Genomic DNA, 41,347 nt, shown 5'->3' on the forward strand with positions numbered 1-41,347 from the left:
AATTTAAATTTATAAATATCTACATCTGATAATTTCTTAGCATAGTATAATTCTTTTTCTCTTTTTGTGATTTTGGCATCAGCACGTTCTGGATTAGTCATAATCCAAAAATCACGTTTTTCCCTATCTGTTAGCTTTTCTGTTTTTTTAGAAATCAACTTTGCTAATTTTTCTGCTGTTTCGAGCATTCCTGTTTGGCTAAAATCTTCATTAGTGTAGGAAATTGCACTTTTAGGAACATTATCAACGATAATTCTGTAATCTCGGTCAAGGATTCTTCCGCGAGGAACGGGACTGCTAATCGTTATATCTTCTTTTCTTGCTAAATCTCTTTTAAAATTTTCACCATAGACAATTTGCACAAAACCAAGCCGGAGGATTAGCACAGAAAATAATAAAAAAACACTGAAAAATAGTATATTTAGACGAAAGGGGAAGTGGGACTTTTTCTTTTTCTGTTTTTCATTCATTTCCGGCACATCCTTTCTACAAAATTTACATACCTATCCTGCCCATTTGTAAATCTGAGTATGATAATTATTCCATTTTTTGCGAATATATATTTATGATTCGACACATTTCTGTGATGATGAATTTTTTGTCTATAAATAAACTTCTAATTTTTCCCCATATTTGAAAAATATTAATTTATAATCAGAAAGGGATGTGGTTGTTTCTTGACCAAACATCTTTAGAAAAGAGAGAAAGAGATTGATTAGGAGGTAAATTTATGGAACAGAAAGTAGTCGATCCAGTTGTACTAAAAGTCTTAGGAAAGTTTAAGGCATTAGATGAAAAAATAACTCATTTTTCAAGCATCATTGGTTTAGCCGACTGGGATCAAAAAGTTATGGCGCCGAAAAAAGGACGGAACACGTTTGCGAAGGCAACGGGTACCCTTCGGACGGAAATTTTTAAACTCTCTGTTTCACATGAAATGGGCGACCTGCTAGCAGAACTAACCCTTCCAGAAAACATGGAATTATTAGATGAAGTGACAAGAGCAAAAGTGAGAGAATATAATCAGTACTACCAAAAATCAAAGAGCATTCCAGCTGATTTATTTCAGGAATACAGCATCTTAACTTCCCAGGCAAATGATGCTTGGGAAGAGGCGAGGGAAAACAATGATTTTGCCCGCTTCCTTCCGTACTTAGAGAAAATCGTGGATTACAAGCGGAAATTTGCCGACATCTATGGGTATGAGGACCATCCTTATGATGCACTTCTGGATGAGTTTGAACCAGGATTAACAGTGAAAAAATTGGATCCACTTTTTGCGAAATTAAGAGACTCAAGTGTTAAGCTGTTAGAACGTATTCAAAAAAATGGAAAACGAACCAATGCTGAAATATTTGAACAGTCATTTTCAATTGAGAAACAAAAAGAATTTAATCGTTACATTCTGCCAATTATCGGCTTTGACCTCGAAGCTGGCAGATTAGATGAAACAGTACATCCTTTCGCTCAAACAGTGAATACAGGTGATGTTCGATTAACCACACGTTATTTAGAAAGAAATGTCCGGTCTGCATTATTCGGAACCATCCATGAGGCGGGACATGGAATCTATGAGCAGCATGTCAGTCCTCGGTTTGAGGAATCCGTTCTTCAAAGCGGTGCGTCCTTCGGAATCCATGAATCTCAATCGAGATTTTTAGAAAATATGGTCGGCCGCAGTAAAGAATTCTGGAATTACTTCTTTCCAACACTTCAAACGTATTTTCCAAAGCAGCTCGAAAATATTTCAGTCGAAGACTTTTACCGGGCTGTTAATACGGTTGAACCATCATTTATACGCGTAGAGGCAGATGAGTTAACTTACAATTTGCATATCATGCTTCGTTATGAAATTGAAAAAGCCTTAATCAGTGGGGAGATTGAAGCGAAAGACCTGCCAGTAATTTGGAACCAGAAAATGCAAGATTATCTCGGTGTAACACCAAGTACTGACACAGAAGGAGTCTTACAGGATGTACATTGGTCCTTTGGAGGCATAGGTTATTTCCCATCCTATTCATTAGGAAATCTTTATGCAGCGCAAATTCTGCGTACGATTCAAAAAGATTTGCCAGATTTCTATAACCATATTGAAAATGGACGATTTGATCTAATCCAAGCATGGTTAAAAGAAAATATCCATCAGTACGGAAAGCTTTATACACCAAATGAATTAATTGTTAAAGCAACTGGTGAAGAATTAAATGCAGAATATCTGGTTGAATATCTAGAGAAAAAATACTCAGAGGTTTACGGATTGTAAAATGGAAAGAGTCATATGGGATAAAAGTTATGAATCACTTAAACTCGTATTGACATTTTAATTGGTTTATTATAAGGTATTAGTAATTAAATATTTCCTTTTTAAAGGGGAGTAGCTGCTACAATAAAGTCGTCATTCCGAGTATTGATTACTCCGGCTTTATTGGCAACATGAACGTTGTTAGCAAGACCTTTACTTTACTGTAAAGGTCTTTTTGTGTTCTTTTAGGCCTTTGCTGTAATCAGTAAAGGCCTATTTTTATGGCGTAAGGGAGTATTTTAAAAAATAAACCAACTTTTAAGGAGGAAATATTCATGGACTTAACTCTTTTACTGGAATATGGCTGGGTGTTACTGATCTTGGTAGCACTAGAAGGTCTATTAGCGGCTGACAATGCATTAGTACTCGCAATTATGGTGAAACAACTGCCAGAAGAAAAACGTAAGAAGGCATTATTTTATGGGCTAGCAGGAGCTTTTGTGTTCCGTTTTCTTTCCTTGTTTGTTATATCGTTTCTTGTGGATGTGTGGCAGGTTCAAGCGATTGGTGCTCTTTATTTGCTGTTTATGGCCGGTAATCATATCTTCCGGAAGGTGGTCATTCATGGAAAGACAGATGCGAAGGAGGAGAAGGAAGGATCAAAACCTAGCAACTTTTGGGTAACCGTATTGAAAGTTGAACTCGCGGACATTGCTTTTGCTGTTGATTCAATCCTTGCTGCTGTTGCGATGGCTGTAGCTTTGCCAAACACACCGCTTCCTAATATCGGTGGTCTTGATGGCGGTAAATTTTTAGTGATCTTTGCTGGCGGGATTATTGGGCTAATTATTATGCGCTTTGCTGCAAATCAGTTTGTAAAGTTGTTAGAAAAACGGCCTGGTTTAGAAATTGCTGCTTTTACAATTGTAGGCTGGGTTGGTGTGAAACTTGCTGTTTACACGTTATCACATCCAATGTTATCTATTTTAAGCGAGGATTTTGCCCATTCAACCGGATGGAAAATAACGTTCTATGTTATATTAGTAGGTATCGCTGCAGCCGGCTGGTTTTTCTCAAAAGATAAAAATCCAGAACCAGTGTGCGAAGAGGCAAAGACCTTATAGATTTCAATTTCTTAAGAAAGGCAGAAATAAAAAATCTGCCTTTCTTATCATAACTAATTAGGAAAGTGATTTTTTTACATACTATTCAATGCTACAGTGATACTAATGGTTGTAGAATAAGAACTTAGAGTATCAGATTAATTATTATCTTAAATTTATATTCCCAGAGAGGTTTGAATGAATGAAATTAAAATCATATCTAGTTGTCGCCTTTAGCATAAGTGTTGTTTCCATAATTGGCTTTTGTTTGATATCCTTATTAATAAGTGACCAAAAAATCATTTCCTTTGATCGGACAATCATCGACCGTGTTCAAGGTCTGGAAACGCCGTTTCTCACAAATGTGATGAAATTTTTTACGTTTATTGGTTCTGCCCCATTTGTCATTGTCCTTAGTCTTTTTCTTTTATTTTTCCTCTATAAGGTNNTTGGTTGCAGCCATAGCAGGATCGGCTATTTTAAATGGTATCTTAAAGAATTTTTTTCAACGAGTACGCCCTGATTTTCATCGTTTAATTGAGATAGGGGGCTATAGTTTTCCAAGCGGACATGCGATGAATGCCTTTACGGTCTATAGCATTGTATCGTTCTTATTATGGCGGCATATTCCAAGCAGATTGGGTAGATGGACATTAATCATTATTAGTTCGGTAATGATAGTAGCAATCGGAATCAGCCGGATCTATTTAGGTGTCCATTACCCGAGTGATATCATAGGCGGCTATTTCGCAAGCGGCTTTTGGATTGCAACAGCTATTTTATTTTTCCAATATTATCAAGAAAAACGTTATAATAAGAACATCAAGCAAGAAAAAGAAATCTCATAATTAACCTATTGTATGGAGTGATACATATTATCAGAAACAGTATTCCTAATTTATTTACCATTTCCAATTTATTTTTCGGGTATTTATCCATAATGTATTCCGCCCAAGGAGATTACAAAAATGCAGCCATATTAATTTTAATAGGGATGATGCTTGACAGCATGGATGGCAGGATTGCCAGGATGTTACGGGTAGATAGTGAATTGGGGAAAGAACTAGACTCTTTAGCTGATGTGGTTACCTTTGGTGTTGCACCTGCTATGATGGCGTATTATTCCTATTTCTCTGAGTATGGTGTGATTGGGATGGCCATTTCAGGGCTATTCCCTTTATTTGGTGCCTATCGATTAGCACGGTTTAATATTAATGCTGTTAAATCATCAAATAAGTATTTTACCGGAGTGCCAATCACTGCAGGTGGGGGCTTGTTAACACTACTTACTCTTTTTCAGGGGAAAATGCCGGAAATCATTCTGCCAATTGCCTTTTTCATCATTTGTTACTTAATGGTAAGCACAATAAAAATTCCGAGCCTGAAAGATGTCCCACTACCGAAATATGGAATTCTCGTCACGCTCTTCCTAGGGTACGCGATTTACCTTGTCTTCAAAAAAGAGCAGCACCGCTTCCCGTATTTCATCTATGTCGCAATACCATTATACATAGCCTTTATTATTTTCCAACTAGTCAGAAGAAAAAGGAAAAGTAATGGCGGGGGAAAAAAATAAAAAAAAGGGTGTCAGGCACCATGTGAATTCTTCACATGGTGCCTGACACCTATTTACATTCCAAATGACATAACCCAGATAGATCCAGCAACGGTTACGATGGCTATGAAGAAGCCGTAGATGACGTTGATGACTTGGGATTTGCCGTCTTCTCCTTCGTTCATGTGCATGAACATATATAATTGAAGGGCAGCTTGGATGACAGCTAAAGAGCCAATAATCCAGAGGATGGTTTTAAATGGAAGATTGGTTTTCAAGGCCACACCAAGTGCCGCAAAGGTTAGTACTAATGACATAATAAAACCTAATACATGTGTTAGAGGAAACCCTTTTGTATTATTTTTAGCCATTTATGCCACCATCCTTGCCAAATACACAAATGTGAAAATAAAAATCCAAACAACATCTAAAAAGTGCCAATAAAGACCGATAATAAATGTTTTACGAGCTGTCACAGGTGTTAAACCCCGTTTTAATATTTGAATAATCACCATAGTGGCCCAGCCAATCCCCATGCTTACGTGCAGACCATGTGTCCCTAGTAAAACAAAGAAGCTTGATAAGAATGCACTTGTTTGCATTGTTGCACCTTCGTGGACATAATGGACAAATTCCGTAATCTCCATGAACACGAATCCAGCACCAAGCAGAAGAGTAATAATGAACCATAATAATAACCCATTACGGTTGTGGCGGCGCATCTCATAGATGGCAAGACCACAAGTAAAACTACTAGTTAATAAAAGTATCGTTTCAATCATGACATCTTTTATTTCAAAAAGGTCCTTTGGTGTAGGCCCACCAGCATACCTCGCATTTAGTACTGAGAAGACCGCAAAGAGAGTACCGAAGAGGATAATCTCCGCTCCTAAGAAAATCCAAAATCCTAGAATATTCATTCGGTTCTGTTCCGTTTGATATTCGAGTGGTAAGGCTGTGTTCACATTAGCTGACATGGCTGTTCCCCCCTTTACCGACGTTACGCCATGCTTTTTCCGTTTCCTTTATTTCGTCAACATGTACATGGAAGCCATCGTTATAATCGAACGAACGAATGATTAACCCAATAATGATACCTACAGTGGCTACAAGAGCCGCAATTTTCCATTCAAAGACAAGGAAGAAGCCTGCGATACCAAAGATAGCACCCATATAGATTGGTAAGCCAGAATTACTTGGCATATGGATTTCTTCAATTTCGTCGTCCTTTAAAGTTAAACCTTCATTATGCTTTTTCATATACCAGAAGGAATCAACAGATTTCACTTCAGGTAGTTTTGCAAAGTTATAGAATGGAGGCGGTGAAGCAGTAGCCCATTCTAACGTTCTTGCATCCCATGGGTCGTTGGAAATATTGCGGTCTGCATAACGTGCACTCCAATAAATGTTATAGCAAAGTGCCCCAAAGCCGATTGCTAAAATGACTGCGCCAATGGTAGATAGCATGAATAGTGGTGCATACCCTGATTCAGCTGAATACGTGTATGAACGTCGTACTGCTCCGTCAAGACCTAGGAAGAACATTGGCATAAAGGTTAAGTTAAATCCAATCGTAAAGAACCAGAAATGAATTTTTCCGATTTTTTCATTTAGCATATGGCCGAACATTTTTGGCCACCAGTAATAAAGGCCAGCAAAAACCGCAAACACAACACCAGGTATTAACACATAGTGGAAGTGAGCGACAAGGAATAGGGTGTTGTGGTATTGATAATCTGCCGCACCCATTGCGAGCATTACCCCAGTTACCCCACCGATAATAAAGCAAGGAATGAACGCTAGCGCCCAGAGCATTGCAGTGGAAAACTCGATACGTCCTTTTCTCATCGTGAATAACCAGTTAAACATTTTAACACCCGTTGGAATGGCGATCATCATCGTCGTAATCGAGAAAACAGAGTTGACTCCTGGTCCTGCCCCCATAGTAAAGAAGTGGTGGACCCATACTAGCATACTTAAAAACGCGATACCCACAATGGAGAAGACCATTGATTTATATCCGAACAACATTTTTCTAGAAAAGGTTGAAATAACCTCAGAGAACATCCCAAATGCGGGAAGGACAACGATATATACTTCAGGGTGACCCCATAACCAGAATAAGTTTGCCCACATCATATCCATTCCGCCACCCGCTAAGGTGAAGAAGTGGGTTCCAAAGATCCGGTCAAATGTCATCAATGCAAGGGCTACAGTGAAAATTGGGAATGAAGCCACAATAATAACCGACGCAATGAAGGAAGTCCACGTAAACATCGGCATTCTCATTAGTGTCATGCCCTTGGTTCTCATTTTTAAAATAGTGACAATAAAATTAATTCCCGTCATCAGGGTACCAATCCCAGCAATTTGCAGGGCAACCGCGTAATAGTTATTCCCAATTCCAGGAGTAAACTCTTTACCTGCAAGAGGGAAGTAAGCAGTCCAACCAGCATCTGGAGAACCACCGACAACAAACGATATATTAAACAACATAGCCCCGCTAAAGAACAACCAGAAGCTTAATGCGTTAAGTTGTGGGAATGCCACGTCACGAGCACCTATTTGCAGCGGGATTACCACGTTCATTAAACCAATTAATAATGGCATTGCCGCAAACAAAATCATGATAACACCGTGTGTTGTAAAAATTTCATTGTAATGCTGCGCATCTAAAAATTTCATTTCGGGACGCGAGGTTTGAGCCTTCATTAAAAGACCGTCTACTCCGCCTCGGAAAAACATGAGCACACCAGAAAGGATATACATAATACCAATCCGTTTATGATCAACGGTTGTCAACCATTCTCTCCAAAGCCATTTCCATTTTTTTAAATAGGTAACTCCAGCTACAATCCCAATCATTGTTAGGAGAATAGCAATCTGAGAACCTAGTATTAATGGGTTGCCAACGATAAAAAAGTCATGCCAATTAATGCCCATTATGCTCACCTCCATCTGATTTTTCGCCCATGTTCATGCCGTCCATGTCCATAGAATGACCATTTGTTTCTTTCTCTTTAAAAATCTTTCCTTTTACTCCGTGTACTTCGTACAATTCAGGATTTGTATAGGTTTTAGAATTCATATCCGCATGGTTTACCCAAACTAGATGAGTTCCAACGAATGTTTCACGACCTAAGTGTGTAGGCTTAAGAAGTTCAAAATATTTCTTTTCTGTTAACTTAGGAGCCGTATCTTTAACATCTTTTACCCATTTTTCAAAGGCTTGCGGAGATTTTGCTTCTACGGTAAATTCCATTTCAGCATATCCTTTGCCGTTAAAGTTTGTATTTCTTCCTAAAAATTCGCCAGGTTTGTCTGCAGTTAAATACAACTCAGTCTCCATCTTGTTCATGGTATACTTTTGACCACCTAATGCAGGAACCCAGAAGGATTGCATCGTACTTGCAGAAGTTAACTTAAACTGGACTGGTGTACCAGCTGGAATATTTACATAGTTGACTGTTTCAATCCCTTGTTCAGGATAGCTAAAAATCCATTTCCAATCAGCAGAAGTAACATTAATCGTGATTGGTTTCTTATTTTCGTATCCGGCTGGAACTTTTTCCAGCTTATATATGGTTTTAACAGTAGGAATGGTTAAAGCAATAACAATAAGAATTGGAATGACAGTCCAGATAATCTCTAATTTTGTACTGCCGTGTTCCTCAGGTGGTTCGTAACCTGCATTTTCAGGTTTCGCACGATATTTCCATATGATATATCCAAATAAACCAAAGACAACAACAACCACAAGCAGCATAAATATAAGTGACCAGTTAATCAAATCAAGAATATCCCGTGCGGCAGGGCCTTTTGGATCAAAGACGACCATATTCGAACATCCGCTTAGCAATAGAATTGGTAATAAAGCTAACAGTGGAAGTAAGTAGCTTTTTTTAAACATGTAATGTTCTCCTCTCCATCATGTGCACTTTTATGATTATAATCGTGAAAACTTTCACAAACAAGACAAATCTATTTCTTTTTTTTGTCAAATGAACAAATACATTAATTTATATTTGTTATTATTTAATATTAATTAGTCCGTTTGCTTTTCTCAAAACCTATAATATCAACATTGCTGTGATGTTTATATAGGTTTTTGGCTTAAAATGTGACAAATTTGTTAAGGTTTTAAATTCCCTAACAAGGGAAAATTAGGCAGGCTGATTTTATCCTGTTTCAAAGCGTATAATTGTCTATTTAAGTCAAAAAGTGGGATAATACAGAGGAATACATAGATAGAGGAGAGCAAAGAAATGAAGGTAAAAGTTAATCGTAATGCAGCAAAGGCTTTGAAAAAAATGTTGGAACAAGAGGAAGCACAAGGCAAATTGTTCCGTGTTTATGTGACAAGTATTCATGGTGACCACGCCCATTATGATTTAATGCTTGATACGCCAACAGAAAATGATGTCGTAGTTACAAGCGATAAAGAGATTGAATTTATTCTTGATAAAAATGATCCGAACTTAAATAGTATTTGGATTCAATATTTCCAATTACCAAAAGAAGAGTGGCTGATTACCAACCCTACAATGGGCGTTCACCATCACCATTAATATGCCGTTAAAAAGCGCTTGTTCCGACAGGCGTTTTTTTGTGTCATTTTTTTCTTAAAACTTGAAATAATTAGAAAACTTTTCATATAATCCTATTATTGTGATATAAACAATCACGAGTTTTAACACATGAATAAAAGGAGATTACATATGGTTCGGCGTTTCTTTTCTTATTATCGACCGCATAAGAGACTATTTATTTTAGATTTTGTGAGCGCAATCGTAGTGGCAATTCTTGAATTAGCTTTTCCACTCGCAATGAAATGGTTTATTGACAAATTACTGCCAAGTGAAGATTGGCAAGCGATCGTTTCTGTCAGCATAGGTTTATTTATGGTTTATTTACTGAGTAGTTTTTTGCAATATATTGTAAATTATTGGGGACATAAGCTCGGGATTAATATTGAAACGGATATGAGACAGGAATTATTTGAACATGTCCAGAAGCAATCCTTTCGTTTCTTCGATAATACGAAAACAGGGCATATTATGAGCAGGATTACCAATGACTTATTCGATCTAGGCGAACTTGCCCACCACGGTCCAGAGGATGTTTTTATTACGATCATGACTTTTGTTGGCGCGTTCTGGATTATGCTTACAATTAATGTGAAATTAGCGTTTGTTTCCATTTTAGTGATTCCATTTTTGATAATAGTAGTTATTATTTGCAATTTAAAAATGAACAAGGCTTGGGGTCACATGTACTCGAGTATTGCTGATGTCAATGCACGGGTCGAGGATAGTGTATCAGGAAACCGCGTTGTTCAATCCTTTACAAATGAAGAATTTGAGATTTCTAGATTCAAAAAAAATAATCGGACATACCGAAATGCAAAGCTTGGCGGATATCGTGTGATGTCCTTTAGTATTTCAGGTATTTATATGATGACTAGGCTCATTACCATTATTGTTCTTGTATATGGAGCATGGTTGAGTTTTACCGGTCAACTCACCTATGGCGAACTTGTCGGTTTTGTCCTCTATGTAAATGTCTTGTTGAAACCTGTCGATAAAATTAGTGCGATAATGGAGTTATATCCAAAAGGGATGGCTGGATTTAAACGATTTATCGAGGTCATTGATGCGGAGCCAGATGTAAAGGATACAGAGGATGCTGTTGATGTTACCTCACTTAATGGCAATATTATCTTCGAAAACGTGTCATTTCGCTATGATAATCATAAATCCGTGCTTGATCAAATTAATTTAAACATTCATGCCGGAGAGACAGTGGCATTTGTCGGCCCATCTGGAGCGGGTAAAACAACCATTTGCTCACTAATTCCTCGTTTCTATGATGTGAATGAAGGGGGCATTTATATTGATGGACATGATATCCGAAACATGACTAAAAAGTCCTTGCGCGCCCAAATTGGAATTGTTCAGCAAGATGTGTTTCTGTTTACGGGAACACTTAGGGAAAATATTGCTTATGGAAAACTGGATGCAACCGATGAGGAAATTGCTGAGGCAGCAAGCCGGGCTCATCTGGAAGAATTTATTTCTTCCTTGCCGGAGGGCTACAATACACAAATAGGAGAGCGAGGATTAAAGCTTTCCGGTGGTCAAAAGCAGCGACTGGCAATTGCGCGTATGTTCTTAAAAAACCCGCCTATTTTAATACTGGATGAAGCAACATCGGCACTTGATACCGAAACAGAATTGATTATACAAGAAGCATTAGCTGAACTTGCCGAAAATCGGACTACACTCATTATTGCCCATAGGCTCGCAACCATACGGAATGCTGACCGTATCATTGTTGTGACGGAAGAGGGAATCGCGGAAGAAGGCCGCCATGACGAGTTAATCGAACAAGGAGGTATTTTTGCCAACCTTCATCGTGTGCAGTATCAACAATAATTCAAAAAGAACCCTACGGGAACTAGATAGGGTTCTCTATTGTTTATTTACTATAATATGATTATGTAAACATAACGGTTTGCTTAGTTTTTAGTGATGGTGTTAATCTAATAATGGGAATTGTATGAAGGGAGCATGTTATTACATATGGATAATGTTAAAAATGATGTTGAAATTAAACTTGTTGCGCTTGATATGGATGGTACACTGTTAAATAATAAAGGCCAGGTATCAGAAGCAAATCGCAAAGCAATCAATGCCGCTAAGGACAAAGGTATATTTGTAGTTTTAAGCACAGGACGTTCGCTGTTGACAAGCCGAGAGCATGCAGATTCTTTAGAGCTAAATTCATATTTGGTAACGGTAAATGGAAGTGAAATTTGGGATGACCAACGTGAATTAGTGGAGCGAAATTTGGTAAAGTCCGAGCATATTGAGTGGATGTGGAAATTAACGCAGGAGCATAACACCAAGTTTTGGGCGATTAGTACGGAGCGTAATTGGCATAATGAAATGCCAGAGGACTTACATCAAGTGGATTGGATGAAATTTGGCTTTAATATCGATGATGACGAAACCAGAGCGATCATCATGAAAGAATTACAGGACAAAGGTGAATTTGAAATTAGTAATTCGACCTTAAAGAATATTGAAGTGAATTCAGCAGGAGTTAATAAAGCGAAGGGGCTTGAGCTTGTTTGCCAAAGGCTCGGTTTGGAAATGAAAAATGTAATGGCAGTTGGAGATAGTCTTAATGATTTGGCAATGATCAAGGCAGCTGGAATCGGTGTCGCGATGGGAAATGCCCAAGACATAGTGAAAGAGTCTGCAGATTGGGTAACAGCCACAAACGAAGAGGACGGAGTCGCCAAAGCAATCTACAAATGGGTCAAATTAAAGTAGATCATTTCTAAGAAAAATTTTTTGAAAATTGTATGGTATAGGTAAAAAAGAAATGGGTAAAAATAATTAGGCAAGTCAATTTGCACATTTACATGTAATTGTTACATGCTAGGAGGCTACAAAGAAATGGAACATGGAAAAGTAAAATGGTTTAACGGTGAAAAAGGTTTTGGCTTCATTGAGCGCGAAGGTGGAGAAGATGTATTTGTTCACTTTTCAGCTATTCAAGGTGAAGGATACAAAACTTTAGACGAAGGTCAAGAGGTAACGTTTGAAATTGAAAGTGGCCAACGTGGACCACAAGCAGTTAACGTCCGTAAAGCATAATGACCCGCCGATAAACAGACCCTGCCAATGGGTCTGTTTTTTACGTTCTGCTTGAAATACCTAAAGGGTGTTTCATTTACCTTAAAGAGGAAAAACCTATCCAAGCGGTAAATGAAAGTGTGTTTCATTTACCTTGAAGAGGAAAAACCCGTCTACACGGTCAATGAGAGAGTTTTCCACGGTAAAAAGCCCCTCTGCATTATAGCGCAGAGGGGCTTACCTAATTAATTATTTATTTCCTTTACACGGCCAACTTGGCCGTCTGTGAGCCTGACCTTAATACCATGGGGATGAAAACTGGACTTAGTTAATATATCCTTGACGGTACCCTCTGTTAGTTTCCCGCTTCGTTGATCCGCTTTAAGGACAATTTTGACGAGCGCACCTGGGGAAATATTAGCTCGATTTTGACCACTAGACACCCATTTTTCTCCGTGAATTGCTTACTTTTTTCGTTTGCTGACTTTGCAGCTTTTTAGTGGCCATCGAGTTATTTCCACTTGCATTCCCTGCCGCAGATTTGTTTTTCTTATTTTGAAGCTGTTGTTTCATCGCCTCTTGCAGACTTATTTTCTTCTTTGTTTCTTCATTTGTATTTGTTTGATTTGAATCAGTCATAAAAAATCCTCCTATTTAGGTGTTACGTCCATTATATGCTATTTTCAACAAAATTAACATTTAAGAATAGACTTAAGAGATGAATTCCATAAGAGGTTCTATTAAGTCATAAAATTTTCGTATTTTTAGAAATTTTCATACAATTAATGTGATAGAATAAACGGTGGGACGTCAGTAAATACAACAATGGACTACAGACGGTTAAAAAAATTTTTTTGGACGTTATTTCGTATTTTTGGAATAACGTCCTTTATTTTTAATACCTATGTAATAGTGGGTACAGGTTATTATGTTGATAATCAATACTAATTTATATTAATTATAAATTAGTATTGATTATAATAAAATTTATATTATAATTTGCTTAAGTTTTAAAAAATAGTTTACGAGGTGATTAGATGAGTAACGGTAACAAATACTTAACTACAGGAAATGGAGCACCTGTCGGAGATAATCAAAATTCGATGACTGCTGGAACACGTGGACCTACTTTGATTCAAGATGTACATTTGCTAGAGAAGCTGGCGCACTTTAATCGGGAGAGAGTTCCAGAGCGTGTTGTCCATGCCAAGGGCGCCGGAGCACATGGTTATTTTGAAGTGACCAACGATATGTCAAAATATACAAAAGCAAAACTATTTAATGGGGTTGGAAAACGTACCCCAATGTTTATTCGTTTCTCGACTGTTGCCGGGGAGCTGGGCTCAGCCGATACAGTACGTGATCCACGCGGCTTTGCGGTTAAGTTTTATACTGAAGAAGGAAACTATGATTTAGTTGGAAACAACACACCTGTTTTCTTCATTCGTGATGCGATTAAATTTCCTGATTTCATTCATACTCAAAAAAGAGATCCAAAAACTCATTTGAAAAACCCGACAGCAGTCTGGGATTTCTGGTCATTATCACCGGAATCCTTACACCAAGTAACCTATTTAATGGGTGACCGCGGTCTTCCAGCAACACTTAGACATATGAACGGCTATGGCAGCCATACTTTTAAATGGGTAAATGCCGATGGAGCGGCTGTCTGGGTGAAATATCACTTTAAATCAGAGCAAGGCGTTAAGAACATGTCAGCTGAACTAGCAGGGAAATTAGCAGGCGAAAATCCTGATTACCATACCGAAGATTTATTCAATGCGATTGAGAAGGGGGACTTCCCAGCGTGGAGGCTGCATGTTCAAATCATGCCATTTGAAGATGCGGAAACATACCGCTTCGATCCATTTGATGTCACAAAGGTATGGTCTCATAAGGACTACCCATTAATCGAGGTAGGCCGTATGGTTCTCAATCGTAACCCTGAGAACTACTTTGCTGAGGTTGAGCAAGCCACATTCTCACCTGGTACAATGGTCCCTGGTGTTGAGGCTTCGCCAGATAAAATGCTTCAAGGACGACTATTCGCTTATTCGGATGCCCATCGCTATCGGGTAGGTCCAAATCATAACTTGCTGCCAATTAACCGTCCGAAGGTAGAAGTGAATAACTATCAACGTGATGGTGCAATGCGTTCCGATAATAACGGCGGTGGATCTGTATATTATGAACCAAATAGTTTCGAGGGACCGAAAGAAGGACCTGAATATAAACAAACAGCCTTCCAGGTTACTGGAGTAGCTGAACAGGTTGCTTATGATCATAATGACCACTATACACAAGCCGGTGACCTATATCGATTAATGTCAGAAGATGAGCGAGCCCGCTTAATTGAAACAGTTGTAGGTGCGATAAAGCCGGTTGAGAGAGAAGATATTAAGCTTCGTCAAATCCAACATTTCTACAAAGCAGACCCAGAATATGGTGAGAAAGTAGCCAAAGGCTTGGATATAGCAATCCCTCAAGAGGTTAAATAACTATTAAACTAGTCAAAGGCCGTTCATATCTTGAGCGGCCTTTTTGAGAACAAATGGGATCTTTAGTTTTTTGAATGATTTAATCGAAATATTTAAGCAGGATTTTAACAGTGATCATTAGAATTATATTAATATGATAATTCAAAAGGGGGATTAGAATGAGTATCCAAGTAATAGAAAAAGAAGAAATGAAAGTGGTTGGAATTTCATGGAATGGAACTTACTCGCAAATCCATACACTCCCGAGTCTATTTAAGGAGATGCTTAATCGACTTGAAGAGGTATCTTATCAAACGAACGAACCAGTTTTAATTGCACCTTTTCATAGCAGAGAAACAGAATTTACTTATTATGTAACAACTCCGGTTGAAAAAATTGAGGAAGTTCCAGAAGGTATGGTTGGATTTACGATTCCAAGTAAAAATTATGTTTTTGCTACCCATCATGGGAGTCTTGAAGAAGTTGACAATACATATAAAAAAATTTATTTTTGGATGGAAGAATATGGATACGAACAGGATCATAATGCATTAAGTATAGAAGTATATAAAGAAGAACATAAACAACTAAATGCGAATGGCGAGCTTCATTTTGATATTTATTTACCTATAAAGACATATAAACAATAAGATAGAAGGTAAAAATAAGAAGGGTAATTTATCTTATTTTTTAATAATGTTAGTCATAATATTAAGACAATAGTATTAATTTCTTTTTTAGGACATACTATTTAGAGCAAATTCCTTTACTGTTAGAAATAAGTATCATAACATATAAATATATATTCGAATAATTTCCTTCGGGGTCAGGTGAAATTCCTAACCGGCGGTGATGAAGCAATGCTTCTTAGTCCGTGACCCGGTTAACATTTTTTGTTAAGCGGTGGATCTGGTGAAACTCCAGGGCCGACAGTTAAAGTCTGGATGGGAGAAGGAAAAGACAGGATTAACTATAGGTGAAGTATGCCTATTTTTAAGCCTTTATTTTCTATTGCCTTTTAAAGAACCCTGATGACTTTTGTCTTCAGGGTCTTTTTTATTTTTTTAGAGCTTGAATTAAAGGGAAACATAGTTAGGAGAAGGAACGATATGTTTACTGGAATTATTGAGGAAATTGGCATAGTCGCGAACATCCAGCGGACTGGTGAGTCGTTTGTGTTAACCATTGAAGCGAAAAAAATACTGAATGATGTCCATCTTGGCGACAGTATTGCAGTCAATGGGGTCTGTCTAACCGTTACATCTTTTACAGGTAAACTGTTTACGGTAGATGTGATGCCGGAAACGGTCAAAGCCAGCAGTTTAAACATGGTTAAACGAGGTACAAAAGTAAATCTAGAGCGGGCGATGGCAGCCGGTGGAAGGTTTGGCGGTCATTTCGTTTCAGGACATATTGACGGTACTGGAATCATAAAAAGTAAACAGTCACTCGAGAATGCTATTTACTATGAGATTGAAGCAGAGCCGGAATTATTAAGATATGTAATCTTAAGAGGTTCCATTGCGGTCGATGGGACAAGCTTAACTGTTTTTGCCGTTTCGGAAAAAAGCTTTACTTTATCGATTATTCCACATACATTGTCAGAATCAATTTTAGGGAATAAGGGTTCAGGAGATATTGTTAATTTAGAATGCGATATGATTGGAAAATATGTCGGTCATTTTATCCATAACCTATCAAATGATGCCCCGCAAAAAAGTAACAAAGGGATAACCGCTAATTTTTTAGAAGAGAATGGATTTTATTAAATAAAGGAATCAAATCAGGCTTTCGTTTTGTTGTACTATTGAAAGGAGAGATAAAACGTGTTTAATACGATTGATGAAGCCCTTTCTGACTTAAAAAAGGGGAAGGTTGTCATTGTCTGTGATGATGAGAACAGGGAAAATGAAGGGGATTTTATTGCCCTTGCAGAAAAGGCAACGCCGGAAGTGATTAATTTAATGGCAACACACGGCAGAGGTCTCATCTGTATTCCGATAGAGGAAGAATTAGCTCAAAAGCTTGATTTATCCCCAATGGTTTCCAATAATACGGATCCGCATGGAACTGCGTTTACCGTTAGCATTGATCACAAGTTTTCTACGACAGGCATTTCAGCGTTTGAACGCTCGGCAACAGTGATGAGTTTGGTTGATCCCGATTCAAAAGCGGATGATTTTAAACGACCAGGTCATATGTTTCCACTTATTGCAAAAGAAGAGGGTGTCTTGCGAAGAACTGGGCATACAGAAGCTGCTGTAGATCTTGCTAAATTATGCGGTGCTAAGCCCGCTGGAGTCATTTGTGAAATTATGAATGAGGACGGAACGATGGCCCGCGTCCCAGAGCTTCATAAAATTGCTAAGGACATGAACCTTAAAATGATTACGATTAAGGATCTAGTTGAATACCGAATGAAAAAGGAAAACTTGGTTAAGCGAGAAGTTTAAATACCTGTAGAAAAGAAGAAATGCAAATCACAAAAACTACTTATGGAGGCATACTAATGGGAAATATTTTTGAAGGAAATTTAGTTGGATCTGGTCTGAAAATTGGAATTGTTGTTGGTCGATTTAATGAATTCATCACTAGTAAATTATTAAGCGGGGCACAGGATGCACTAAAAAGACATGGAGTTAGCGAGACTGACGTGGATATTGCATGGGTTCCGGGAGCATTTGAGATTTCATTAATCGCACAAAAAATGGCCAATAGTAAAAAATATGATGCGGTGATCACGCTTGGAACAGTCATTCGCGGTTCTACTCCACATTTTGATTATGTTTGTAATGAAGTGGCAAAGGGTGTTTCTGCTATCAATCTAAAAAGTGGCATTCCGGTTATTTTTGGAGTGTTAACAACGGATTCAATCGAACAGGCAATTGAGCGAGCTGGTACAAAGGCAGGAAATAAGGGTTGGGATGCAGCAACGGCTGCGATTGAAATGGCAAATTTATGCAGAAGTATTGAACAATAACTTGTTGTAAAAAAACATATACAAATCATTCCTCATTTTCTATAATAAATATAACAAAAAATATTTTTTTAAATTTAGGTGCTAAAATCTTCTCAGAAGATTTTAAGCTTAAAAGGGAAGTTGGTATAAGCCAACGCGGTCCCGCCACTGTAAATGGGAGCAACCTATATTGTGTCACTGTCGTATACGATGGGAAGGCATAGGAAGCGATGACCATGAGCCAGGAAACCTGCCTAATTCTTGTGCGCCAATAACCTACGAGGATAGGAAGGTGTTGAAGGCTAGACTCTCTTTACTTATGCTAGTAACCTGAATCTATCATACCAACATCTCCATTTCATTTTGGAGATGTTTTTTGTTGTTATCCAAGCATTTTGTTTAGCACAAGAAAAGATTTATTTTTTGTTACATACATGATACTTTACACAGAAAGCAGGGAGAAAAATGAAGAAGTTGTATTCATTGCTGTTAGTAGTATTATTAACAGTAGGAGTATTAGCAGGTTGTGCTGAAAAGAAAGACCAAGTAAACGAAGAGAATAAATCCAGCGTTGAGAAGAAAACGGCGGAAATAACATATCCACTTACGCTTACAGATGCTACCCAAACCAAAGTAACGATTGAAAAGAAACCAGAAAAGATTGTTTCACTTATCCCAAGTAATACAGAAATTGCATTTGCTTTAGGTCTCGATCAAGAAGTGGTGGGTGTATCGGATTTTGATAATTATCCGGAGGCTGCAACGAAAAAAGAGAAAATCGGCGGACAAGAAATAAACTTAGAAAAAATTATTTCCTTAAAACCAGATTTAGTGTTAGCCCATGCCTCTTCAGCACACAATTCTGAAGCAGGTCTCCAGCAGCTAAAAGATGCTGGCATTGCAGTTTTAGTCGTTAATGATGCCCAAAATTTTGACCAAGTTTATGATTCCATTGATATGATTGGAAAAGCTACCGGTGAAACAGCGAAAGCTGAAGAAATGATCACCGCGATGAAGGATAAATTGGCAGATATTAAAGCAAAGGCACAGAAAATAAAAGATAAGAAAAAAGTATTTGTCGAGGTATCACCGGCTCCAGAAATTTATACACCTGGAAAGAATACGTTTATGGATCAGATGCTTAGTATAATAAATGCTGAAAATATCGCAAACGATCAAGAAGGCTGGATTAAAATTGATCAAGAGGCAATGATTAAACGCAATCCAGATGTCATCGTAACTACTTATGGTTACTATGTAAAGAATCCGAAAGACCAAGTTTTAAGTAGAAAAGGTTGGGAATCGGTCAGCGCCGTAAAAAATAAGAATGTCGTGGATGTCGATTCAGATCGGGTCACTCGCCCTGGGCCAAGGATCGTTGAAGGAGTAGAAGAACTTGCGAAGGCTGTCTATCCTGAAGTTTTTAAATAACAAGTTTGTAGCCTATATTCTAGCTGGAATTTTCCTTGTTCTATCTATTATATTAGGTATTTCAATTGGAACGATTTCTGTTCCAATTTTAACGATTATAAAGATTATCAGTGCAAAATTATTTGGATTTATTTCATTGGAGACAATTGACCCAATGTATTCGAGTATTGTCCTAAGCATACGCTTACCTAGAGTGATATTATCAGGTCTTGTCGGGGCTTCCCTTGCTATTGCAGGGGCAGCCTTTCAAGGTCTGCTTAGAAACCCATTAGCAGATCCATATACATTAGGTGTATCCTCTGGGGCATCTGTAGGTGCAGTGTTAACGCTTTTTTTCCAACTTTCCATCCCTTTCATCGGTTCCTTTACCTTACCATTGCTTAGCATTCTATTTTCCTTTTTTACAATCTTTCTAGTCCTTACATTTGCGAGTAAAATAGAGCGTACTTTAAGAGTGGAAACCATTATTTTAACAGGAATTATTTTTAGCTCCTTCTTGGGAGCAATCATATCGCTCATGATTGCGCTTACAGGGGATGAGCTCCGGCAAATTATTGGCTGGCTTTTAGGTAGTGTATCGATGAGAGGTTGGGATTACATAAAAATCATTTTACCGTTTTTTGTAATTGGTTCTTGTCTGCTAATCTTTAATGCCAAAGAACTCAATGCCATGTCGTTTGGAGAAGAACGAGCACAGCATTTAGGAGTCAATGTTCATAAGAAAAAACTCATAATCTTAACGGCAGGCTCTATTTTAACTGGAGCGGCGGTTGCGGTGTCAGGCACCATTGGGTTTGTCGGATTGGTGATTCCACATCTTTCGAGATTACTGTGGGGTCCTGACCATCGCCATCTTCTTCCTTTATCGATTATTACGGGGAGTGGTTTTTTAATTTTGGCTGACCTGATTTCAAGAACGATCATATCTCCAACGGAATTACCAATTGGTGTAATAACTGCCTTAATTGGTGCTCCGATTTTTGGAATCATTCTGCTGCAAAGAAAAAAGATGGAAAGAAGTGGTTAAAGAATGCTGAACGTGCAAAAGGTTTCCGGTGGATACTCGAGTGAAGCAATTCTGAAGGACCTTTCTTTTGACGTTAAAAAGGGAGAACTATTCGGGATATTAGGACCAAATGGAAGTGGAAAGACAACCCTTTTGAAAATGCTAAGCGGCATTTTACCGCTCCAAAAGGGTGAGATTCTGATCCATGGAAAACGTCTGCAGGAATACAAGGCAAAACAGTTGGCCCAAATTGTTGCTGTCCTGTCCCAACATTCATCACAATCTTTCTCTTACACGGTTAGAGAAACCGTCTCCCTCGGGCGTTATGCCCATCAAAAGGGGTTGTTTCAAACTTGGAGTAACGACGATGAAGAGGTTGTCCAACGGGTAATGAAGCAAATTGGTGTGGCCAAATTCCAACATAAAAATATTCAGGAGTTATCAGGCGGTGAAAAACAAAGAGTATTTCTCGCTCAAGCCTTAGCGCAAGAACCTGAAATTCTTCTTTTAGATGAACCCACGAACCATTTGGATTTATCGTATCAAAAGGAATTACTAGATTTCCTAAAACAATGGACAGCAGAAAACGGTTTAACTGTTATCTCGATTTTTCATGATTTAAATCTTGCTGGGCTTTATTGTGACCGGTTGCTCCTCCTTGAAAATGGACGGATTAATATCGATCACATTCCTAATGAGGTGCTACGGGAAGAACGAATAAGAGACGTGTACCATACCGATATCCAAAACCACCCCCATCCTAAAGTCGCTGCACCACAAATGGTTTTACTGCCAAAGGTGAAGAGCGAATTTGTGGATTTTCATTTAGATGATTCGAGGTTACATATATCACAAGATTTTATCGAGTTCACATCCCCGATACCATTAAGAACGATGTCCTCAGGAGTAATTGGCTCAGGTACCGGATGGCATCAGACATTTGTAAATCGGCATGTCAACAAGGATTATAATTGTGATGATCACCGTTCTGAAATGGCTTCATTTCTCAAATCAAAAGGGATTGAACCGTCGGAAACAGTTGGAATGATGACGGCAGTAATTTTGGAGGATGTCATATACAAAACGTATACGAGTGACAGCTTCTCGATATTTGTGGTTGTAACAGCTGGAGTGGGAAATGCAATTGATGCCTCGAAAAGTGAACTTCATTCGTATGATCAGGTACCTGGAACAATCAATACATGGATTTTTGTCGAGGGTGAGCTAACGGAGGAGGCTTTTATCCAAAGCATCATGACCGCAACGGAAGCGAAGGTAAAGGCGTTGAATGACCTAAAGGTAATGGATGAACTCACAGGAACTTTTGCTACTGGAACTTCGACAGATAGTATTTTAATTGCTGCAACTCAAAGGGGAGAAAGATTGGAGTTTGCTGGAACTATTACCCCGTTAGGAAAGCTGATTAGTAAGGCTGTTTACCAATGTACAACAGAAGCGATTCAAACATCAAATAAAAGGAAACGAAAATGATCGTCTATCATTTAGCCGCAATTACAGGTGCCTATTTTATTGACATGTTTATTGGCGATCCACCCCATTGGCCCCATCCAGTCAGATGGATCGGGACGATGATTACATTTTTTGAAAAACGTTGGAATAAAGGGAAGTATAAGAAATGGAATGGGGTGGGAATGCTCCTTTTTATTTTACTATTTGTTTTTTTCGTAGCACTGGTTTTAGTTGTAGTAAGTTATTGGGTTCATCCCTTTGTCGGGATTTTAGTAGAAAGTATGATTATTTCGACAACCATTGCCCAAAAGAGTTTAAATAGTGCAGCGGTAGAGGTCTATCAACCATTAGTCAAAGGGGATCTAGCTAGAGCCCGTGGAAAACTATCCTATATTGTGGGGCGTGATACAGCATCCCTGGACGAAGGAGAAATTGCACGGGGGGCGATTGAAACGGTCGCAGAAAATACGAGTGATGGTGTGACAGCCCCTATGTTTTGGGCACTCATTGGCGGTGCACCGCTTGCGATGGTTTATCGGGCTGCGAATACTTGCGACTCGATGGTGGGCCATATGAACGAAAAATATAAAGAGTTTGGCTGGGCGTCTGCAAAATGGGATGATGTGATGAATTGGATCCCCAGTCGATTAACAGGGATGATCATGCTGCTTGCTAAACCACCTGAAAGGACAGGACAGAGAATGGCGTGGTCCATTTTGTTCCGTGATGCGAAGAAGCATCCAAGCCCTAATAGCGGCTGGGGTGAAGCAGCTGTCGCGGCTATTTTAGGGATACAACTTGGCGGGATCAATTATTACAAAGGGGTCGTTTCGGACCGTGCAAAAATGGGAGAACCGCTCCAGCCGATTCAAGCGAATCATATTCTTAAAGCCAATTCTATTCTTAAGAGAACGGTCTTTTTATTTTTATTATTTATATGGATGGGAGGAATGCTCCTTGATTTGGCCTTCACATGGCTCGAATCCTCAATATTTATATGAGGCAATGGGGTTAGCACTTCCGAAGCCGTATATTGATTTTAGCGCGAATATCAATCCACTTGGACCACCACCTGCATTAAAGGAAAGGTGGCAGGACTTTTTTAAAGAAATTCATGTCTATCCAGATCCATTCGCCACACAGCTAAAGGATAGGATTTCTAAATCAGAACAAATCTCGATGGATTCTATTTTAATTGGTAATGGCGGCGCAGAACTTATTACACTACTTGCACGAAGACTGGCTGGCAAAAAAGTCGTCATCGTGGAGCCGGCATTCTCAGAATATGAAACAACCTGTCAGGCCAACAACTGTGAAATTGTCTATCATCAATTGAGAGAGCCAAGGTTTGAATTGATTTCAGATGATTTACGTTCCAGTCTAAATGGTGCAGATGCCTTATTTTTGTGTAATCCAAATAATCCAACTGGCATTCAATATCCAATGTCAACGATTATTTCGATCTTAGAGGAATGTGAAGAGCAAGACTGCCTCGTCATTTTGGATGAAGCATTTTTTGATTTTTTAACCGATTATGTTTCGTTTGTACCATACCTAAATAGGTTTTCAAATTTAATTATCATTCGTTCGCTGACAAAGATGTTTGCGATTCCTGGAATTCGCTTAGGATATTTACTCGCTCAACCAGCCATTGTTTCAGAACTTTCCAAACTGCAATCACATTGGAGTACCAATACTATTGCGTTACTAGCTGGAGAACTTTGTCTGCAAGATGAATCTTTTATTAAGGAGTCACAAGAATATATATGTTATGAGCGGAAAAGGCTTTTTGCTTTTTTTAAGCAAAATGAATTTGTTGTTTCTGCTTCTTCTGTTAATTTCTATTTATTACATGATACGCAGATAAAAGATCAATTCGACTTATTTGAGTTTCTTCTTCATAAGGGTATCATTCCCCGCCATACCTTTAATTTCCCAGGTTTGGAGGGACGCTGGCTGCGTTTTGCAATTAAGGGTCATGAAGAAAATAATCAACTAATGGAGGTGCTAGCACAATGGCGGCATCCTCATTCATCTTTGTAACAGGCGGAGTTAGAAGCGGGAAGAGTAGCTTTGCTGAGGAGAAAGCAGTAGAGATTGCTAGAAAGACAAACAGCCGGCTGAACTATCTAGCAACGGGTGTTCCATCAGATTCAGAAATGGAAGAACGAATAAAAAAACACCAACACGATCGCTTTGCAGGTACCTGCCAGTGGAAAACGTATGAACAATCACATCAAATAGGGAAGATTGCTGGGGAGTTTCATGCAAAAGATGTGGTTTTAGTAGATTGTGTCACGACACTATTAAATAATGAATTGTTTACTGCTAAGCAAATATGGGATGAGCGATTTTTATTCACCGTAAAAGATCATATTCTCTCCGGGATTATTTCGATAAAAAAACGTGCAGGGACTATGATAGTTGTTAGTAATGAAGTATTAAATGAACCATTCCTTGACAATGAAATGGTGATTACCTACGGGCGTTTGTTAGGACAGATTCATCAGTATTTAGTCAATGAAGCGGATCAAGTGTTTTTAGTGGAAGCGGGTATTCCCATCGTCATGAAGGGAGAAAATCGATGAAAGGAATTATGATCCAGGGGACAGCTTCCGATGTAGGCAAAAGTCTTATCGTAACGGCCTTGTGCCGAATCCTTGCCAATGAAGGAGTAAGAGTTGTCCCGTTTAAGTCACAGAACATGTCTAATAACTCCTATGTCACTAGAGACGGAAAAGAGATTGGCAGAGCACAGGGAATTCAAGCGGAGGCAGCAAGAGTTGAGCCAGACGTTTGGATGAATCCAATTCTACTAAAGCCTCGTTCCGATCTGCAAGCAGAAATTGTATATCTAGGAAAAGCAATCGATACCCTTTCAGGGAATGGATATCGGGATTACTTTTATGAAAAGGGGATAGCAGTGATTAAGAAATCACTTCAACACCTTTCCACTCATTTTGATGTGGTAGTAATCGAAGGAGCTGGCAGCCCGGTTGAAATTAATTTAAAGGACCGCGAACTTGTTAATATGAAGGTAGCTGAATTAGCGGATGTACCAGTGGTCCTGGTTGCTGATATTGATCGCGGCGGTGTGTTTGCGAGTATCGTAGGCACGCTGGATTTACTAGAGCCTAACGAACGGGAACGAGTTGCAGGTGTGATTATCAATAAATTCCGCGGCGATCTCACCCTATTTGAAGATGGAGTTCAATGGCTGGAAGAAAAAACAGGTATTCCTGTTTTGGGTGTATTGCCATATGTGGAGAATCATATGATCGATGGGGAGGATTCCTTATCAATCGGGACCCAATTTTCTAATCGCCATAAAGGAATAGTCGATATTGCGGTCATCCACCTGCCTTATATTTCAAATTACAGTGATATGGAACCATTCTTATATGAAGAAAATGTATCTCTTCGCTGGGTCAAACATGCAAGTGAATTTGGTCAGCCGGATGCGATCATCATTCCTGGTACAAAAAGTACCATCAGCGACTTTGAAAATTTACGAGATAAACAGTTAGATATCCTAATCAAAACGCATGTGGCAAATGGCGGTTTTGTTGTTGGGATTTGTGGCGGGTATCAAATCCTCGGCCAAGAAATGATAGATGAAGCTGGTTCAGACACCTGCATCCCCAACTTCACAGTGAAGGGTTTAGGCATTATCCCTGCAACGACTACTTTTTATAAAGATAAAGAAACAAATCGTGCCATTGCTCATTATCACAAAGATACAGGATTGCGATCCAATCAGCCGTTAGAAGGGTATGAAATCCACCTAGGAAAGACCACATTTCCAACAAAAGTGAGTCCATTTTTAACATTTGCTACTGGGGAAGAGGATGGTTATTTCGGAAATGACGGTCAAATCATTGGGACGTATCTTCACCATCTTTTTCATAATGATGAATGGAGAAATCAATGGTTAAACATGATTCGCAAAAAGAAAGGGTTGCCGACCGAAGGAGTCCGTTCGATTAGCGAGTTTAAGGATAAAAGATTCGATTTTTTAGCCGATGAGATGAAAAGTCACCTAAAATGGGAGCTAATGAAAAAGCTCATCAATCAATGGGGCTCAAAATCATGAAGTTTTGGAAGGGTTTCTTCATTAATATTCAATTTTTTACGGCAATACCAATCAATAAAGAATTACCTATGGATAACGAACATCTTAAAAAGGCAGTACAAGCCTTCCCACTTGTCGGATTAATTCAAGGAATCATTTATGCAACCGTGTATTATTTCTGTCTTGAATATACTCCTTTTTCTCATCTGGCTTCGGCATTCTTACTATGGCTGGCGACGATTGTTTTGACTGGAGGAATTCATCTAGATGGCTGGATGGATGCCAGTGATGCATATTTTTCCTATCAAGACAAAGCGAAGAGGCTGGAAATTATGAAGGATCCAAGGACAGGGGCATTTGGTGTTCTTTCCATTCTTGTTTTATTAAGCTGTCGCTTTCTCTTTATGTATGAAAGTACTGCCAATTTCGAAAATGTACTATTTATCATGATTGCGATGATTCCATTTTTAAGTAAGAGTGTAATGGGCATTCTGTTGTTAACGGTTAAGAGCGCCAAAGATGAGGGACTCGGCAAGCTGTTTCAGAATGCGGCAAAACCTCAAGCGCTATGGCCCTATCCTCTTTATTTCATTAGTCTTTTCATTCTCATCAGTTTCTTAAATAAAGCTTTCTTTCTAATCGGTTTATTGATTCTAGTGGCAGCCTTTTGTTTACTCTTGATTCGCCGGAAAGCTGTGAAATGGTTTGGCGGTATTACAGGGGATGTCTTAGGTGCTGCTGTAGAAGGGACTGAGTTACTACTGTGGATGACCGTGTGGTTATTGCATTATTTCGTCATGGTATAACGGAAGAGAACAAACGAAAAGCCTATTTGGGCTGGAACGATTCACTCTTATCTCATGAAACAAAGGATCTCGTCACTTCAAAAAGCTACCAACGTTATTATTCTAGTGATTTACAAAGATGTGTTGGTACAGCAGAATGGTTATTTCCAACTGCCAACCTGCATCTTGTCAAGGAATTACGAGAAATGAATTTCGGTAGTTGGGAAGGGAAAACGTTCGAAGATTTGAAAGAAAATAGTCATTATCACCACTGGGTGATAGATCCGTGGATTCATTCTCCACCGGGCGGTGAATCCTTTCACGACTTCAGCAAAAGGGTTGATTCTGCCTGGGTAAAGATTACTGAAGAGGTTCTTATCTTAAACTTAAAAAGCTGTGCAGTGATTACCCATGGCGGGGTTATCCGCCATCTTTTATCAAGGTTTGCCCCTCAGCCGAAAGAATTTTGGGAATGGCAGGTAACGCATGATCAAGGCTACGAACTTATTTTTGAGAAGGAATCGCTAAGGAGGGGTGAACGATGCATTTTATTATTGGAGGAGCCTTTAACGGCAAAAGGGAATGGGTAAAGAATACCTACAGCGTTTATGAGAATAAACATTGGGTATCTGCGTACGATAACCACTCTCTCCCGATTAACTTGATCGATTTCGACCAGGATGTAGTGATTCTTGAGGGTGTTGAAATATGGTTAAAAGAGTTAACTGCAACAATGGATGCGGATAAATGCAGGGTGAAATGGGTTAATTGTATAGAGGAATGGCTCACTTGGGAACAAGCTGAGCTGCAGCGCCAGTTAATTGTCATTGGAACTGATATATCAAAAGGAATTGTTCCTATGGAGGCAGCAAATAGAAGATGGCGGGATGTAACCGGATGGGCATATCAAGATATCGCAGCCAAATCAGAAAAAGTTGACGTGATTTGGTATGGCTTAAATCAAACTATTAAGTAAAGGGGAATGAAATCGATGAGAATTTATACAAGAACAGGTGACAAAGGAAAAACAAGTATTATCGGAGGAAGGGTAGACAAAGATGATACCCGAGTCGAAGCATACGGAACAGTAGACGAAGTCAATTGTTTTGTTGGCCAGGCTATTCAAGAACTCGACCCTCTTTTATTTAAGGACGTGCTTGGTGATCTTGAAAAAATCCAACATGAGCTATTTGATTGTGGCGGCGACCTTGCAAATGTGACTGAAAAACGAGAAGTAAAACTTCAACAAGAAGCGATTGATTACCTAGAAAAGAAAATAGATGAATATATAGCAGAAGCACCAGAACTGGAGCGATTTATTTTACCGGGAGGTACTAAGCCGTCAGCATCGATTCATATCGCCAGGACCGTGACTCGAAGGGCCGAAAGATTGGTTGTTAAGTTGGTAAAATCAGACACCAAGACATCTGAACTAGCATTAATGTACCTAAACCGTCTCTCCGATTATTTCTTTGCGCTGGCACGCGTGATCAACTTCCGCTTACAAGTCTGTGATGTAGAATATGTCCGCAGTGCCAAGGTGTTCAGGGATGTGAAGCGTAAGGATGACAAGTAGAATGAAGGGAAAATTAATTAGCGGGCTGGCGATGTTAACGGCATTATCTGTGGTCGGGGCGATGATTAAGATTCCGGCGATTATTGGCAGCGTCGCTTTAGATGCATTCCCAGCTCTATTGGCAGCGGTCCTGTTTGGTGCAGGGCCAGGTGCGTTAGTGGGGGCATTTGGTCATCTCTTATCAGCATTAATAGGTGGATTCCCACTAGGTCCCATGCACTTTTTAATTGCTGTTGAAATGGCCGTACTTATATGGGTTTTTGGCCGTCTTTATAAAAACAAGAAGATTATAGCTAGTGTGGTTTTCATTATTGGTAACTCATTTGTTGCGCCGTTACCCTTTATTTTTTTAATGAATACAGGCTTTTATTTGGGGATTGTCCCTTCACTGCTCATTGGTTCTATCATTAATACTGTAATCGCAGTGGTCACTATTCCTCGATTATCATCCCTGGTCAAGCAGGGATTACCTAATCGGGATGTAAAACAATGAGGGATATAGTTACAATCCCTTTTAACGGTGGAGAATCCCTCATTATTGCTTGTGATAATAGCGGAGCCATTGGGATGAAGGAGCAAGACCTTGTTCAAGTACCCTACGAAACGGTCGCTTATTATGCATTTAGAGTCGCCGTCATGGAATGTATGGCAGCAGGTGGAGTGCCTATTTCAGTCATCCTCCATAACTTTTGCGGAAATGAACCATGGGATGAGCTTGTTAGGGGAATCGAAAAGGGGCTGTTCGAACTAAAGTTATCGGATGTAAGGATAACCGGGAGTACTGAGAGTAACTTTTCACTCCTTCAATCTGCCGTTGGATTAGTGGTTCTCGGCAAAAAGCCAACTGCTAAAACGACCGATATTACTTACTCTAATCAGTGGAGATTTGCTATTATTGGGTTGCCGCTCGTCGGAAACGAAGTGATCGAACTACAGGATCAGGTTGCCCCTCTATCTATTTTTCAAGAGGTCAGCATGGTTCAGGATGTCATTCTATGGCCGGTTGGTTCTAAAGGAATCTTATTTGAGCTTAATCAAATGTTCTCAAATGAAAACCTAACCCAAGAAATGATCGTCACTAACGTGGATATGTTAAAATCAGCTGGCCCCTCCACTTGTTTCATCGCCGTTTTCCATCCAGACCAAGAAGAAACATTACGAAAAATGACAGGAAGTTTGTTCCACTCCTTGCAGATAAAAAAATAGCACCGCATTGGTGCTATTTTTTACTGCCGAATTCTTTCTATGATTGAATTAACTCCCTGCCCCAGCTTATATAAAGCCCTATCGAAACTTTCTTTCCAACCTGGAGCATTTTCCTTTATCGTTTTTCCGATTTTTTGAGCATTTTCATTTAATTCCTTGCTAATTTTCTTCGCCTGGTTATTGATGCTTATCTTCAAAGGAACATCACCTTTGAGTTGATCATTAATCGAAGTCACTTCAAACTGTTCCTTTGGCAGATGTGGAAGGGACTCCTTCATAATCTCTTTAAATATCGGCACCACATTGGCCGAACTTGGACTTGGCAGGTAATGTTCCCGGTCTGTTTGGTCAAACCCTAACCAGATAGCGCCGACAAGATTGGGCGTATATCCAACCATCCATTGGTCCTTGGTTCCACTAATATCACGAAAAGGTAATTGAGTCGATCCCGTTTTTCCAGCAATCTGCACACCAGGGATGCGGGTGCGCCTTGCAGTTCCTGATTCGACTACATTTAAGAGCATCGATGTCATCTCATCTGTTACCTCTACGGAAGTTACTTTTGTCGTTTTTACTTCATGCTCTGCGATCACATTTCCAGTGGGTCCGACTATTTTAGTGATTAGGTGGCTATCTTCTCGGTTCCCGCCATTTGGGAAAGCCGAAAAGGCGTTAGCCATTTGAAGAGGGGAGACCCCTTTACTCATCCCGCCTAGTGCAATGGCCAGGTTTTTATCTTCTTTTTCGACCGGGATCCCAAACCTCTTCAATGACTCGATCCCCTTATTTAAGCCAATTTCATTTAGCAGCCATACAGCTGGGATATTCAGCGACTTCTCAAGTGCCTTGTACATTTCAACCTTGCCTTCATATGTTTTTGAAAAATTTTCTGGCTTATAATTTCCGAAGGTGATTGGTTTATCAACAAGCTCGGATGAGTATTTGTAGCCTTCCTCAAGGGCAGGTGTATAAACGGCCAATGGTTTGATGGATGACCCTGGCTGTGCGCGTAATTGGGTTGCCCGGTTAAAGCCTCGGAATATATGCTCGCCGCGGCCGCCAACTAAAGCACTAACCCCTCCTGTAGCAGGATCCATTAGAACAGAGCCGCTTTGGACAAGTTTTCCGCCTCTACTGCGCGGGAACAAATAGTCTTCACTATACACCTTTTCAAGAGCAGTCTGAAGATTTTGATCCATTGCAGTGTAAATTCGATAACCTCTCGTAAGGATTTCCTCTTGTGTTAATCCATATTTATAGATCGCTTCATTTAGGACCGCATCCACATAATAAGGGTATTTTCGTTCAACATTGCTTCCGCCGCCATCATGCAGGCGGATCTTTTCTTTTTTAGCTTGTTTATACTCTGAGCTAGAGATCATTCCAAGTTCTTTCATTTTACTTAAAACAGTATTTCGTCTTTTCATAGCTAAATCATAGTTTTTATAAGGGTCAAGATAATTCGGTGAATGCAGTAAACCGGCAAGCATGGCTGCCTCACTGATCGTAACGTCTGTAATATTTTTATCAAAGTATTTTTTGGATGCATTGCTGATTCCCCAGGCACCGCTCCCGAAATAAACCTGATTTAGGTACATTTGTAAAATCTCGTTTTTGGAATAAACCTTCTCAATTTTTACCGCTAAAAATAATTCCTCTGCTTTTCGCTTATAGGTTCGTTCCGGGGACAAGAGGGCATTCTTTGTTAACTGCTGGGTTAACGTACTGCCGCCGCCCGTTATCCTGCCCGCAAACAAGTTACTGAAAAAGGCACGCGCAATCCCCTTTATATCAAAGCCGCCATGCTCATAGAATCGTTCATCCTCAATCGCGACGACGGCATTAGGGACATACTTAGGCAAATCCTTGATTTGTACTCCTTTCGTCCGATTGGTGGCAACATTACTAGCTAGTTTCCCTTTTTTATCATATATAACCGTCGGCTGGTTTAGGCCTTGTTTTAGTGATTCTACATTTGCTCTCATCGCAATCCAGCCAAAATAAAGGATGGTGGCTAAAACAACCACTAGGATGAGTAATAATAATATTTGAGTTAAATGTTTCTTTTTCCAGAAACGAACAATCTTCTCCCAATAAGGATGAAATTTCTCCATGTGATCTCCTTACTTTCAAAAGGTAATTTTCAATTCCTTTATTATAAATTTTATTAATTAAAAAGACTAGTAAAAGCCTATATAGAAACTAATATTCCCATATGTAACCAAAAAAACGTATTAGGCGTCTAACAAGTTGTGAAAAAATATTTATTCCTTTGTAGGGGTCAGATGAGTTTGCTTCGTCTATTAGGGTGAAGTGATTGGGAAACAGGAGGATATGATGATAACAATAAAAAACTTAAGCCATGACTTTGTGATTGGAAAAAAAGGGCGACAAACAATTATTCCAGTACTAAGAGATATTTCTTTTAGCGTCGAGAAAGGTGAAATTGTGACCATAGTGGGCAGAAGCGGGTCAGGAAAATCGACTCTCCTTAATTTAATCAGTGGTTTCATTCATCCAAAAGAGGGGGGGATTTGGATAAGCGGGGAAAAAGTATCAGATTTGAATGAATCGAAATTTGCTGACTTCCGGATCAATCATCTAGGTTTTATTTTTCAAAGCTTTCAATTGATACCGAGCATGACGGCATTTCAAAATGTAGAGTTGCCATTGATATTAAAAGGTGTGAATGAAAAGGATAGAAAAATGCAAACTGAAGCCATGCTTGAAAAAGTGGGATTACTAGAATACCAGGATCATTATCCAGGAGAACTATCAGGCGGACAGCAGCAGCGGGTAAGTATCGCCCGGGCCTTAATTGTGAATCCTCCGATTATTCTTGCCGATGAGCCGACAGGGAGCCTTGATAGTGAAACAGAGGAAGAGCTACTCTCATTTATTAAGGAATTAAATCATGATATGGGGATCACATTTTTAATTATCACCCATGATGACAAGGTCGCAGAAATTGGCCATCACAAAATTGAATTAAAAGATGGACGCATTGTCGAGGGGGTGACGATATGAAGCTAAAAGATCAATTCCGCTTTGTCCGTCAAAATATGAAGAAAAATAGAACGAGAGTCTTTATGACGATTCTAGCAACGGCAATGGGATGTGCCTTTTTAATTGTGCTTGCCTCGGTAGGGTTTGGATTGCAGAAATCGGTGGTAAAAGAAATTACCGAACGGAGGGTCATTACCCAAATTGATGTACATGGCAAAGAATCAAAAGATCAAGGTGTGTATCGTCCTTTAAATGATAAAGATGTTCGTATATTTGAAAAGATAAAAGATGTGAAAGCAGTGACTAGAAGGAAAATGTTGCAGCAACAAAGTACCTATTCGATTGGAAATTATCAAGTTGGAACACAAACCTTTGTGGCTAATTTTCCTGCCGAAATAAAAGCTGGTTTCGAATTATCGGAGGGACGTCTGCCAAAGGAGAAAAACGAAGTGGCCGTGGGCTATAATTTCCTATTAAATCTGGCTGACAAGGATGCCGGCGATGATCTGTATGATGAAAAAGGGCAGATTAAAGAAGCTTATCTCTACAAAGGTGAATTACTTGGAAAGGAAATTGAATTAACGATTCGCCAGTTTAAAGATGGGAAACAAATCGAAAAAACGATTCCCTTGAAAGTGGTGGGAATCTCTAAAAAGCCAACAAAAGAATGGGCCCAAGATAGCAGTGTCTTTATTTCGGATGAGATGTTAACAGAAATTGAGAAGTTTACGGGGACACCAAAAGGGTACATGTTGGATGCAAATACTAAAAAAGTATCTGACGACCTAGAGGTTCATAAAAATGCATATGATGAAGTAAAAATTTATGCCAAAAACATGGAAGCAGTCCAAAGTATATCTGATCAGTTAAAAGAAAAGAACTATGCTACATATTCGGTAGTAAATGAGTTAAAAGAAGTAAATATGGTGTTTATGATTGCGAAGGCAGGTCTTATCTTTATTGGAACGATCGCAATCCTGATTGCTTCTATCGGTATTTACAATACAATGACGATGGCGGTAACCGAGCGGGCACCTGATATTGGAATCATGAAAGCCATCGGCGCGAACCCGAAAACAATTAAGCGAATCTTTTTGCTTGAAAGCAGTTATATTGGGTTAATTGGTGCACTCATTGGCACGATCGTATCATATGGAATTAGCTATACAGTTAATTTTGCGATCCCATTGATTATCAAACAGGCATTTGGCCAAGAGATGGACTTAGACCTTATCTTTAGTGATATCCCGCTTGTTTTACCAATTATTTGTATCGTGATTTGTTACGCTGTGACAATTATTTCAGGATTGCGCCCAGCACAGCGGGCAACCAAAGTCGATGTATTAAAGGCAATGCGAAGAGAAGTCTAATGGGGTAAATGATAAAAACCCATGATAATCGCGGACAACCCTTCCCACGTCCAAGCATATGTTAATAGAAAGAGTGATTAACATAATGGAAGGGGATGGGGAAGATGATCAACTGGAAAGTTCGATTAAGAAACCGGAACTGGGTTATCGCATTTATATCTCAAATAATGATCGTTGCTCAAATGGTATTAGCGTGTTTAAATTCCTTTGGAATCATTGATTTTCAACTTACTGATGCCATTCAGAATGGCGTTTTAACCTTTGTGAATGCCGTCTTTGTTTTGTTGTCGATGTTGGGCATAGTGCAAGATCCTACCACAAAGGGCTATAGGGATAGTGAACGAGCGTTAACCTACAAAGATCCTAACTAAATTTACCGAAGTCAGTTCTTAAATGGAACTGGCTTTTTCTGTTAAAACAGTAAGAAAATTCTTTACATTATCCACTCAAATTGTTTTACTAGAAATTGACCGAAAAAATTATGAGAGGCTGAACCTATATGGAAAAAGTAAAAAATTATATCGGACAATTTCATCCAATTGTGTGGGTTTTATTAGTCGGTACCGTTTTATCAAGAGGCTCAGCTTATATGACGCTTCCGTTTCTCTCTATCTACTTATCTCGTCATATGGATCTGTCGCCTATCGTGATTGGCTTAACCGTAGGGATGAGTCCGTTAATGGCAACCGTTGGCGGGTTTATTGGCGGTCATTTATCAGATCGTTTTGGGCGGAAACCTGTTATGCTCATATCTTTATTTATGGTTGCACTTGTTTATTATGGATTTACTGTAGCTACAGGTCAGGGATGGTTTATTTTGTTAAACGCATTAAATGGATTGAGTAACTCATTTTTTGAACCTACCTCACAAGCCTTAATGGCCGACTTAACCGATAAGGAAAAGCGGATGAAGGTATATTCGTTACGATATACGGCGATGAATATAGGTGCATCTGTTGGTCCCCTTGTTGGCGCCTATTTAGCCAGTACATCAGCTAAGTTGTCGTTTGCTATAACGGGAACTACTTATTTGATGTATGCCATAGTGCTGGTAATCTTAATGAAGAAATTTGTCTTACCACAGACTGTACAAAGCAAAAAAGTTGTCTCCTTTGGTGATGCATTTACGATTATTAGAACAGATAAAGCATTAAGATATCTAATCATTGGGATTATTTTAGTCAACATGGGCTATGTTCAAATTGACTCCAACCTACCGCAAATACTTGAAGGAACAGTAGGCAGCGGCATTGTCATTTTTTCTTCCTTAATCACGATCAATGCTGTAATGGTTGTTTTCCTGCAAATGCCGATTAGCCATATTGCTGAGAAGTTCCGGTTAATGCAGGTTATGGTTATCGGAGCCGTATTTATGGCGGCAGGATTAGTTTCGTTCAGTTTTGTTAATGGCTGGGTAACGGCTATTGTGGCAATTGTGTTGTTGACAATAGGTGAAATTTTAATATTTCCTTCCAACAGCATGATGATTGATCAACTTGCCCCCGAACATTTGCGTGGCACCTATTTCGGTGCAGCACAATTCCGCAAGATTGGAAACTTTTTAGGTCCTGTTATCGGTGGTTATCTTCTAAGTCAGTTTCAAGGCCAAATTATGTTTTGGATTCTTGCCATCACGACCTTGGGCAGTGTCGTTTTCTTCTTGGCAGGAAATAAATTTTTTATTAACACAAAAGCACCGACATTAGAAAAAACAATGTAATCGAATTAAAAAATGCCTCTGGAGACGAAAACCAGAGGCATTTTTTTTATCTTAAAATGTCTTCAATCCTTGCAAGGGTTTCATCGTTTAGCCTTACACCTGATGCTTTCACGTTTTCTTCCAATTGCTCGGGACGGCTGGCACCAACCAGTGCACTGGCCACGTTCTTCTGCCGCAAAATCCAGGCAAGGGCAAGATTTGCTAGGGAAAGCTCATTGTCTTGAGCAACTTCTTTTAAAAGCTCCACTTTATCGAGGTTCTCATCCGTTAACAATCCAAAAAGATTACTGTATTTTTCCTGTGAAGCCCTGCTGCCAGCTGGTGCTTGTTGTCCTTTTTTATATTTACCAGTTAGCACACCTTGGGCGAGTGGTGACCAGACAACCTGGCCAATTCCATGTTTTTCACTTACAGGCAGTACTTCTTTTTCAATGTAACGTTGCAGCATGCTGTATTGCGGCTGATTGACTACTATCCGATCAAGCAGCTTTTTATCTGCAAGATGAACGGCTTCGGAAATTTGTTCAGCTGTCCACTCACTCACACCGACATATAAGACTTTCCCTTGACGAACAAGATCATCTAGAGCACGTAAAGTTTCATCGAGTGGTGTTTGCGGGTCAAAACGATGGCAATAATAAATGTCCACATAATCAGTGTTAAGTCGTTTAAGACTAGCATGGCACTGTTCGATTACATGCTTACGAGATAATCCTCGATCATTTGGACCATCACCCATTGGCCAAAAAACTTTTGTAGCCAATACATAAGAATCCCGTATATATTTCTTCAGTGCTTTACCCACCACGATTTCTGCTTCTCCACGCATATAAACATTTGCAGTATCAAAAAAGTTGATTCCTAATTCATATGCTTTATCAATCGAAGCTGCAGCATTTTGTTCCTCGACGTAACCTCCGTATGTAAGCCAGCTTCCTAAACTAATTTCACTAACCTTTAAACCAGTGCTTCCTAAGCGACGATATTCCATAAAATTAAATTCCCCCTTAAAAAGTTTCGTGACTCAAAATAAAAATACTACATCATTTACCTAAAAGTCCACAATTAAGTGATTTTTTGGTAAAATAAAAATATACAGATAGTTCCAATTGGAAAGCGTTTGATTATGAAAGAACTTTCAAGAGGTTTTTCGAATATGATTCATTATCTGTTTGAAAAGGAGTCCTTAATATGTGGTTTTGGATAACTATTTCCGCACTATGTTTCGTCCTATTGCTAATTGTAGAGGAATTTTTCTATTATTTTTGGAATCGTTATGTATATGGGCCAAATTTAAAAGGGAAGAGGAGATGGTGGAATAGACTATCATTGGTAGGTGCCTTATTCATGAGATTGTTCAAGAAAAGAGAAAAAAATATATCGAAGTCTAATTCAGACAAGAGTCTTCCATTATAAGGAAGGCTCTTGCTTTTTTATAAAAGCTATTTTCACAAAGATGGATGTTAACCTAACATGTTTTTAGATAATGACCATGGGTTCGGGCACGATAACGGGTGAAATGGGGATGTCGCCAGTAAAGTGTGGTTATCCGCCAGTAAAATGTGGTTTTCCCCCAGTAAAATGTAGTTTTCCGCTAGTAAAGTGTGGTTATCCTTCAGTAAAGTGGTGCTATCCGCGAGTAAAGTGGGGTTATCCACCAGTAAAAGCATTAATTAGTTGGATTCTGCTTATTCTTTTTCTTATTTAAATAAGAACCAAAGGTATCGATGACGAAAAATGCCGTAAATAAAAAAATAATCACATATTCAGCCGGTTCCATAACCCTAAAAGGGTTTATTGCCTTCCATATAATTCCAGAAACACTCACTCCCATGATAAGGTCCAAGGAAATAATAAGTATTGCAGAGAAAACCGCAAGTAAGCTTGTAACAAAAAATATCTTCACACTCATCACACCTTTAGGAATCATATTCTTTTTATTATTCTTTTCAAGCCGGTTCCTTATTCGGCCTTAAAAAGGTTATGACGAATTGGATAAAAACCGCTTTCAATGGGATAAAGTGGTATTTGGTGGGCAATATATCCAGTATTGGGAGAAAAGTTTATAAATATTTGTAAGTGAGGCGGATATTGTGTCGATTTTGTCTAAAATGCTCAAAAATAAACAAAAAAAGAGACAGGACGATAATTATAGGCAGAAACAAGATCCGCTTAAACCAGAGGACTTGCCTATATTAAGAGATTATCAAGAGAATATCTCACGAATAAAAGAGGAACTTGGGAATAGTACCGATATTGTCGTTCGCGATTTTAAGATTGGTGCCCATAAAGGGGCGTTAGTTTATGTTGACGGATTGGCTAGTTCCGTAGCAATCGCCGATTATATTTTAGAAACAGCTATGGAAACAGAAGTACCCGAAGGACCAATAGATATATTTCAATTCATGCTGGATAAAACGATGGCACTTGGTAGTGTCAAGACAGTTGAAAATTGGAATCAAGTTTATGATACATTGATGGTTGGCGATACACTCATCTTTTTACAAGGGTGCAACAAAGCAATTGGCGGCGAAACCAAAGGATGGGAAAGGCGGGCCATTTCGGAACCTACAACCCAATTATCGATTCGCGGCCCAAAAGATTCGTTTACAGAAACACTCCGTACGAATACAGCGTTAATTCGCCGTAGAATAAAGAGCCCCAATTTATGGATTGAATCCATGAAAATTGGAGCTGTTTCACAATCTGATATTGCCATTTTGTATATAAAAGGCATTGCTAATGAGAAGATTGTGGAAGAAGTCAGAGAAAGGCTTCAACGAATAGATATCGATGCCATCCTTGGTTCTGGATATATAGAGCAATTGATTGAAGACCAAACTTGGACAACATTTCCAACCACCTACCATTCAGAAAGACCGGATGTCGTAACATCTCATTTACTGGAGGGAAGAATCGCTATCATTGTCGATGGGACTCCGTTTGTAGTTACGGTGCCAGCCATTTTTATTCAATTTTTTCAAGCACCTGATGATTACTATTCACGGTTTGACATTTCAACAGGAATACGATTGTTAAGAATTTTGGCATTCCTTATCGCAGTTATTGGACCTTCTGTTTATATTGCTGCAACCACTTTCCATCAAGAGATGATTCCAACCACGATGGCCATTGCTATTGCTGCTCAACGTGAAAATGTTCCCTTTCCAGCCTTTGTAGAGGCACTAATCATGGAAGTTACGTTTGAAATTTTGAGGGAGGCGGGACTTAGACTTCCAAGGGCAGTTGGTCAAGCTGTGTCGATTGTAGGGGCTCTCGTAATAGGTCAGGCAGCAGTACAAGCAGGGTTCGTCTCTCCTGTAATGGTTATTGTTGTTTCTATCACAGCCATTGCGAATTTTTCCACTCCCGTTTTTGCTATGGCGATTGCTGCAAGATTAGTTCGCTTTGTCCTGATGGGATTAGCTACAATGCTAGGTTTTTATGGAATCATGTTAGGGCTTATGTTCATGACGATTCATCTATGTTCGCTTCGCTCGTTTGGTATTCCGTACATGATGCCGCTAGCACCATTCAACCTTCATAATCAACAAGATGCATTTGTTCGCTTTCCCGTCTGGGCTATAAAAAATAGACCCATGTTTATTAGTAAAGGAAATATGAAGAGGTCCGGGGAACATCAAAAGCCAGGTCCGCCCACACAATCGGAAAATCAATCCAATAATGGTGAAGAGTGATGAAAAAATGGTTGATGGTTATGTTGGTATTAATGATGTCTGTGCCTATCTTAAGTGCCTGCTGGAATCAGAAGGAGCTCACGGATTTGGCCTTTGTGATGGCACTCGGAATTGATCGAGGGGAGGACGATTTGTACCATGTCTCGTTTCAACTAGTTAATCCTGGGAACGTTTCAGCAGGACAAGGTGGAGGAGGAGGTCAGGGGCTGCCAATTGCCGTTTATAAAAGCAAAGGCAGAACGATTACGGAGGCAGCCAGAAATGCAACGAAAAAAGTCTCGCGCCGTTTATATTATGCACATACCAATTTAGTCGTTGTTAGTGAAGAAGTAGCGAGAGATAGAACTTTAATGCTTAATCTATTGGATGCCTTTGCCAGAGATCCAGAATTTAGAACGACTACAGAGATAGTGGTAGCTAGAGATTCTTCTGCTGAGGAAATAGTGACTACTTTGACCATTCTTGATAAACTGCCTGTTACCAAAATTACAAAAGAGATCAAATTTACTGAGGCAATGAAAGGCGAAAATATGAGTGTAAGTATCGATGATATTATTGATGGAATTGTCGGAAACGGAAAAGAGCCTATTTTAAATGGCTATAGCCTAATAGGTGAAAAAGAAAAAGCCAATCAGGCAGTGAATTTACAAAAAACGACGACTGATGCTTTACTCGCAGCGGATGGATTAGCAGTATTTAAAGATGGTGCATTGATAGATTGGATTGAAAGTAGAAAGTCTCGTGGGGTAATTTGGATCTTGGATAAAGCAAAGAGTACAGATATTACTCTTAAATGGAAGGGGAAGAAGAATGCCCTTAGTGTTGTTCCGATTCGCTCAAAAACCAAGGTTTCATCTGCCTTTAAACAAGGAAGACCAGTAATAAATGTAAAAATTGAAAATGAAGGCTGGGTTAGTGAAGCAAATACTGCCATTGACTTGATGGACCCAAAAACGATTGGGAAAATTGAAAAGTTAACGGAGAAAGCAATTAAAAAGGAGATACAGTCTACAGTAAAGGAAGCACAGAGACTAAAGTGCGATATTTTCGGATTTGGTGATGTTGTTCATAAAGCCAATCCTAACGTTTGGAGGAAACTAAAGGGAGATTGGAACAATTATTTTGCAGACATAGAGGTGAATGTTAAGGTAGATTCTTACGTTCGACGCGAAGGGGTTAGGACGAATCCGTTTTGGTCAGATATGAATAAATAACCCTTTAAATGGGGGAAGTACATGGAAAAGGCAAAAATAAGTGCAACCCAATTGTTTGTCCTGATTGTTTTGTTTGAGATGGGGAGTGCTATTCTTCTTGGACTCGGAGCAAAAGTGAAACAGGACGCCTGGATTGCTATATTGTTGGGATTAGCTGGCGGTATCAGTGTCTTTTTTATTTATTATCGATTATATATGTACTATCCTGACCTGCCTTTAACTAGTTATCTTCAAAAAATAGTAGGTAAATGGCTTGGAAGATTTATTGGGGTTTTATATATTACTTATTTTATTTATCTTGCATCAAGGGTATTGCGAGATTTTGGAGAGTTATTAACGACAACTATTTATAATAGTACGCCGCTTTTTGTCATCAATTCTTTGATGATCATTACGATTATCTATGGCCTTCATAAGGGGTTCGAAGTATTAGCTCGAGTTGGTGAGATATTCTTTGGAATTGTCTACTTTACGGCGATATTAGGGATGCTGTTAATTGTTTTTTCTGGTTTGATTCATTTAGGGAACCTAAAGCCCATTTTAGAAAATGGGTTGAAACCGGTCTTAAAAACATTTCTAAGAGAAACCATCACCTTTCCCTTTGGAGAAATGGTTGTCTTTACGATGTTGCTTCCATTTTTAAATGATAAAAAAAAGGCTAAATTCGTCTGTGTGGGTGGGATGATATTAGCTGGAATAAATATTACCATTACTACGATAATTAATATTACAGTTTTAGGGGTCGACCTCTTTTATCGATCTACATTCCCCTTATTATCCACAATTGGGAGAATCCAAATTGCCGATTTTATTG

At 39.1% G+C, this 41,347-nt stretch carries 41 protein-coding genes, 2 pseudogenes and 2 riboswitches; of the genes and pseudogenes, 33 read left to right on the top strand and 10 right to left on the bottom strand.

The window, feature by feature from the left end:
• A pseudogene (locus V7137_RS18915) lies at window positions 1-470 on the bottom strand (penicillin-binding protein); the annotation flags it as partial.
• A gap of 260 nt (window positions 471-730) precedes the next feature.
• Between V7137_RS18915 and V7137_RS18920 the strand changes: the two are divergent.
• The 4 genes from V7137_RS18920 to pssA all read left to right on the top strand — a co-directional run bounded on the left by V7137_RS18920 (window position 731) and on the right by pssA (window position 4,921).
• Entirely contained in the window at window positions 731-2,263 is a 1,533-nt protein-coding gene (locus V7137_RS18920; protein ID WP_335699512.1) for a carboxypeptidase M32, read from the top strand.
• A 314-nt stretch (window positions 2,264-2,577) separates the two neighbouring features.
• Window positions 2,578-3,366: a TerC family protein gene (locus V7137_RS18925; protein ID WP_335699513.1), complete on the top strand. Its 789-nt coding sequence runs from the start codon at window positions 2,578-2,580 to the stop codon at window positions 3,364-3,366.
• A gap of 428 nt (window positions 3,367-3,794) precedes the next feature.
• Window positions 3,795-4,193 carry a phosphatase PAP2 family protein gene (locus V7137_RS18930; RefSeq protein WP_335699514.1) on the top strand — a complete coding sequence of 133 codons (399 nt, stop codon included), beginning with the start codon at window positions 3,795-3,797 and terminating at the stop codon, window positions 4,191-4,193.
• A gap of 17 nt (window positions 4,194-4,210) precedes the next feature.
• Entirely contained in the window at window positions 4,211-4,921 is a 711-nt protein-coding gene (gene pssA / locus V7137_RS18935; protein WP_335699550.1) for a CDP-diacylglycerol--serine O-phosphatidyltransferase, read from the top strand.
• A 53-nt stretch (window positions 4,922-4,974) separates the two neighbouring features.
• Here pssA and qoxD read toward each other — a convergent pair whose 3' ends face one another.
• From qoxD to qoxA, 4 genes are read right to left on the bottom strand one after another with little or no spacing between them, the layout of a single operon-like run.
• Complete coding sequence (gene qoxD, locus V7137_RS18940) at window positions 4,975-5,271, bottom strand: cytochrome aa3 quinol oxidase subunit IV (RefSeq protein WP_335699515.1); 297 nt, start codon at window positions 5,269-5,271, stop codon at window positions 4,975-4,977.
• Window positions 5,272-5,877, bottom strand: a complete 606-nt coding sequence (gene qoxC, locus V7137_RS18945; protein ID WP_335699516.1) for a cytochrome aa3 quinol oxidase subunit III — start codon at window positions 5,875-5,877, stop codon at window positions 5,272-5,274.
• On the bottom strand, window positions 5,867-7,843 hold the full coding sequence (qoxB, locus tag V7137_RS18950) for a cytochrome aa3 quinol oxidase subunit I (protein WP_335699517.1): 1,977 nt from the start codon (window positions 7,841-7,843) through the stop codon (window positions 5,867-5,869). The genes qoxC and qoxB overlap by 11 nt, the downstream gene beginning before the upstream one ends.
• Window positions 7,833-8,810 (bottom strand): cytochrome aa3 quinol oxidase subunit II, encoded by a 978-nt coding sequence (qoxA, locus tag V7137_RS18955; protein ID WP_335699518.1) that lies wholly within the window; start codon window positions 8,808-8,810, stop codon window positions 7,833-7,835. The genes qoxB and qoxA overlap by 11 nt, the downstream gene beginning before the upstream one ends.
• 355 nt (window positions 8,811-9,165) lie before the next feature.
• Here qoxA and V7137_RS18960 point away from each other — a divergent pair, with 355 nt between their 5' ends.
• The 4 genes from V7137_RS18960 (at window position 9,166) to V7137_RS18975 (ending at window position 12,564) form a co-directional block, all read left to right on the top strand.
• A complete protein-coding gene (locus V7137_RS18960; protein ID WP_335699519.1) occupies window positions 9,166-9,468 on the top strand; it encodes an iron-sulfur cluster assembly accessory protein in 303 nt (100 codons plus the stop codon).
• 150 nt (window positions 9,469-9,618) lie between these two features.
• Window positions 9,619-11,334: an ABC transporter ATP-binding protein gene (locus V7137_RS18965; RefSeq protein WP_335699520.1), complete on the top strand. Its 1,716-nt coding sequence runs from the start codon at window positions 9,619-9,621 to the stop codon at window positions 11,332-11,334.
• Between the two features lie 147 nt (window positions 11,335-11,481).
• Window positions 11,482-12,237 carry a Cof-type HAD-IIB family hydrolase gene (locus V7137_RS18970; protein WP_335699521.1) on the top strand — a complete coding sequence of 252 codons (756 nt, stop codon included), beginning with the start codon at window positions 11,482-11,484 and terminating at the stop codon, window positions 12,235-12,237.
• A 126-nt stretch (window positions 12,238-12,363) separates the two neighbouring features.
• The gene (locus V7137_RS18975) at window positions 12,364-12,564 is read left to right on the top strand and encodes a cold-shock protein (RefSeq protein ID WP_088086846.1); all 201 of its coding nucleotides are present in this window, start codon (window positions 12,364-12,366) and stop codon (window positions 12,562-12,564) included.
• A 224-nt stretch (window positions 12,565-12,788) separates the two neighbouring features.
• Here V7137_RS18975 and V7137_RS18980 read toward each other — a convergent pair whose 3' ends face one another.
• Complete coding sequence (locus V7137_RS18980) at window positions 12,789-12,986, bottom strand: YwbE family protein (protein ID WP_335699522.1); 198 nt, start codon at window positions 12,984-12,986, stop codon at window positions 12,789-12,791.
• Window positions 12,979-13,182: a hypothetical protein gene (locus tag V7137_RS18985; RefSeq protein ID WP_335699523.1), complete on the bottom strand. Its 204-nt coding sequence runs from the start codon at window positions 13,180-13,182 to the stop codon at window positions 12,979-12,981. Before V7137_RS18985 ends, V7137_RS18980 begins: the two co-directional genes overlap by 8 nt.
• Window positions 13,183-13,580: 398 nt before the next feature.
• Here V7137_RS18985 and katA point away from each other — a divergent pair, with 398 nt between their 5' ends.
• The 18 genes and pseudogenes from katA (at window position 13,581) to V7137_RS19075 (ending at window position 29,525) form a co-directional block, all read left to right on the top strand.
• Window positions 13,581-15,041, top strand: coding sequence for a catalase KatA (gene katA / locus V7137_RS18990; RefSeq protein ID WP_335699524.1), 1,461 nt, complete (start codon window positions 13,581-13,583; stop codon window positions 15,039-15,041).
• A 158-nt stretch (window positions 15,042-15,199) separates the two neighbouring features.
• The gene (locus V7137_RS18995) at window positions 15,200-15,670 is read left to right on the top strand and encodes a GyrI-like domain-containing protein (protein WP_335699525.1); all 471 of its coding nucleotides are present in this window, start codon (window positions 15,200-15,202) and stop codon (window positions 15,668-15,670) included.
• A gap of 162 nt (window positions 15,671-15,832) precedes the next feature.
• A riboswitch (FMN riboswitch) is annotated at window positions 15,833-15,980 on the top strand.
• 149 nt (window positions 15,981-16,129) lie between these two features.
• Complete coding sequence (ribE, locus tag V7137_RS19000; protein ID WP_335699526.1) at window positions 16,130-16,789, top strand: riboflavin synthase; 660 nt, start codon at window positions 16,130-16,132, stop codon at window positions 16,787-16,789.
• Window positions 16,790-16,846: 57 nt separating this feature from the next.
• Window positions 16,847-17,470 (top strand): annotated as a pseudogene (gene ribB / locus V7137_RS19005) (3,4-dihydroxy-2-butanone-4-phosphate synthase); the annotation flags it as partial.
• 59 nt (window positions 17,471-17,529) lie between these two features.
• Complete coding sequence (ribH, locus tag V7137_RS19010) at window positions 17,530-18,000, top strand: 6,7-dimethyl-8-ribityllumazine synthase (RefSeq protein WP_218346498.1); 471 nt, start codon at window positions 17,530-17,532, stop codon at window positions 17,998-18,000.
• Between the two features lie 59 nt (window positions 18,001-18,059).
• A riboswitch (cobalamin riboswitch) is annotated at window positions 18,060-18,251 on the top strand.
• Between the two features lie 193 nt (window positions 18,252-18,444).
• Entirely contained in the window at window positions 18,445-19,410 is a 966-nt protein-coding gene (locus V7137_RS19015; protein WP_335699527.1) for an ABC transporter substrate-binding protein, read from the top strand.
• A complete protein-coding gene (locus tag V7137_RS19020; protein ID WP_335699528.1) occupies window positions 19,376-20,437 on the top strand; it encodes a FecCD family ABC transporter permease in 1,062 nt (353 codons plus the stop codon). The genes V7137_RS19015 and V7137_RS19020 overlap by 35 nt, the downstream gene beginning before the upstream one ends.
• A gap of 3 nt (window positions 20,438-20,440) precedes the next feature.
• Window positions 20,441-21,907, top strand: a complete 1,467-nt coding sequence (locus V7137_RS19025; protein ID WP_335699529.1) for a heme ABC transporter ATP-binding protein — start codon at window positions 20,441-20,443, stop codon at window positions 21,905-21,907.
• Complete coding sequence (gene cbiB, locus V7137_RS19030; protein ID WP_335699530.1) at window positions 21,904-22,887, top strand: adenosylcobinamide-phosphate synthase CbiB; 984 nt, start codon at window positions 21,904-21,906, stop codon at window positions 22,885-22,887. The genes V7137_RS19025 and cbiB overlap by 4 nt, the downstream gene beginning before the upstream one ends.
• On the top strand, window positions 22,844-23,929 hold the full coding sequence (cobD, locus tag V7137_RS19035; RefSeq protein ID WP_335699531.1) for a threonine-phosphate decarboxylase CobD: 1,086 nt from the start codon (window positions 22,844-22,846) through the stop codon (window positions 23,927-23,929). Before cbiB ends, cobD begins: the two co-directional genes overlap by 44 nt.
• Window positions 23,902-24,474: a bifunctional adenosylcobinamide kinase/adenosylcobinamide-phosphate guanylyltransferase gene (locus V7137_RS19040; protein ID WP_335699532.1), complete on the top strand. Its 573-nt coding sequence runs from the start codon at window positions 23,902-23,904 to the stop codon at window positions 24,472-24,474. Before cobD ends, V7137_RS19040 begins: the two co-directional genes overlap by 28 nt.
• Complete coding sequence (locus V7137_RS19045) at window positions 24,471-25,979, top strand: cobyric acid synthase (RefSeq protein ID WP_335699533.1); 1,509 nt, start codon at window positions 24,471-24,473, stop codon at window positions 25,977-25,979. The genes V7137_RS19040 and V7137_RS19045 overlap by 4 nt, the downstream gene beginning before the upstream one ends.
• Window positions 25,976-26,764: an adenosylcobinamide-GDP ribazoletransferase gene (gene cobS / locus V7137_RS19050; RefSeq protein ID WP_335699534.1), complete on the top strand. Its 789-nt coding sequence runs from the start codon at window positions 25,976-25,978 to the stop codon at window positions 26,762-26,764. The genes V7137_RS19045 and cobS overlap by 4 nt, the downstream gene beginning before the upstream one ends.
• The gene (locus V7137_RS19055) at window positions 26,734-27,333 is read left to right on the top strand and encodes a histidine phosphatase family protein (RefSeq protein WP_335699535.1); all 600 of its coding nucleotides are present in this window, start codon (window positions 26,734-26,736) and stop codon (window positions 27,331-27,333) included. The genes cobS and V7137_RS19055 overlap by 31 nt, the downstream gene beginning before the upstream one ends.
• Window positions 27,285-27,719, top strand: coding sequence for a bifunctional adenosylcobinamide kinase/adenosylcobinamide-phosphate guanylyltransferase (locus V7137_RS19060; protein WP_335699536.1), 435 nt, complete (start codon window positions 27,285-27,287; stop codon window positions 27,717-27,719). Before V7137_RS19055 ends, V7137_RS19060 begins: the two co-directional genes overlap by 49 nt.
• A 15-nt stretch (window positions 27,720-27,734) precedes the next feature.
• On the top strand, window positions 27,735-28,319 hold the full coding sequence (locus V7137_RS19065) for a cob(I)yrinic acid a,c-diamide adenosyltransferase (RefSeq protein WP_335699537.1): 585 nt from the start codon (window positions 27,735-27,737) through the stop codon (window positions 28,317-28,319).
• Window position 28,320: 1 nt separating this feature from the next.
• A complete protein-coding gene (locus V7137_RS19070) occupies window positions 28,321-28,812 on the top strand; it encodes an ECF transporter S component (RefSeq protein WP_335699538.1) in 492 nt (163 codons plus the stop codon).
• Window positions 28,809-29,525 (top strand): ATP-binding protein, encoded by a 717-nt coding sequence (locus V7137_RS19075; RefSeq protein WP_335699539.1) that lies wholly within the window; start codon window positions 28,809-28,811, stop codon window positions 29,523-29,525. Before V7137_RS19070 ends, V7137_RS19075 begins: the two co-directional genes overlap by 4 nt.
• A 20-nt stretch (window positions 29,526-29,545) precedes the next feature.
• Here the strand turns inward: V7137_RS19075 and V7137_RS19080 are convergent, their stop codons facing one another.
• Window positions 29,546-31,639: a transglycosylase domain-containing protein gene (locus tag V7137_RS19080; protein ID WP_335699540.1), complete on the bottom strand. Its 2,094-nt coding sequence runs from the start codon at window positions 31,637-31,639 to the stop codon at window positions 29,546-29,548.
• A gap of 223 nt (window positions 31,640-31,862) precedes the next feature.
• Between V7137_RS19080 and V7137_RS19085 the strand changes: the two genes are divergently transcribed.
• From V7137_RS19085 to V7137_RS19100, 4 genes are all read left to right on the top strand, one after another.
• Entirely contained in the window at window positions 31,863-32,552 is a 690-nt protein-coding gene (locus V7137_RS19085; RefSeq protein WP_335699541.1) for an ABC transporter ATP-binding protein, read from the top strand.
• Window positions 32,549-33,901 (top strand): ABC transporter permease, encoded by a 1,353-nt coding sequence (locus tag V7137_RS19090; RefSeq protein ID WP_335699542.1) that lies wholly within the window; start codon window positions 32,549-32,551, stop codon window positions 33,899-33,901. The genes V7137_RS19085 and V7137_RS19090 overlap by 4 nt, the downstream gene beginning before the upstream one ends.
• A gap of 104 nt (window positions 33,902-34,005) precedes the next feature.
• Entirely contained in the window at window positions 34,006-34,272 is a 267-nt protein-coding gene (locus tag V7137_RS19095; protein ID WP_335699543.1) for a phage holin, read from the top strand.
• Between the two features lie 128 nt (window positions 34,273-34,400).
• Complete coding sequence (locus V7137_RS19100) at window positions 34,401-35,621, top strand: MDR family MFS transporter (protein ID WP_335699544.1); 1,221 nt, start codon at window positions 34,401-34,403, stop codon at window positions 35,619-35,621.
• A gap of 46 nt (window positions 35,622-35,667) precedes the next feature.
• Here the strand turns inward: V7137_RS19100 and V7137_RS19105 are convergent, their stop codons facing one another.
• A complete protein-coding gene (locus tag V7137_RS19105) occupies window positions 35,668-36,612 on the bottom strand; it encodes an aldo/keto reductase family protein (protein ID WP_218346479.1) in 945 nt (314 codons plus the stop codon).
• Window positions 36,613-37,290: 678 nt separating this feature from the next.
• Entirely contained in the window at window positions 37,291-37,527 is a 237-nt protein-coding gene (locus V7137_RS19110; protein WP_335699545.1) for a hypothetical protein, read from the bottom strand.
• 205 nt (window positions 37,528-37,732) lie between these two features.
• On the opposite strand from V7137_RS19110, the gene V7137_RS19115 reads away from it, so the two are divergent.
• From V7137_RS19115 to V7137_RS19125, 3 genes are all read left to right on the top strand, one after another.
• A complete protein-coding gene (locus V7137_RS19115) occupies window positions 37,733-39,319 on the top strand; it encodes a spore germination protein (RefSeq protein WP_335699551.1) in 1,587 nt (528 codons plus the stop codon).
• Window positions 39,319-40,533 carry a Ger(x)C family spore germination protein gene (locus tag V7137_RS19120; RefSeq protein ID WP_335699546.1) on the top strand — a complete coding sequence of 405 codons (1,215 nt, stop codon included), beginning with the start codon at window positions 39,319-39,321 and terminating at the stop codon, window positions 40,531-40,533. The genes V7137_RS19115 and V7137_RS19120 overlap by 1 nt, the downstream gene beginning before the upstream one ends.
• A 21-nt stretch (window positions 40,534-40,554) precedes the next feature.
• A partial coding sequence (locus V7137_RS19125) for a GerAB/ArcD/ProY family transporter (RefSeq protein ID WP_335699547.1) occupies window positions 40,555-41,347 on the top strand: 793 nt, incomplete at its 3' end.

Origin of the sequence: Neobacillus drentensis, from assembly GCF_036962765.1 — a bacterium.
In the GTDB taxonomy this organism is placed as follows: Bacteria; Bacillota; Bacilli; order Bacillales; family Cytobacillaceae; genus Neobacillus; species Neobacillus drentensis_C.

Coding starts and splice junctions, on each gene's coding strand:
- V7137_RS18920 (WP_335699512.1), top strand. CDS start 731: ATGGAACAGAAAGTAGTCGATCCAGTTGTACTAAAAGTCTTAGGAAAG.
- V7137_RS18925 (WP_335699513.1), top strand. CDS start 2,578: ATGGACTTAACTCTTTTACTGGAATATGGCTGGGTGTTACTGATCTTG.
- qoxD (WP_335699515.1), bottom strand. CDS start 5,271: ATGGCTAAAAATAATACAAAAGGGTTTCCTCTAACACATGTATTAGGT.
- qoxC (WP_335699516.1), bottom strand. CDS start 5,877: ATGTCAGCTAATGTGAACACAGCCTTACCACTCGAATATCAAACGGAA.
- qoxB (WP_335699517.1), bottom strand. CDS start 7,843: ATGGGCATTAATTGGCATGACTTTTTTATCGTTGGCAACCCATTAATA.
- qoxA (WP_335699518.1), bottom strand. CDS start 8,810: ATGTTTAAAAAAAGCTACTTACTTCCACTGTTAGCTTTATTACCAATT.
- V7137_RS18960 (WP_335699519.1), top strand. CDS start 9,166: ATGAAGGTAAAAGTTAATCGTAATGCAGCAAAGGCTTTGAAAAAAATG.
- V7137_RS18965 (WP_335699520.1), top strand. CDS start 9,619: ATGGTTCGGCGTTTCTTTTCTTATTATCGACCGCATAAGAGACTATTT.
- V7137_RS18970 (WP_335699521.1), top strand. CDS start 11,482: ATGGATAATGTTAAAAATGATGTTGAAATTAAACTTGTTGCGCTTGAT.
- V7137_RS18975 (WP_088086846.1), top strand. CDS start 12,364: ATGGAACATGGAAAAGTAAAATGGTTTAACGGTGAAAAAGGTTTTGGC.
- V7137_RS18985 (WP_335699523.1), bottom strand. CDS start 13,182: ATGACTGATTCAAATCAAACAAATACAAATGAAGAAACAAAGAAGAAA.
- katA (WP_335699524.1), top strand. CDS start 13,581: ATGAGTAACGGTAACAAATACTTAACTACAGGAAATGGAGCACCTGTC.
- V7137_RS18995 (WP_335699525.1), top strand. CDS start 15,200: ATGAGTATCCAAGTAATAGAAAAAGAAGAAATGAAAGTGGTTGGAATT.
- ribE (WP_335699526.1), top strand. CDS start 16,130: ATGTTTACTGGAATTATTGAGGAAATTGGCATAGTCGCGAACATCCAG.
- ribH (WP_218346498.1), top strand. CDS start 17,530: ATGGGAAATATTTTTGAAGGAAATTTAGTTGGATCTGGTCTGAAAATT.
- V7137_RS19015 (WP_335699527.1), top strand. CDS start 18,445: ATGAAGAAGTTGTATTCATTGCTGTTAGTAGTATTATTAACAGTAGGA.
- V7137_RS19025 (WP_335699529.1), top strand. CDS start 20,441: ATGCTGAACGTGCAAAAGGTTTCCGGTGGATACTCGAGTGAAGCAATT.
- cbiB (WP_335699530.1), top strand. CDS start 21,904: ATGATCGTCTATCATTTAGCCGCAATTACAGGTGCCTATTTTATTGAC.
- V7137_RS19040 (WP_335699532.1), top strand. CDS start 23,902: ATGGCGGCATCCTCATTCATCTTTGTAACAGGCGGAGTTAGAAGCGGG.
- V7137_RS19045 (WP_335699533.1), top strand. CDS start 24,471: ATGAAAGGAATTATGATCCAGGGGACAGCTTCCGATGTAGGCAAAAGT.
- cobS (WP_335699534.1), top strand. CDS start 25,976: ATGAAGTTTTGGAAGGGTTTCTTCATTAATATTCAATTTTTTACGGCA.
- V7137_RS19060 (WP_335699536.1), top strand. CDS start 27,285: ATGCATTTTATTATTGGAGGAGCCTTTAACGGCAAAAGGGAATGGGTA.
- V7137_RS19065 (WP_335699537.1), top strand. CDS start 27,735: ATGAGAATTTATACAAGAACAGGTGACAAAGGAAAAACAAGTATTATC.
- V7137_RS19070 (WP_335699538.1), top strand. CDS start 28,321: ATGAAGGGAAAATTAATTAGCGGGCTGGCGATGTTAACGGCATTATCT.
- V7137_RS19075 (WP_335699539.1), top strand. CDS start 28,809: ATGAGGGATATAGTTACAATCCCTTTTAACGGTGGAGAATCCCTCATT.
- V7137_RS19080 (WP_335699540.1), bottom strand. CDS start 31,639: ATGGAGAAATTTCATCCTTATTGGGAGAAGATTGTTCGTTTCTGGAAA.
- V7137_RS19085 (WP_335699541.1), top strand. CDS start 31,863: ATGATAACAATAAAAAACTTAAGCCATGACTTTGTGATTGGAAAAAAA.
- V7137_RS19090 (WP_335699542.1), top strand. CDS start 32,549: ATGAAGCTAAAAGATCAATTCCGCTTTGTCCGTCAAAATATGAAGAAA.
- V7137_RS19095 (WP_335699543.1), top strand. CDS start 34,006: ATGATCAACTGGAAAGTTCGATTAAGAAACCGGAACTGGGTTATCGCA.
- V7137_RS19100 (WP_335699544.1), top strand. CDS start 34,401: ATGGAAAAAGTAAAAAATTATATCGGACAATTTCATCCAATTGTGTGG.
- V7137_RS19105 (WP_218346479.1), bottom strand. CDS start 36,612: ATGGAATATCGTCGCTTAGGAAGCACTGGTTTAAAGGTTAGTGAAATT.
- V7137_RS19115 (WP_335699551.1), top strand. CDS start 37,733: ATGCTCAAAAATAAACAAAAAAAGAGACAGGACGATAATTATAGGCAG.
- V7137_RS19120 (WP_335699546.1), top strand. CDS start 39,319: ATGAAAAAATGGTTGATGGTTATGTTGGTATTAATGATGTCTGTGCCT.